Here is a 57,671-nt window from a genome sequence, read left to right as displayed (position 1 = left end):
CTGCTGATTGTTCGGCATTGAGGGTCAGGCGCGCAACCTGGTTACTTCTGATAAAGCGGCTCAGATCGACGGGCTTGCCCTGGAACTGGATCTGCACGGCTGACGGTGCACCAATTTTTAACTTATAAGGGGTCTGACCGGCCAGGTTCAGGCTGGCACCGCTACGCTGGATGCCGCTGAACAGCTTCTTGCCGGTGGCGTCGATCACTTCCAGCCAACAGTCGGCGGTAAAGGTCATCGCCAGCGCGTTGGCATCAACGGTATTTGTCACGCCCGCCTGATCGGTCGGCAGCGGCGCTGCGTCCGGTGCGGTATTCGCCGCTGGCGCAGCGGTTGCCGCAGGGGCAGCCACGGCGTCAACGTTAGCCTGGGACGGAGAGACCACGGCGTTTTGCGCGTTAGTCTGTGCCGGCGCGGTAGTCGCTGCTGCTGGCGGCGTCTGGGCCGCTACGTCGGCAGGTGCGGTACCGGTGGTCTGCGCGTCAGCAGGCTCGGCCGGATCGGTATTCAGAGGGACGCTTTGCGTTTCGTTGTTACTCGCGCTCAGTTCAGCAGAGGATTGATCGGCCATCGTGCTGATCTCCTCCTGCTGGGCTTTGTGGTTCTGCCACCACCATGCGCCGGTCAGGCCAACCACGACAAAGACAATCAGCCAGGTGATGCTCGACAGCCAGCCATCGCGCTTCTTACGGCGTTTGCCAAGAGAAAAAGAGTGCATCGGGGCGACCTTTGCCGCTCTGACCGGTGCCTGTTTTTCCATCATTGGCAGCAGCTCTTCTTCCGGGATGTGCACGAGGCGTGCATAGGAGCGGATATAGCCCCGCAGGAAGGTAGAAGCCAGTTCGGCAGGCGCTTTGTCTTCTTCGATATCGCGAACGGTGGAAACCTTGAGGCACAGGCGTTCAGCGACCGCTTGTTGGCTTAGCCCAAGCTGCTCGCGGGCGTTGCGCAGGCGGACGCCAGTGGTTTGTGTTGCATTTAGGTCTTGAGTGGCTTCAGTATTCATTCGCTACAGCTGCTGGTACGTGAAATGTAAAATCAGGTGCCGGTAAGTCACAATGCCCACCCGCACCGCGAAACTTCTGGGTCAGTTAACCTTAGACCGACAGTATAGAGCTGTCAGGCCGGGGATAACAGAACAGCTTTTACCTCGTGGGCTAAACTGTTGTTCCATCGTTACATACTGCCTCAATCACGACGGAAACGCACCGTAATTATTTATCGAAACTGTATATTTGAGTAAGTTACGCCACGCGATTATGCTGCACGATCCCGCTTCGGGACCGTGCAGAAAGCATAATTAGACGGCTTTAACCGAAATTGGCTCGCCCTGCATACGCTTGCGCAGGGTGCGCTTGGTACGGTCAATCACCTCACCCGCCAGCTGGCCGCAGGCAGCGTCGATATCATCACCGCGGGTTTTACGCACGATAGTGGTAAAACCATACTCCATCAGCACCTTAGAGAAGCGATCGATACGGCTGTTTGAGCTACGGCCATACGGCGCGCCGGGGAACGGGTTCCATGGGATCAGGTTGATCTTGCACGGGGTGTTCTTCAGCACTTCCGCCAGCTGGTGCGCATGCTCGGTACCGTCGTTGACGTGATCCAGCATAACGTACTCAATGGTGACGCGGCCCTGGTTAGCGTTGGATTTGCTAATGTAGCGGCGAACGGCATCAAGGAAGGTTTCGATATTGTACTTTTTGTTGATCGGCACAATTTCGTCACGGATCTCGTCCGTCGGCGCGTGGAGCGAAATCGCCAGCGCCACGTCGATCATATCGCCCAGCTTGTCCAGCGCAGGCACAACGCCAGAGGTGGACAGGGTCACGCGGCGCTTGGAGAGGCCAAAGCCAAAATCATCCAACATGATCTCCATCGCCGGAACGACGTTGTTCAGGTTGAGCAGCGGCTCGCCCATGCCCATCATCACCACGTTGGTGATTGGACGCGTGCCGGTCACTTTTGCCGCGCCGACGATTTTCGCCGCACGCCACACCTGGCCAATGATCTCGGATACCCGCAGGTTACGGTTAAAGCCCTGCTGGGCGGTAGAGCAGAATTTACACTCCAGAGCACAGCCGACCTGGGAGGAGACGCACAGCGTGGCGCGATCCTCTTCCGGGATATAGACCGTCTCAACGCGCTGATCGCCCACCGCGATCGCCCATTTAATGGTGCCGTCGGTAGAGCGCTGCTCTTCAACAACTTCCGGGGCGCGGATCTCCGCGACCTCTTTGAGCTTGTTACGCAGCGCCTTGTTGATATCGGTCATATCGTCAAAGTTGTCGCTGCAGTAGTGGTACATCCACTTCATCACCTGGTCGGCACGGAACGGCTTTTCGCCCAGGTTTTTGAAAAATTCGCGCATCTGCTGACGGTTGAGATCCAGCAGGTTGATTTTTCCATTTTTATTTGGAACCGCAGGAATGACGACTTCGGTGGTATTGACTAATTCAGACATAATTTTTTCCGGCCTCGTTGTTACACGTTATGGCCCCTGGAGGGTTGAAAAGAAACGCCCCGGAAAGCAGTTTGCTCATCCGGGGCGCTGCATTGTACAAATTCTACTGCACCAATGCCACGTCTGTCGGCGGCATTAGCGAAATAATTAACGCGTGCGCGGGCAGACTTCGTTCTCACCGAAGAAGAAGGCGATTTCACGGGTAGCAGACTCAACGGAGTCAGAACCGTGGGTGCCGTTCTCGGTGAAGCTGTCAGCGTAGTCGGCGCGCAGGGTACCGGCCAGCGCGTTATCCGGGTTGGTCGCACCCAGCAGATCGCGGTGACGCTGTACGGCGTTTTCGCCTTCCAGCACGGATACTACGATCGGGCCAGAGGTCATGAACTCAACCAGACCGTCAAAGAATGGGCGACCTTCGTGCTCAGCGTAAAAACCGCGAGCCTGCTCAACGGTCAGATGCAGCATTTTGGTGCCAACGATTTTGAACCCAGCGGATTCAAAGCGTGCAAAGATGCTGCCAATAACGTTTTTTGCCACCGCGTTCGGCTTGATGATGGAAAAAGTACGTTCAATTGCCATGATAACCTCTGTTATGTATTTGTTGTCGTGCATACACCCGTATGACCTGGCGCGAATTATAGAGAGCTACGCCACCCTTGCCTATGGATGAAGATAACATTTTTTTAAAATAAGATGAGTTTTAGCAACCTCAAGCCGCAAACTGGCGCTACAGCACCCGAAAAAGCACCGTTGCGGTCTGTCCCACTCCATCCATCACGACCAATTGATACTCCCCCCGCTTCTCCAGACGCAGGCTTAACGCTCGTCCGTGGTTGTCTAACGGCTCGCCGTTGATAAACCACCAGCGCTCCCCCTCCCCGCCCAACGCCTGTAACGGCAGGGAGACGAATGCCTCGCCGGGGAGCCGCTTCACTACCGCCCCGTCCCTTACGCCAGTGAGCAGTAGCGGAGGCGGATACTCCTGCTGACGCGGCGGGCAGCTAACTGAAGGCGCAGGCAGGCGTGCGGTGCGGCGCTCGCTGGCGGGGAGCCACGGCTCCAGCGGCAGGGGCCACACCACCAGGGTCTGCTCCTGTGCCTCCGCGCAGTCCGCCGCCACGCGCTGGCCCTGGGCATTGAGCCAGACCGGGAAGCGGATCCCGCGGATGCCCTCCTGCTGGGGCAGTAAAAGCGTCGGCGGCTCGCTCTTGTCCAGCAGCCAGGTGGCGAGACGGCGGCGGCAGTTGCTATCCCCGGCGGGCAGGCTTTGACCACCGGGCCAGCAGATGACGCCCCGGCTGACCGACTCAGGACGCGGATCGCGCGGCTGGCGGGCCACCTCCAGCGCCGAGTGGGCCTGTAGCATATTGTTGACCTGGTTCAGCATCGGCACGGCGCTGGCGAAGCCAAACTGTCCGGCGACCGGGGTACCGTCAGGCCGCCCGGTCCAGATGCCAATCACGTAGCGGGCGTTGATGCCCACCGCCCATGCATCCCGGTAGCCGTAGCTGGTGCCGGTTTTCCACGCAAGAGGGACAACCTGACCAAGATCCGCATCGGGAAGCGGCTGCGCCTGAGAGGCGAGAATACGGCGAATAATCCATGCCGCCCCCGGCGACAGTAGCGGTCGCTCCACCAGCGGATCGTCCGGCTGGAGGCGTAAAAACCCGGCCTTGCCGTGGCGGGCAAAGGCGCTGTAGGCGGCGGTGATGTCGGCCAGCGTCGCCCCTGCCCCGCCGAGGATCAGCGACAGGTTCGGCTCGGCCCCGGCGGGCAGGGTCAGCGGCAGCCCGGCGTTGCGCAGGCGGGCAGCGAAGCGTTTCGGGCCATACGCCTCCAGCACCTGCACCGCGGGCAGATTGAGCGAGCGGACCAGGGCTTCGCTCATGCTGACCGGACCGTGAAAGCCGCTATCAAAGTTACCGGGGCGGTAATCTTCCGCCAGCCGGGGAACGTCCTGCAAAAGCGACGCCGGATGGATCAGCCCCTCGTCCATCGCCAGCCCATAGACCAGGGGATCGCACGGCGGTGACCATATCCACATGGCTGAAGCGGCTGTCGTCGTTAATATCCACAGAACCAACCCAGCCGCGCACCTTCATGGTGGTGTGATCGACAACGATCATCGCCAGTGAGCTGCGCAGCGGCAGCTGCGGCTTGACGTTGAGCGCCAGCGCCTCCAGCTGCCGTTGCAGCGTGGCGTCGAGAGTTGTGACAATTTTGCTCTGTTTATCTTTGCCCGCTACCCGCCGGGCGAACAACGGCGCAAGCTGGGGCATCTGCCGGGGCGCGAGCCAGACCGGCTCCTCGCGGGACTCATGCACCTGCTGCGCCGACCAGACCTGCTGTGATGCCATGCGCTCCAGCACCTTATCCCGCGCCGCCTGCGCCCGCTCGGGCCAGCGATCCGGACGCAGGCGGCTCGGAGCCTGGGGCAGCACCGCCAGCAAAGCGGCCTCGGCATAGCTCAGCTGCGCCGGGGATTTACCAAGGTAGGCCCAGCTGGCCGCACCCACGCCCTGCAGGGTGCCGCCGAAGGGGGCGCGATTGAGATAGAGGGTCAAAATTTCGCGCTTGGAGAGATGCCACTCCAGCTGGAGCGCGTGCCACAGCTGGCGTATCTTGCCACCGAAGGTGCGCGGATGGGGATCGAGCAGCCGGGCAACCTGCATGGTCAGGGTGCTGCCCCCGGAAACCACCCTGGCCGAGCGCAGATCCTGCCAGGCGGCGCGGGCAATCGCCAGCGGGTTGACCCCAGGATGCGTCCAGAACCAGCGATCTTCATACTGGATCAGCGCCTGCAGATAGCGCGGGGACACCTCTTCAATGGTCACCGGATAGCGCCAGATGCCGTCAGCGTCGGCAAAGCGCCACAGCGGCGTGCCGTCTTCGGCCACCACCACCCGCGCCGGATTAACCTCGGCGAGGGGCAGCGGCCAGATCCGATCCGCAAGCAGCAATATGATAAGCAGAGCAGCCAGCGCCCCCGGCAGCAACAGCCAGCGAGAGCACCCTGTACGACCACGTTTCACGTTATGGCCGGACAATCAGCGGGCCGCTTGCCGCGCCCGTTGCCCGCCACTGGGGTACGTACATCGACTCGACCTGCGGCATCGGTACCTGATAGCTGCCCGGCGTGACGGCGCGGGCCAGATAGACCAGCGTGACCGGCTGGCCCTCGTTTATCGCTACCGCCGCCACAAAGCGATCGTCGCGGAACTCCATATGCTGGATATCCGCCTGTTGCATCTGGTTAAGCAGGTTCTGCACCTCGCTGGCGCTCTCCTGCAGGCTGGCGCTACTGCTGGCCAGGTTCTGGTTCTCCAGCTCCAGCCCGGCGGGCAGCAGATCGACCACCAGCGCATCCGGTACGTTCTGGCTGGCCTTCATCTCCAGCCAGACCAGCACCAGCTCGCCGCTTTTCAGCTCTGAAAGTGATTTGCTCTTACCGTCAGTGCCGAGGATCTGCCGTTCGATCTGCAATACGTTTGATGACGGGGCTGGCGCGTACTGCGCGTAGCCGCTGGTATCGAGACGCAGCCAGAGCGGCGCGCTGCCGCTATTGGTTACCTGCAGTGCCGCGAGCGTATCCGCCGCCAGCGGCAGCGTCCGGGCGCGATCGCCGCTTAGCGCCTCTCCAGCAAGCGAGGTCTGTGCCTGCCAGCTGCCAGGACTTGCCGCCAGCGTTCTGCCCGCCAGGAAGAGCGCGTTGCTCTCCTGGGTAGAGAGCCAGCGCTGGCCGAACGCCTGTGCGGAGAGCGTGTGCAGCAGACGGCTTTGCTCATTTGGCAGCAGGTTGTTCTCCTGTAACAGGGAGAGCATCAGGGCGTTATCACGGAGAGCGCTGCCGTAGTCTGCCAGCCAGCGGGTATCGTCCTGACGCGGCGTTTTTAACCCCAGCGCCAGGGCCTGATCGCCTCGCTCACCGTCGCCCATTAGCTTCAGGGCAATACCCAGCTGCACCAGAGGTAGCCCTGCCGCCGCCTGGCTATGGCGCTGCCAGATCTCACGCAGCGCCCCCAGCGGTGCCTTCTGCTGCTGGGCCAGCACCAGCCCGGCGTAGGCCTGCACGGCAAACTTACTTGCCTGGCCGTCGTCGCTGTAGCGGATCGCCATCATGCCCGGGTCCTGCAGGTAGCGCAGGAGACGGTTGTTGGCCTGGGTTAGCGCCTCGGCGGGCACGCTATAGCCCTGCTGCCCGGCGCGTACCAGGAAGTCGGTAACATAGGCGGTGAGCCAGTACTCTTCCGGCCCGCCCTTATCCCAGAGCGCAAACCCACCGTCATCGCGCTGCATCTGCAGGAGGCGAGAGATGCCCGTCTCTACCGCGGCGCGGCGCTTCTCATCGCTGTCACCGGCAATGCCCAGCGCCTTAAGCTGCGCGGCGTTGGTATAGAGCGATGGGAAGAGCCCGCTGGCGGTCTGCTCCAGGCAGCCATAAGGATAGGCCTTCAGCTCGCGGATATAGCGCGCCAGGTTCAGCGGCGGCTTCCCGCTCAGCAACAGCTGTCCCTGCAGCGTGGCAGGGGCAAACTCTGCTACCAGATCGGCAGGCGCGGTCCAGCTCTGGCCTGGGGTCAGCATTGTTCCGGTGCTGACCGTCTGTGCAGGCCAGGCGGGGCGCACGCCGATCTTCCACTGCTTGTGCTGCGGAGCAAAGGTTTCGTTGGGCAGGGTCAGGCCGCTAATCTGAGCGCTGATTTCGCCATCACCAAAACCCTCTTTGGCAGCGATCGGTATGAAAATGGTGGTCCGTGCCTGAGGGGCGAGGCTTACCGGAGCGGGCTGCTGGCTTTGCAGCTCCACCAGACCGCTGGCGGTGAGCGCGACGTTTAGCGTCTGCGGGCTGTCGGTCAGGTTAGTGATATCCAGCGCCAGCCGGGTGCTGTCTCCGCTGGCAAGGAAGCGCGGCGTATTCAGCTCGGCAATCAGCGGTGCGGCGACCACAACTTTGCTTTCAGCGCTGCCAAACTCATCCTCGCTCCAGGCCTGGGCCATCACTCGCAGCTCGCCGTTGAAATCACCGATCGGCAGGGTCACCGTGCCTTCGCCATGCTCATCCAGCGTCACCGGCTGCGCCTGCTGGGCGATGATATTGACGTGGTTAACCGGCGGCTTACCGCCCCGGTTCAGCTCGTCGCCGTCGCCGCCAAAGCGCAGCGTGGCCGCCCGGCCCTGGCCCTCAATTACCTGGCCGTAGATATCATAGATATCTGCCCCGTAACGCTTCTGACCAAAGAAGGACTTCCACGGATCCGGCGTCACGTAGTCGGTAATATTGAGCACGCCGCTGTCTACCGCCGAGAGCAGCACGTTCACTTTTTTCGGCATCTCGCCCGCGTTAACGCTGGCCTTGACCTTGACGGTCAGCGTCTGGTCAGGGCGCATCTTCTGTGGACCGTCGAGGGTGACCGCCAGACGGCGGCCTTCATCGCCAAGCGGCAGGTGCAGCAGGCCAACCGCGCGCTTCGGCGTCGCGGCGCGGGACTTATCGCCAGGACGCACCACCAGCGTGCTGAGGTAGAGATCGTGGCGCTGCCAGGCTTTATCCACCGGGATAGCCAGATCCAGCCCCTCGGCCGGGACGTTGATCTCCTGCCACCACAGGGGACCATCGCTGGACTCTACCATCGCATAGCCTTTACCGGCGGCAGGAGCGGCGATATGCAGCTGGATGGTATCGCCCGGCTGGTAGGCAGGCTTGTCGAGCTTGAGGGTGACGCGGTCAGGACGTGCCGCGCTGCCCCCTTCGTTGTTATCCTGCCAGCTGTAGCCCGCCCAGAAGCGCACGCTGCTGACGGTCTCATCCGGCGCTTTCACCTCAAGACGGTAGGCGCCCCACTCCACCGGGAAGCTAACCTTGCCGGTCTCATCCGCCGCCAGGTTGAGAGACTGCTCGCCCTCGACCAGATCCTTTTGATCGAACTGGGACTGCCAGCCGTCGCTCTCGGACCAGTTCCAGTAGTAGTCGCGACGCTCGCGGATCAGCCGCACCTGCAAATCGTTCACCGCCTTTTTCACGCCGTTGGCATCAACGTAAACAATGTCAAACCCGGCCTGGCTGTTCTCATCCACGGTGGGACGGTCAACGGTGGTATCGGTGCGGTAGTCGTAGACCGATTTAGCGGCAAACTGCGGACGGATGCCAGGCAGCGCGGCGGCAGGCCAGATAGCCTGCTCGGCGCGACGGGTCACCGGACGGCCGCCGGACTCCAGCAGGCTGGCCTGGAGGATCAGCTGCAACGGCGAATGCGCCTCCTGCCACTGGCTTTCGGTGGTCACTTCCCCGTGCCCTTTGTCGTCCAGGGTAACCTGGACCTCATCGAGGCTGCGGGAGAGATTCTCCTCAGCGATATTGCCGAACTGAAAGCCCGGCAGCGCGGCAACGGCCTCACGCAGCGGACGCAGAAACAGCTGCCCCTGTAACGTGTTGCCATTGGCGGGCGCGCCGTAGAGGTAGCGACCCGTGACGTCGAAGCTGACGCTGTCGGCCATCGCCAGCGGCGCTTTTTGTGCGGTGAGGTTGAGCGCCATGCGCTCAGGCATAAAGTCTTCCACCTGGAAGCGCCACTGTGGCGTCTGATTATCGCCGGTATTGGCGCGAACATGCCACATGCCGGTTGGCGCAGCGGCGTCCAGTGAGTAAGTAAACTGGTAGAGGCCATCCTCCTGCGGCTGGCTGACCACCGTGCGCACTACCTGGCCGTCCGGCTTCACCACCTCCAGCTTCACCGGCTGAGCGGGGAGCGGTTTGCCGTCCCGATCGCGCAGCAGGGCGTTGAGGATCACCGTTTCGCCGGGGCGATAGAGATCGCGCGGGCCAAACATGAACAGCTGCTTGCTGTAGCCCGGCTCTCCTGCGATGGCAAACTCGGCCAGATCCAGCGCTGGCAGGGTTAAATCAAGCAGCGTGGTTTCGCCATCCTTGCGCGCCAGCAGCAGAGCCGCCTCTTTGTCGGTGTCCAGCACCGCGTGGCCTTTAGCATCGCTGGTGGCCTGGGCCAGGGTCTGCCCCTTCTCATTGAGCAGGGTGACCTCAACGCCCTCACCCGCCGCGCCGTTCTCCAGGCCCTGGGTAAAGACATCCAGCTGATTGTGGTAGCGATGCACCGACAGGCCGATATTGCTCAGGGTAAACAGCGTGGCGGCGTTGCTGTAGCTGTAGTGCCCGGCCTGGTTCATGACGGCGATATAGACCCCCGCCTGCTGAAGCGGTTTAATCTCGGCCAGCGGCAGGAGCAGCTTTTCGCGGGTATTGCGCGCCGGGTTAAGATCGAAACGCCCGGTATAGACCAGATCCGCCATCTTCAGCAGCGTATCGGACTCCCAGTTCGTCAGCGAGTTGCGGTACTCCCACTGGCTGACAAAGGCCGTCAGCGACTCGGGCTTCACGCGGTAGAAGTTAACGTCGACGTTATTGACGTTGAGCGCCATCACTGGCAGCCCCTCTACTACCTTGCCCGGCAGCAACGATCCTCGACTGGCAAAGCCGACGCTCGGCTCCACGTCGCGGGTGGTGATGGTTTTTTCAAAGCTGCTGCCGAAGGTGGCCTTGTTGAGTGCCAACAGCCCGCTATCAACGGAGACAATCAGCTCCCGGTTCGGCTCCAGGTGACGAAAGCGCAGCTCTTTCAGGTTCGGCGCCAGCTCCCAGGCTCCGTCCAGCTTGCCGCTCTTCTTATCGACAAGGTGTACCGTCCGGGAGAAGTCCTGATCGGGATCGAGAGGAATATTAAAGGCAAGCACCAGCGTAGCCGCGCCATCCAGCTGGACCTCTGAGGCATCCTGCAGGGTCAGGGATTTGCCTGCGCTCTGGGCGGCGAGCTTCTCCCGCTGGGCGCTATCGACTTTAGCGACCGGCTGCGGGTCAGCTTCCGTGGCTTTGGTGACCGCCGCCTGGGGCGCGCCGCTGTTATCACAACCCGCTAAAAAAGAGGCGGCTACCAGCGCCATCGCAAGCGCAGTAAAACGTAACGGTTTCATTCCTTTATCCCTGCCGTTGTTCGAGAGTCAGCCCTATTATGCGCCAGTTTTTGTACAAGCAAAAAGAGAATGCAAACTCTGGAAAGCGGCTCGCAATCTTTGCCTGCTGGCAGGCCCGACTGTTACATCGATCACACCCCATAACGTTACATGTTACGTTAGCCGTCATTTGTTTTTAAAACAAGAAGATAGCTGGCATGAAACCGCTTAGCGCTGCTAACGTTACTCTGTTATCGCACCTCCGTGCGCGGTTCATAATGAGAGAAGACGATGAAAAGAGCCGTTAATGCCCTACAAAATTTTGGTAAGTCCCTCTACGGTCCGGTGCTGATTTTACCCATCGTCGGCCTGTTCATTGCCTTTGGTAATCTGTTGGGCAACGGTAACCTGGCGGAGTACCTGCCCTTCCTCGGCTACCCCTTTATCCAGAGCCTCGGCCAGCTGATGGCCAAATCGGCGGTGTCGGTGCTGGTGAACCTGGCGCTGGTTTTCGCCGTGGGTATTCCTGTGGGTCTGGCCGCCCGTGACAAGGGCTACGCGGCGCTAATCGGTCTCGTCACTTTTGTGGTCTTTATCAACGCCATGAACGTTACCCTGAGCCTACAGGGCGAGCTGGCGGCGGCGGATCAGATGAAAGCTGCCGGACAGAGCATGGTGCTGGGGGTCCAGGTGCTGGAGATGGGCGTCTTTGCCGGTATCCTCACCGGTGCGCTCTCAGGCTACCTCTATAACAAATACTCCGGAGTGCAGTTCTCCGGCGCGATGGCGGTCTACTCCGGCCACTGCTTCGTGGCAATCATCATGCTGCCGGTCTCGATGCTGCTCGGCGTGATTATGAGCGAGCTGTGGCCCTTTGCCCAGCAGGGCATCAGCGCGGCGGCGCTGGCGATTAAGGGCGCGGGACCGTTTGGCGTGGCGGTGTACGGTTTTCTGGAGCGCATCCTGGTCCCCACCGGCCTGCATCACCTGGTCTACACCCCGTTCCTCTATACCGAACTGGGGGGCACGGCGGACGTCTGCGGCCAGACCTACCAGGGCGCGCGCAATATCTACTTTGCCGAGATGGCCTGCCCCTCCGTGCACCAGCTGAGCAGCACCGTGGTGTGGGACGCGCGCGGCATTAGCAAGATGTTTGGCCTGCCCGCCGCCGCGCTGGCGATGTACATGACCGCCAAACCCGAGCGCAAAGCAGCGGCCAAGGCAATTCTGATCCCGGCGGCGCTGACCTCTCTGCTGGTGGGCGTCACCGAGCCGATTGAGTTCTCATTCCTCTTTGTCGCCCCGCTGCTGTTCGTGGTTCACGCGGTGCTGACCGGTATCGGCATGATGCTCTTCTACCTGCTTGGGGTCCACGCCATCGGTGCGAACGGCATTATTGATTTCATCGTCTATAACCTGCCGCTCGGCACCGAAAAATCCAACTGGCCGATGTATATCGTGGTCGGCCTGATTATGTTCACCCTCTACTTTGTCATCTTCCGCTTCCTGATCCTGCGCTTCAACATGAAGACGCCGGGCCGGGAGGATGAAGACCAGGAGACCCGCCTCTACAGCAAGCAGGAGTATCAGGCGAAAGGGACCAACGACGGCCTGGGCGAGGCGATCGTTGCCGGGCTGGGCGGGCGCGACAACGTTGAGGTGGTAGATAACTGCTATACCCGCCTGCGCGTAACGGTGAAAGACGTGGCGATTATCGACGAGCCACGCCTGAAAGCCACCGGCGCGAAGGGGGTGATCAAACAAGGCAATAACGTTCAGGTGGTCTACGGGCTGCACGTCAAAAAAATGCGAGAGGCCGTTGAGGCGTTTCTTTGAAGGAGGCACACATGCTTACCCCCCCATTTATCCTGTCCATCGCCGGCGGCGGCAGTACCTATACGCCGGGCATCGTCAAAAGCCTGATGGTGCGGCTGGAGGATTTCCCGCTGGCGGAGATCCGCCTCTATGATATCGACGAGGCACGCCAGCGCACCCTCGCCCCGGTGGTGGAGAAGGTGATCCGCGACCATAGCGACACGATTAAATTTACCGTCACCAGCGACGCCGAGACCGCCTTCAGCGGGGCGCACTTTATCTTCGCCCAGATGCGCGTCGGCCAGTACAAAATGCGCGAGCAGGATGAGAAGATCCCCCTGCGTCACGGCGTGGTGGGTCAGGAGACCTGCGGGCCGGGCGGCCTGGCCTATGGCCTGCGAACTATTCTGCCGATGGTTGAGCTTATCGATCTGGTGGAGCAGTACGCGGATAAAAAAGCATGGATTGTGAACTACTCTAACCCGGCGGCGATCGTGGCCGAGGGGGTACGCCGTCTGCGTCCTAACGCCCGGGTGCTTAATATCTGCGATATGCCGGTGGCGGCAATGCGTAACATCGGAGCCATTCTGGGGGTCGATCGCCATAAACTTCAAGTGGACTACTTTGGCCTGAACCACTTCGGCTGGTTTACCCGCATCCTGGTGGACGGCGAGGATCGCCTGCCCGAGGTGCGCCGTCACGTGGCGCAGTTTGGCCTGCTGACGGAGGACGCCTCTAAGACCGATCCGCAACACGCCGATCCCTCCTGGGTGAAGACCTGGCGTAACATCAAGCCGATTATGGATCACTTCCCGGAGTATCTGCCGAACCCCTATCTGCAGTACTACCTGATGCCGAACCAGATTGTGGAGCATCAGGATCCGCACCTGACCCGCGCTAACGAGGTGATGAACGGCCGCGAGAAGAAGCTATTCGCCGCCGCCGAAGAGTACCAGCGCACCGGGATCCTGCCGGATGCCTTCCATGTTGGGGTTCATGGGGCATTTATCGTCGACGTTGCCTGCTCGCTGGCCTTCGACCTGCGCCAGCGCCATCTGGTGATTGTCGAGAACAAAGGCGCCATCGCTAACCTGCCCTATGATGCCATGGTGGAGGTGCCGGCCTACATTACCGCCAACGGACCGGAGCCGGTGCGCATGGGGGCCGTGCCGCTGTTTCACCAGACCCTGCTGATGCAGCAGCTGGCCTCTGAACAGCTGCTGGTGGAGGCAACCATCGAGGGCAGCTATGAGAAAGCCCTCCAGGCCTTCACGCTGAACCGCACCGTGCCGACGATGCAGCATGCGAAGGCGATCCTCGACGATATGATCGAGGCTAACCGCGACTACTGGCCGCAGCTGCAAAAAGCCTGGCAGGACGGAGAATCCGTTTAAATTTCTGAAGCCTGCTCGCGGCGTTGAGAGGGTAAACTTGTCGGTGTGAGAAAAAACACCGACAATCCTTTAGTCAATACATTAAAGGAGGCCCACCTGCTATGACTACCTCATTCTTCGTTGCTGCCGACTGGCTGATTGAGCACGGCGACTCCCCGGACGTACAGATTATTGATGCGCGCATGGCTCCCCCAGGGCAAGAGCACCGTGATATGCGCGGCGAGTACCGCGCCGGGCATCTTCCGGGCGCGGTCTTTTTTGATATCGAGGCTCTCTCCGACCATACCTCTCCCTTGCCCCACATGATGCCGCGCCCGGAAGCCTTCGCCGTGGCCATGCGCGAGCTGGGGGTCGGCAGCGATAAGCATTTGGTTATCTACGACGAAGGGGACCTTTTCTCTGCCCCCCGTGCGTGGTGGATGCTCAAAGCCTTTGGCGTGGAGCAGGTATCGATTCTGGCGGGCGGCCTGGCTGGCTGGCAGCGCGATGAGCTGCCGCTCCAGCAGGGGGATGTAACGCTGCCCGAAGCTGAATTTGACGCTCACTTTGATGCCGATCGCGTGAAGCGTCTCACCGACGTGCTGCTGATTAGCCATGAGAAAACTGCCCAGCTGGTGGATGCTCGCCCCGCCCCGCGCTTCAACGCCGAAGCGGATGAGCCGCGTCCGGGGCTGAGACGTGGGCATATTCCCGGGGCGCTGAACGTGCCGTGGGGCGATCTGGTGTTTGAGGGTGAGCTGAAGACCACCGACGAGCTGAGCGCTGTTTTTGCCCGTCAGGGTGTCGATCTCAATAAGCCGATCGTGGTGAGCTGTGGCTCCGGAGTGACCGCTGCTGTGGTGGCGCTGGCGCTGGAGACGCTGGGCGTTGAGGGCGTTACGCTGTACGACGGCTCATGGAGTGAATGGGGCGCGCGGGACGATCTGCCCGTTGAACCCTCCTGAGCATGGACAACCGCCTTGCGCCGCTGCTGTCGCGCGGCGAGTCGCTGACCCGCGCAGAGTACCGAGTGCTGGCTCATTTGACCGCCCACCCGCTGCTGGTGGGCAACATTACGGTGCGCGAGCTGGCGCAGGAGACCTTTGTCTCTACCGCCACCATCATGCGCCTGTGCCAGAAGCTGGGCTTCAGCGGCTACAGCGAGCTGATCTGGCACTGTAAACAGCTGCTTGCCGATACGCCGCATATCGCGGTGCCAGCGGGTGAAACCGCCGATCTCTCGCTGCGGTTTAACCAGTTTATCGCTAACTATCAGCAGACCTTTCGCTGGGCGACAGAGGAGAAGCGCCGCTACTTCGCCACCCTGCTGCGTGAGAAAGAGAGCTTTTTTCTCTACGGGGCGGGCTTCTCCTATCTCTTTGCAGAGTATCTCACCAAGAAGTTACAGGTGCTGGGCAAGACGGCATTTATCTCCGGGCCGGGGGACAGCCGTAATATTTTCCTCAGCAACGCCGCTCGCTATGAGGTGTTTATTGCCGTCTCCCGCAGCGGTGAGACGGAACAGGTGCTGGATAAAGCGCGGATCGCCAAAAACGTCGGCATGACCATCGTAGCTTTTACCCGTGCCTCGGCGAATACCCTGGCGGGAATGGCGGATCTCCATTTCGGACTGTATGACGAGGCGGTGCATTTTGCCGCCGAAGCCGCAGGGGTGACCTCGTTCGAGTCGAACCTGGTGCTGCTGATGGATCTGCTGCTGCTGGAGGCAACGGGGTGAACGCTCACCCCGTCAGAGGGACTAGATGATGCGCTGCTTAAAGTCGCGCAGGAAGCTGCCCCAGCGCCGCTCGTAGAAGGGCGTGATGTGCGCCAGCATAAAGTGGCTGATCCCCTTCTCGCCTTCGGCAACCAGGCAGATGTCGACAGGCTCATCACCGGGTAACGTGTCGGTGGCAACGCTGCCGGTCGACTGGATAATGGCGTCGATATCGCTGTCGGCCTCGACTTCAATGCCGATCAGCAGGTTAGACTGAGCGTCAGCCTCCTCTTTGATAGAGCAGAGAAACGCCCGCTTGACCGTTTTCATGGTCTTAAATAGCGTCGTCAGGGAGTCGATCATCTGCGCAGGCGGCTCGGCCACCTCAGAAAGCAGCAGCGTGCTGCCGCCCTCTAATATCTCCTGCTGGCTGAGGGGGCTGCCCTCCTCTTTACCTACCAGGTGGGCGATCTCACGCGGCGTAAACTCTTTGCCCGTCGGCAGCTTCGCATTGAGGAACAGCGTCTCGCCGAGGGTCATCTCAAACAGGGTGCGCACCGGCATCACCACGAACGCCTGCTCATCCTCAACCACCTGCTGCAACGCTTCAAGGGAGGTGAAGAACGGGATCACCGAGGTGCCGTCGTCTTTCTCCCAGTGCTGGATATCCAGCGCGCTATCCTCAACCACCGTCTGGCCCTCGGCCGCCGTGCCGGGAACCCAGACGGTAGCGGCCATCAGCGCGCGGAAGAACGCAGGACGGTGACCAGGTTCGGTCGCCGCCTGCTCAAGCAGGGTCTCTAATTCGTTTTTCGATTCAGACATAGACTCACAACTTCGTAAATTGCCGGGTGGCGCTACGCTTACCCGGCCTACGTTATTTATTCCGCCGTTAATAAATGGGCGATGGTACGCACGCCAAGACCAGTTGCACCAGCAGCCCACTGATCCACCGCCGCTTTGCGGTAGGTGGCGGAGCAGTCGATATGCAGCCAGCCTTCACGGTAGTTCTCCACAAAGTGGGAGAGGAAACCAGCGGCGGTGCTGGCTCCCGCCGGGAAGGCGGCGCTGGCGGTGTTGTTCAGCTCGGCAAAATTAGACGGCAGCTGGCTGCGGTGGAATTCTGCCAGCGGCAGACGCCAGAACGGCTCGTTCTCCACGCTGGCGCTGGCCAGCAGGCGGTTTGCCAGCTTGTCGTCAAAGCTCAGCAGCGCATGGTAGTCGTTACCCAGGGCGGTTTTCGCCGCGCCGGTCAGCGTTGCCGCGTCGATGATAAGCGTCGGAGACTGCTTCACCGCGTCGATCAGGCCATCGGCCAGCACCAGGCGGCCTTCGGCATCGGTGTTCATGACCTCAACGGTTTTGCCGTTACGGTAGCGAATGATGTCGCCAAGCTTGAAGGCGTTGCCGCTGATGAGGTTGTCCGCGCAGCAGAGGTAGAGCTTCACGCGCTTGTTCAGGCCGCGGGTGATGGCAAACGCCAGCGCGCCGGTGACCAGCGCTGCGCCGCCCATATCGGACTTCATGGAGTCCATAAAGGCGGTCTGCTTGATGCTGTAGCCGCCGGAGTCAAAGGTGACGCCTTTGCCGACCAGGCAGGCATAGACCGGGGCGTTTTTATCGCCGGTGGGGTTGTAGTCCAGCGCCAGAAGAACCGGAGTACGCTCGGAGCCACGGCCAACGGTGTAGATCCCCATGTAGTTCTGCTCGCGCAGATCTTCACCTTTGGTGATGCGGTAGGAGACGTTTTCCCCCGCCACGCCGCTCAGTAGATCGACTGCGCGCTGGGCCAGCTGCTCCGGTCCCAGCTCCTCAGGGGAGGCGTTAATGGTGTCGCGCACCCAGTCGATAACGTTGCGGCGGCTCTCCAGCTCTTTCTGCTGGGCTTCATCCAGGGTCGGCCACTCAATTTTACGGCTGCCTTTTGGCCCTTTATAGCCCTGCCAGAATGCCCAGCAGCGATCGACGTCCCAGCCCTCGCCTGCCAGCTGAACGTGCTTGATGCCCATGCCGTCGATCTTACGCGCCGCGCGCTGGATCAGGCCCAGCTCGTCCGCACCGGTAAGGTGCAGCGCAACGCCGTCGCTATTGATGCTGTAAGCGGCTTTCTCGCCCCAGCGCGCATCGGCGGGCTGAGTCGTCAGGGTGATTTTCATGGCTTCAGTTGTCATTATTCTGTCCTTATGATCAAGCCTGCGATGTGAAAACGGGCTACCCGAAGGCAGCCCGCTGTGCATTATGACGCTTCGTCTAACCAGACTAACAGAATCGCTTCCAGAATTTTTTCATTGGATGCGTTTGGTTCGTCATCAAAGTCTTCCAGCTCACAAATCCACTGGTGCATATCGGTAAAGCGCACGGTTTTCGGATCGAGATCCGGATAGGTGTCATACAGCGCCTCGCCGATTTCACGGCTGTCACTCCACTTCAGGCCCATATCAATGCTCCCGCGCGTGGTTAATAGTATAACGCGGCATCTCGACGACCAGATCTTCGTCGGTGACGCGAGCCTGACAGCTCAGACGGCTCTCCGGCTCCAGACCCCAGGCTTTATCCAGCATGTCGTCTTCGTCTTCGGTGCTCTCCGCCAGCGAGTCAAAGCCTTCACGCACGACGCAGTGGCAGGTGGTGCAGGCGCAGGATTTTTCGCAGGCGTGTTCAATCTCAATGCCGTTACGCAGGGCAACGTCAAGAATGGTCTCGCCGACATTCGCTTCCAGAACAGCGCCATCCGGACAGAGATCCTGATGGGGCAAAAATACAATCTTTGGCATATTAAACCTCGTCCACGGAGTGGCCCTTCAGCGCTTTACGAACCGACTGGTCCATGCGGCGTGCGGCAAACTCCTGGGTTTGTTTGTCTATATTTTTAATGGCTTGCTCAATGGCGTCAGCGTCATCGCCCTCGGCGGCTACACGCACACGTGCAGCGGCCTCGTCAATAACCTGACGTTCAGCGTCGCTTAACAGCGCGGCATCGCTGCCGAGCGCGCTTTGCAGACTTTCCAGCACGCGCGCGGCCTCCACTTTCTGCTCCGCCAGCATTCGCGCTTTCACGTCCTCGCCAGCAAAGCTCATGGAATCCTGGATCATGGTGGCGATTTCGCCGTCGGTCAGCCCGTAGGAGGGCTTGACCTGAATTGAAGCGGCCACGCCGGTGGATTTCTCCATCGCAGTGACGCTCAGCAGGCCGTCGGCGTCCACCTGGAAGGTGACGCGAATGTGCGCCCCGCCAGCAGGCAGCGCCGGGATGCCGCGCAGGGTAAAGCGACCCAGCGAGCGGCAGTCGGCAACCAGTTCGCGCTCGCCCTGCATCACATGGATGGACATGGCGGTCTGGCCGTCTTTAAAGGTGGTGAACTCCTGGGCGCGCGCCACCGGTATGGTGGTGTTACGCGGGATCACTTTCTCAACCAGCCCGCCCATGGTCTCCAGACCCAGCGACAGCGGGATAACGTCCAGCAGCAGCATTTCGCTGTCCGGCTTGTTGCCGACCAGAATATCGGCCTGAATAGCCGCACCGATGGCAACGACCTTATCCGGATCGATGGTAGTCAGCGGCTGGCGGCCAAAGAACTCGCCAACGCGATCGCGAACCAGCGGCACGCGGGTAGAGCCACCCACCATCACCACTTCCAGCACTTCGTCAGCTTCTACACCTGCGTCTTTCAACGCCCGGCGACAGGAGAGCAACGTGCGTTTGACCAGGGTAGCAATCAGCTCGTTGAACTCGGCGCGGATGATGCTGCCCTGCCAGCCAGCTACGTCAACGTCGACGCTTTCGGCGTCGCTGAGGGCAATTTTTGCCGCGATGGCCGCGTCCAGCAGCTGACGCTGCAGACGTGGATCTTCACGGTCGGTAATGCCAGCCAGCTCGCGAATACGATCCGCCAGCAGGTGATCGAAGTCGTCGCCGCCCAGCGCGGAGTCGCCGCCGGTAGCTAATACTTCAAATACCCCACGGCTTAGGCGCAGGATAGAGATATCAAAGGTGCCGCCGCCAAGGTCGTAGACGGCAATCACGCCCTCTTTGCCGGAGTCGAGACCGTAGGCGATCGCCGCCGCCGTCGGCTCGTTGAGCAGGCGCAGCACGTGCAGGCCCGCCAGTCGTGCAGCGTCTTTGGTGCCCTGACGCTGGGCATCGTCAAAGTAGGCCGGGACGGTGATTACTACGCCGTCCAGTTCGCCCGCCAGCGCTTCAGTGGCGCGAGCGGCCAGTGCCTTGAGGATATCGGCAGAGATGCGCACCGGGTTCAGCAGGCCCGCTTCCGTGGCGATCATCGGCAGGCCGTTTTCGCTCGCCTGCAGCTGATACGGCAGATGCGGGTAGCGCGCCTGGATGTCGGCCAGCGAGCGGCCCATCATGCGTTTAACCGAGCTGATGGTGTTAGCCGGATCGTTAACCGCATTGCTGCGCGCCTCAAAGCCCACCCGGTGGCCGTGCTGCTGATAGTGCACCACGGACGGCAGCAGGTGACGTCCTTCGCTGTCCGGCAGCGTTTCTGCCTGGCCGCTACGCACGGTAGCCACCAGGGAGTGTGTTGTACCCAGATCAATGCCCGCCGCCAGACGACGCTGGTGCGGCGCGGCACTCATGCCCGGCTCACTAATTTGTAATAAGGCCATGTTTGCTTCCGAAATTTAAAAATCGAGCAGCTTTTCTTCGAGTTGTTCTGCTGTGCTGCGTAGTTTATCGAGAAAACGGAGTTTACGCACCGTCTCTGCGGCATCGCTCCACGACTCGCCGTCAAGCTGCTCGACCATCGTCTGATGGCGCGAGGTGTACATCGCGGCGACGCGCTTCAGGAACGTTTCCAGCCGGTCGGTATCGCGGGCCTGCTCAATCTCATCCAGCTCTTCGCGCAGCTCAAGCTGCTCCATCAAAAAGGCGGTGTCGCGGACGGTATGCTGCTCGCTGGCGAGATCGAAACCGTGCAGGGAGAGCAGATACTCGGCGCGCAGCAGCGGGTGGCGCAGCGTCTGCCATGCCTGGTTGATGGTCGCGGAGTGTTGGACGGCGGCAAGCTGTTCAGCGGAGGTGCCGCTGGCAAACCGATCGGGGTGATATTGACGTTGCAGATCCTGAAAGCGGGTAGCCAGCGCCTGGGTATCCAGATGATAGCCAGCGGGCAACCCAAAGAGGGTGAAGTAATCCATAACAGTCTCGGGGTTAGGCGGGTTAAAGCAAACCCCACCGCAGAGCAGTGGGGTTGAGTCGTTCAGGCGCGGTTAAACGTGGAAGCTTTCGCCGCAGCCGCACTCATCTTTCACGTTCGGGTTGGTAAACTTAAACCCTTCGTTGAGGCCCTCTTTTACGAAGTCCAGCTGAGTGCCGTTCAGGAACTGCAGGCTTTTGCCATCGACCACGACCTTAACGCCTTTGTCTTCGAACACGGTATCTTCTGCCGCAGGCGCGTCAACAAATTCCAGCACGTAGGCCATACCCGAACAGCCGGAGGTTCTCACCCCCAGGCGCAGGCCAAACCCTTTACCCCGGTTGGCCAGGAAGCTATTTACTCGCGCGGCAGCACTGTCGCTAAGGGTAATCGACATACAGACCTCTGCTCGTTATTTCACGTCACGCTTGCTTTTGTAGTCCGCAATCGCAGCTTTGATTGCATCTTCCGCCAGGATAGAACAGTGGATCTTAACCGGCGGCAGCTCCAGCTCATCGGCGATGTCGGTGTTTTTAATCGCCTGCGCTTCGTCCAGAGATTTACCTTTCACCCACTCGGTCACGAGGGAGCTGGAGGCGATCGCCGAGCCGCAGCCGTAGGTTTTAAAACGCGCGTCTTCAATGATGCCGTCGTTGTTTACTTTGATCTGCAGCTTCATGACGTCGCCACAGGCCGGTGCACCCACCATGCCGCTGCCAACGCTCGCGTCGCTGTTGTCGAAGGAGCCAACGTTGCGCGGGTTTTCGTAGTGATCGATTACTTTTTCGCTATAAGCCATTTTAAATTCTCCTGATGCCGCTACCGATTAATGATGAGACCATTCAATGCTGTTCAGATCCACGCCCTGTTTGAACATCTCCCACAGCGGAGAGAGGTCGCGCAGACGGCCAATGGAGTTGCGAACCAGATTGATGGTGTAGTCAATCTCTTCTTCGGTAGTGAAACGACCTAAAGAGAAACGAATAGAGCTATGTGCCAGCTCGTCGGTCATGCCCAGCGCGCGCAGCACGTAGGATGGCTCGAGGCTTGCAGAGGTACAGGCGGAACCGGAAGAGACCGCGAGATCCTTCAGCGCCATGATCAGCGACTCGCCTTCAACGTAGTTGAAGCTGACGTTGAGGATGTTTGGTGCGCCCTGCTCAAGATCGCCGTTCAGATACACTTCTTCCATATCTTTCACGCCATCCCACAGACGGTTACGCAGCGTACGCAGGCGCGCCATCTCGGTTTCCATCTCTTCTTTGGCGATGCGGTAGGCTTCACCCATGCCGACGATCTGGTGTACAGGCAGCGTACCGGAACGCATACCGCGCTCGTGACCGCCACCGTGCATCTGTGCTTCGATGCGGATACGCGGCTTACGACGCACGTACAGCGCGCCAATCCCTTTCGGACCGTAGATTTTGTGGCCGGAGAAGGACATCAGGTCAACTTTCAGCTGGCTCAGGTCGATAGGCAGTTTGCCCACGCTCTGGGTCGCATCAACGTGGTAGATGATGCCGCGCGCACGGCAGAGTTCGCCGATGGTCGCGATATCCTGTACGACGCCGATTTCGTTGTTCACGTGCATGATAGAAACCAGAATGGTGTCGTCGCGCATGGCGGCTTCCAGCTCTTTCAGGTCAATAATGCCGTTGCTCTGCGGCGCAAGGTAGGTTACTTCAAACCCTTCGCGCTCCAGCTGACGACAGGTGTCCAGCACGGCTTTGTGTTCGGTTTTGCTGGTGATGATGTGCTTGCCCTTTTTCTGATAGAAATTGGCAGCACCCTTGATCGCCAGGTTGTCAGATTCGGTTGCACCGGAGGTGAAAACAATTTCACGCGGGTCAGCGCCAACCAGCTCGGCAATCTGATTACGGGCGATATCAACCGCCTCTTCAGCATGCCAGCCAAAACGGTGTGAACGGGAAGCTGGGTTACCAAAGTTTCCGTCCAGGGTCAGACACTGCATCATCTTCTCGGCAACACGCGGATCCACCGGCGTAGTTGCGGAGTAGTCGAGATAGATCGGTAATTTCATTGCTCTATAAACTCCGTACATCGCTTCAATGCAAGGAACCAGGCAGTCGGCTGGATGTACGGCCGACGTGGCGAAGCTGGCGCTCCGGCCTGGTTCATAAATCTTTTATGGTTTTATTACGCGCGCAGTTTGACGTCGATTGCGTCCTGCGCGCGGGTCGTGCGCTGTGTTTCCTGGCTGTGCTGGCGATCGGATACGTCCATCACTTCCTGGTTATTAACCAGTTCACCGAGGGTGATATTGTTCAGGAAGCCGGTCAGACGATCGCTCAGGTCGCGCCACAGCGCGTGGGTCAGGCACTTATCGCCGCCCTGGCAGCCGCCTTTACCCTGACAGCGGGTCGCGTCTACCGATTCATCAACGGCGCTGATCACTTCGCCAACGGCGATGCTGTTGGCATCTTTACCTAACAGATAACCGCCGCCCGGACCGCGTACGCTGGCCACCAGGCCATTTTTACGCAGGCGGGAGAAGAGCTGCTCCAGATAGGAGAGGGAGATACCCTGACGCTCGGAGATATCAGCCAACGGAACCGGGCCCGATTCAGAGTTGAGCGCAACGTCCAGCATTGCAGTAACGGCATAACGCCCTTTCGATGTCAGTCTCATGTCTTACTTAACCTCAAACTCGCCCCTGCCCGGGGTTGTCGTTATAAAAACAGTGATATAGATGGTCTGTTACATAGCAGGCGCAAGTGTGACATTCCCGACTAAAATGGTCAACTATTTACTTGACTGTTTTAGTCAGGTATTTGGCGTTTTGTGCCGTTTTATTGCTCTTTATTCTTCTGCTCGATCGACGCCAGAATACCGCGCAGAATGTTTAGCTCCTGGCTCTCTGGACGCGCACGGGTAAAGAGTCGGCGCAGCTTGTTCATCACCTGGCCCGGATGATCGGGGCGGATAAAACCGGTTGCCAGCAGGGTCTGCTCAAGGTGGCCGTAGAAGCGCTCCAGGTCATCCACCAGCGGGTAGGCTGTCTCTTCCTCTGCTGGCTCAGCGCCCTCTTCCTGCGCGGCCAGCCAGGCCATGCGCACTTCATAGGCGATAACCTGTACCGCCATCGCCAGGTTCAGCGAGCTGTACTCCGGGTTAGCGGCAATGGCAACGTGATAGTGACACTTCTGCAACTCTTCGTTGGTCAGGCCCACGCGCTCACGGCCAAAGACCAGCGCCACCGGGGCGTGCTGACCTTCGCTAACGCTCTTCAGCCCGCACTCGCGCGGATCGAGCATCGGCCACGGCAGCGTACGGGAGCGAGCGCTGGTCCCGACCACCAGGCTACAGCCCGCCAGCGCGTCGTCGAGGGTATCAACAATCTGCGCGTTACCAATGACGTCGCTGGCACCGGCAGCCAGGGCGATCGCCTGGGAGTCCGGCTTCACCAGCGGGTTAACCAGCCAAAGATTCGTTAAGCCCATGGTTTTCATGGCGCGGGCAACGGAGCCCATGTTGCCGGTATGAGAGGTTTCCACCAGCACGATTCGTATATTTTGCAGCATAGTTTTTCAGCGTCTTAAGAATATTCGCGCATATTAGCATAAAGCAAAGACATAGTCCGAACTCGCTGCTATACTCTGCGCCGTTTTCACCCCGTTCTTTAACATCCAGTGAGAGAGACCGATGCATCCGATGCTGACCATCGCCGTGCGCGCAGCGCGCAAGGCGGGTAATGTAATTGCCAAACACTACGAAACGCCAGATTCTGTTGAAACCAACCAGAAAGGCAGCAATGATTTCGTAACCAACGTTGATAAAGCCGCCGAGGCCGTGATTATCGACACTATCCGCAAATCTTACCCGCAACATACCATTATCACCGAAGAGTCCGGTGAACATGCAGGCGCAGATCAGGATGTACAATGGGTTATCGATCCACTGGATGGCACCACCAACTTTATTAAACGTCTGCCACACTTCTCGGTCTCTATCGCCGTGCGCATTAAAGGCCGCACCGAAGTTGCCGTGGTTTACGATCCAATGCGTAACGAACTCTTCACCGCTACCCGCGGCCAGGGCGCACAGCTCAACGGCTACCGCCTGCGCGGCAGCATCGCTCGCGATCTGGATGGCACCATTCTGGCGACCGGTTTCCCGTTCAAGGCGAAACAGCACGCTAAAGCCTACGTCAACATCGTGGGTAAACTCTTCACCGAGTGCGCTGACTTCCGCCGCACCGGCTCTGCCGCGCTGGATCTGGCCTACGTTGCCGCTGGCCGCGTGGACGGTTTCTTTGAGATCGGCCTGAAGCCGTGGGATTTCGCCGCAGGCGAGCTGCTGGTACGTGAAGCGGGTGGCCTGGTGTGTGACTTCACCGGTAACCACAACTACATGATGAGCGGTAACCTGGTCGCCGGTAACCCGCGCGTGGTGAGAGCCATGCTGGCGAACATGCGTGATGAACTGAGCGAAGCGCTGAAGCGTTAATCATCATAGCTAACGCCGGATGGCGCTACGCTTATCCGGCCTACAGGTAAATGTAGGCCGGATAATAATATTAAAATGGTCGTAATCCCCTTCCGACCGGCACCGCACTCAGCCACATCACCGCCGCCGCCGTTACCAGAATCACACCCCCGGCCAATGCCAACGTTAACCAGCCCACCTGCTGCCACAGCACCGGCGTTTTATTGCCGCTCAGCCTGACCGCCAGCTGCCGAAAGCTATGCACCAGCAAGGCCAGGGTCGAGATGGTCAGCGAGGTGCCTGCCGCCATCGCCATCGCCGACGCCACTCCCCAGCTAAATACGCCGATCACCTTACTGAACAGCAGAACCATGATCGCCCCCGAACAGGGCCGCATCCCCATCGACAGAATAATCATCAGCCGTGCGCGCCAGTCATCGCTACGTGTGAGCTGCTCCGGCGTGGGCAAGTGCTGATGCCCGCAGCCGCAGTGGGCATCATGCACATGGTGGGGCGTAAAGGATCTAAACTGCGGCCTGCGCAGGAGAAGGCGCAGCTTTTTCAGCGCTCGCCAGCAGAGCAGCAGCCCCAGCACGCCCACCAGGGCGTAACTCCCCTTCTCCAGCCAGTAGCTGCTCAAATGCAGCTGACGGGCAGGCAGCTGGAGCAGAGTCAGCACGACCACGACCAGCGCGATGGCTACCAGCCCCTGGAGCAGCGACGAGGCCAGGGTCAGGCCAATACTCGATTTCAGCTTTGAAGGGTGGGTGGCGAGCCAGGTGGTTATCACCACTTTACCGTGGCCCGGCCCGAGAGCATGCAGCACCCCATAGAGAAAGCTAAACAGCAGCAACGCCCCACCCGCCCGGGTCGGATCCGCCGCTACGCCTTTCAACAGGGCGCTCATCTGCTGGTTAACCTCCCGCTGCCAGCCCGCGCTCTCCAGCATGATCCGCGGCCAGGCGTGCCACAGCTCTATCCCACCCGCTACCGCACAAAGCAGCAGCAGGGCCAGCGGCCAGAGCGAACGCCAGCGGGGCGCGCTTCTCATCTGACTTAACATCACTCTTTGCACTCCAGGGTCACGGTCTGGGCAAACTGCTTGCCGAGATCCATATCCTCCGGCGGAGCGTCCTCTTTATCCAGCGACTGGGCGAAGGCTAACGTATCTTCACCTGGCGTCGGCGTATGCAACTCAGCTTTACAGCGCTTCTGCATATCGGCGGACAGCGTAACGTCGCCCTTATCCTGATAGGTCATATCGACATAGTAGGTGGGGTCGAAGGTGGAGAAGGTATAGCGCTGCCCGGCCAGCGGCTGCGGCGTGGCCAGCGGCAGAGTAAAGGTCAACACCGCCTGGTGATCGACCCGGGACATGCCGTAGTGGCTGGGCCGGTTGAGAAACTTTACCCGCTGACCGTTGTGCCAGACCTCGGTGAAGTAGTGCTGCCCCAGCACGTTGGCCATCACCTCCGCCGCCAGCTTTTTCCACACCGGCGACTCCGGCTTTGCATCACCGGCGTCGTACAGTAGATCGGCTGAGGTGATCTCATCCATCGTCCAGCGCATGTTGAGCGCCACCAGCTGACCGCCCTCCACCACCGGCTCGGTTTGCAGACGAATAAAGCTATGGGGGTGAGCCAGCGCGGGAAGCGATAAAAACGCGAAAACCAGCGCGCCAGCGTACTGTTTGACTGTTTGCATGTGTTCCTTACGAGAAAAATTCTGTGACGCCCTCCGGCATTCCTGAGGGAAAGCCCGCCAGGGGGGCTTCCGCCGCCGTATCCTTTAGCTATTCTTATCGAAACCCCTAACTGGAATCCAGCAGATGACAACCGTAACGATACCGCCATCTGTGCTCTCCAGTTCACAACGCCGCTGTCATGTACTCCTAATGCTCGCCCTGCCGGGACAAACGGTGACACCAGATATGCTCGGCAAGCTGAACAACGTGGACGGCACAGTCACCCGGCAAGATATTGCCGACACGGGTCATGAGATCCAGCGCTACCATCGGCTGAGTATTGCCGCGCAGCAGGATGGCAGCTATCGCATTGAGGGCACGGCGCTCGACCAGCGTCTCTGTCTCGTTCACTGGCTCAAGCGCGCCATTCGTCTCTGCCCCAATTTTGTTAGCGCTCACTTTACCCCTGCGCTAAAAAATGCCCTTAAGCAGCAGGGTATCGCCAGAACACTGTATGACGATACTAACCTGCACGCCCTGATTAATCTCTGCTCCCGTCGCCTCCAGCGGCAGTTTGAGCAGCGGGATATTCAGTTTCTCCGTCTCTATTTACAGTATTGCCTGCTTGCACACCAGCTTGGCTTTACGCCTGCCTTTGCGCCCCTGCAGCAAGCCTGGGCCGAAGCGCGGGCAGAGTATCTGGTTGCCCAGGAGATTATTCGCCACTGGCAGCGTCGGGTCGTGCCAATCCCGCACGTGAGCGAGCATCTCTTCCTGGCGGTGCTGTTTATGCTGCTGCGCACGCCGGACCCAATCCGCGACAGCCACCAGCAGGATACCCGGCTGCGAGAAGCCATCCGGAAGACCATCGAGCGCTTTCGCGCCCTCTCCGGCATGGACTTTAGCGATGAGCAGGGGCTAACCGATCAGCTCTATATCCATCTGGCGCAGGCGCTGAACCGCAGCCTGTTTGGCATCGGGATCGATACCAGCCTGACGGAGGAGATAACTCTGCTCTACCCACGGCTGATGCGTACCACCCGCGAGGCGCTGATCTGTCTTGAAGAGGAGTATAACCTCTGCTTTACCCATGAGGAGGCGGGACTGGTGGCGGTGATCTTTGGCGCGTGGCTGATGCAGGAGAGCGATCTGCACGAGAAGCAGGTGGTTCTGCTGACCGACGACGCCCCCGAGCGGGAGCGCGCCATTGAGGAGCAGCTGCGCGAGCTGACGCTGCTGCCGCTGAATATCAAGTACTTGCCGCTCGCCACCTTCCAGCAGGAGGGCGCTCCGCGTGAGGCAGCCCTGATTGTAACGCCTTACGTGACACCGCTGCCGCTCTTCTCTGCCCCGCTGATCCATGCGGTGATAACCCTGAGCGAGCAGCAGCAGCGACATATTCGCGACATGCTGGAGTCTTAGGCCCGGGCGGCAACGCCGGGCCGGACGAAAATGGCGGGCAGCGCGACCAGCGCCATCACCCAGAACACGCCCTGATGCAGATGCTGGAACAGGAAGCCGGCAAAGATAGTCATTACCGCGATGCTGCCCCCCATCGCTACCGCCGAATAGACGGCCTGCAGGCGGATCACCTCGCTCCCCTGACGGGCAGCAATGTAGCGCATCGCCGCCAGATGGCAGACGGTGAAGGTCCCGCAGTGCAACACCTGAACCAGCAGCAGCCACGGCAACGCCGTGGTCCAGCCCATCAATGCCCAGCGCACAACGCCACATACCGCCGAGAGCAGGAGCAGATCGCGCGCGCTCCAGCGGCGGAACAGGCGATTGCTCAGCGCAAAGATAATCACCTCCGCTACCACGCCCAGCGACCAGAGGTAGCCCACCGTTGAGGCGGAGTAGCCCGCCTCCTGCCAGTAGATGGCGCTGAAGCCGTAGTAGGCGGCGTGCGCCCCCTGCAGCAGCGAAACGCAGGCAAGAAAGCGCCCGTTCTGACGGATCAGTCCACGCCACGCGGACCAGCCAGCGGTGGCCTGCGCCCGGCTCTCCCCGAGGGGCATCACCGACGGACGCAGCAGCATCCCGAGCAGCATGGAGATCGTTCCCAGGGTGAGCATCGCCAGGATTGCCCGGTAGTCGAAGAGGCTGACCAGCTTGCCGGTCAGCGCCGAGCCAATCACAAAAGCCACCGATCCCCACAGGCGCACCCGGCCATAGTCCATGACGATCTGCTTTTGCCAGGTGTTGGCCAGCGCATCGGTGAGCGGTACCAGCGGTGAAAAGAAGAGGTTAAAGCCGATAATAATTACCATCAGCCAGCCAACGTGGTTTCCGGCCCAGAAGGCCAGGGCAAACAGCAGCGTCAGCAGGGCCAGCACGCGCAGGGCGAACACCAGCCGGGAGGGATCGGTGACTCGGGGAGCAATAGTCAGGCTGCCGAGAAAGCGCGCCACCAGCCCGGCTCCCAGCAGCAGGCCGATGGTCTCCGGCGTCAGGCCGGTGCCCTTGAGCCAGACGCTCCAGAAAGGTAAAAAGATGCCGTAGCTGAAAAAGTAGGTAAAGTAGCTTAGCGCCAGCCAGCGCGTGGAATGCAAAACCATGAATCCCTCCCGTTTTGGAGGCGTTAGTCTGGCGTTAAAAGCGATCGGGTGCAATTTGCTTGTCACGGTTCAGCTCACATATCTGCAACTTGATGAGCGACAAAAAGAGGTAAAACGGGGAAAACCCAGGCCTTACTTAAGGTAAATGATAATAAATTGTTAATATTAAGTTATATTTAATCATCTTTTTAACAAAATAATCCATTAATAACGTACTGATATTATCATTATTTAACCTAATTTTAACTTTAAATTATCCATTAATTTACATTAATGGGCATCGGTCACATTTAAAAATTCTGCGATACGTTTCCCCTTCCCTTCATTGCTAATCTTCTCTCCGTGACATGCCTCGGCCCCTACAAAAGGTATAACTATGAAATTCAAACTCGCATTACTCAGCGCAGCTCTGGTTTCTGCATGCATGGTGTCCGGTACCTCGGTTGCAGCGGAGAAATATGAAATTGCCGTGGTCGCGAAGGTGACCGGCATTCCGTGGTTTAACCGTATGGAAACCGGCGTCAACGAGGCAGCGAAAAAGCTCGACGTCAACGCTTACCAGACAGGCCCCTCTACGCCGGATCCGGCCCAGCAGGTGAAGGTGATTGAGGATCTGATCGCCAAAAACGTTAACGCCATTATCGTGGTGCCTAACGACGCTAAAGTGCTGGAGCCGGTGCTGAAAAAAGCGCGCGATAAGGGCATCGTGGTGCTGACCCATGAGTCACCGGATCAGCAGATTGGCCAGTGGGATATTGAAACCATCGACAGCGAGAAGTATGCCCAGGCCAACGTCGATGAGCTGGCGAAAGACATGGGCGGCAAAGGCGGCTACGCCATTTACGTTGGCTCCCTGACGGTGCCGCTGCATAACGCCTGGGCCGATTACGCCATTAAATACCAGAAAGAGAAATACCCGGACATGTTTGAGGTGACCTCGCGCCTGCCGGTGGCGGAGAGCATCGATAAGTCCTACTCCACCACGCTGGACCTGATGAAAACCTATCCGCAGATGAAAGGGGTGATTGGCTTCGGCTCCCTCGGCCCTATCGGTGCGGGCCAGGCGGTGCAGAAGAAACGGGCGAAAGAGAAAGTGGCCGTGGTGGGTATCGCCATGCCAGCCCAGGCCGCACCTTATCTGATGCGCGGCGATATCAAAAAAGCGCTGCTGTGGGATCCAAAGGATGCGGGCTATGCGTTGGTGACCGTTGCCGACCAGCTGCTGAAGGGTAAAGAAGTGACATCCGATCTGAGCATCGATGGTTTAGGGAAAGCCGATGTCGACATGGAGAAGAAGGTGATCCGCTTTAACAAGATCCTCGAAGTCACCAAAGATAACGCACAGTCGCTCGGTTTCTAAGGCTCTCCGCCTACACCAGGGAACCTCAACGCCGGCCGTCTGGCCGGCACACTCGTACAGAATGACTTAAGCGCCCAAACGGGCGCTCGCAGGGGTATTGTCCATGGCCGACACCACCGCATTTATCACTCTTGAGAATATCAGCAAGCAATTCCCGGGCGTGCTGGCGCTGGATAACGTGAACCTGACGCTACAGAAAGGCGAAGTTCACTGTCTGGCAGGGCAGAACGGCTGCGGTAAGAGCACCATTATTAAAGTGATCTCCGGCGTCTATCACCCGGAAAAAGGGGCGCAGATCCAGCTCGACGGCAAACTGTTCCACCATCTGACCCCGCAGCTCTCCGCCCACTACGGCATTCAGGTTATCTACCAGGATCTGTCGCTCTTTCCCAACTTCAGCGTGGCGGAGAACATTGCCGTTAACCGCTATCTGCCGGGGGGCGACGTTTGGGTTCGACGCGGCGCAATGCGCAAGCAGGCGCTGGCCGCGATGCAGCGGATCGGCGTCAGCATCGATCCCGATAAAAAAGTGGAGAAGCTCTCCATTGCCGACCGCCAGCTGGTGGCGATTTGCCGCGCTATCGCCGCCGACGCCCGGCTGGTGATTATGGATGAGCCGACCGCCTCCCTCACCCGCCAGGAGGTTAACGGCCTGCTGCGGGTGGTCAACGAACTGAAAGCCGCCGGGATCTGCGTGGTATTCGTTAGCCACCGTCTCGACGAAGTGATGGAGGTAGCGGACCGCATCAGCGTCATGCGCGACGGCAAGCTGGTGGGCACCTACCCAGCAAGCCAGCTCGACAGCCACGAGCTGGCGTTCCTGATGACCGGCCAGCGTTTTCACTACAGCCCGCTGCCGGAAAAGCCCTCTGCCGATCAGGAGCCGATGCTGGAGCTGCGTAACTTAAGCCGCCGGGGTAAATACCAGAACATCAACCTGTCGCTGCGCAGCGGCGAGATCGTCTCCATCGTAGGCCTGCTGGGCGCCGGGCGAACCGAGCTGTGTCTAAGCCTGTTTGGCATGACCCACCCGGAGAGCGGGGAGATGCGCATCAACGGCAAGCCGGTCACCCTGCGCAACAACCATGACGCCATTAAGCACGGGATCGGCTACGTCTCGGAGGATCGCCTGACCCAGGGTCTGATCATGGAGCAGTCGATCTACGATAACACCATCGTCACGGTGTACGACAAGCTGCATACCCGTAGCGGCATGCTGGATCACGACAAGGCGAAAAAGCTGGTCGCCGATCTGATCCGTAACCTGAATATTAAGGTCTCCGATCCGCAGCTGCCGGTGAAAACCCTCTCCGGCGGTAACGCCCAGCGAATCGCCATCGCGAAATGGGTGGCGACCGATCCGCGCATCCTGATCCTCGACTCGCCCACCGTCGGGGTGGATATCGCCAATAAAGAGGGGATCTACCAGATCGCCCGCGATCTGGCGGAACAGGGGATGGCGGTGCTGATGATCTGCGATGAGATCCCGGAAGCCTATTACAACAGCCACCGCGTGCTGGTCATGCGCCGCGGCAAGCTGGTCGCAGAGTTTAATCCGCATCGTTGTACTGAACAGGAGATTGCTGAAGTGGTTGAGGTGATCCATGAATAACAGACTTTCCCGCCTGGCCGGGCAACATGAGTTCTGGCTTGGGCTGCTGGTGGTGGCGCTGGCCGTCGGACTGAGCGTCAGCACGGACGAATTTTTCTCGCTGGGCAACCTGACGGACGTCGCCACCAGCTATGCCATTCTCGGGATCCTCGCCTGCGGCCTGTTCGTGGTGCTGATCTCCGGTGGGATCGACATCTCCTTCCCGGCCATGACCGCCATTGCCCAGTATGCCATGGCAAGCTGGGTCATTGCCCACGGCGGTAACTTCGCCCTCGCGCTGGCGCTGGCGATGGTCGTCGGGCTGCTGCTCGGGCTGATCAACGGATTCCTGGTCTACTGGCTACGGGTTCCGGCGATCATCATCACCATCGCCACGCTCAACGTCTACTACGGCCTGCTGGTGTACGCCACCAAAGGGACCTGGCTGTACGGCTTCCCGGACTGGTTTATGAACGGCATCAACTGGCTGTCGTTCACCGCCGCCGACGGCTATGACTACGGTCTTACCCTCCCCCTGCTCTGCCTGGCCGCGGTCATTATTTTCACCGCCGTGCTGATGAACTTTACCCGCCTTGGCCGCCAGATTTACGCCATGGGCGGCAACCGCGACGCGGCCTCACGCCTGGGGCTGAATCTGGTGAAGCTGCACTTCTACGTCTACGGCTACATGGGCATTCTCGCCGGGGTTGCCGCCGTGGTGCAGGCGCAGATCACCCAGTCCGTTGCCCCCAACTCGCTGCTCGGTTATGAGCTGACGGTGCTGGCGGCGGTGGTGCTGGGCGGGACCAGCATGAGCGGCGGACGCGGGACCTTAACCGGCACGCTGCTTGGGGTCGTCCTGCTGGCCTTTTTGCAGAACGGCCTGACGCTGCTGAGCGTCTCCTCTTACTGGCACACCGTATTCAGCGGCGTCATTATCCTGGTCAGCATCAGCGCCACGGCCTGGAATGAAAAACGCAAACTCGCAAGGGAGCTTTGAAATGAAAGCCATCGCACGACTTCTACCCGGTGATGCCATCATCCGTCTGCAGTGCGTGATTATTATCGTCGTCGCCGTGGTCTTCTCGGCGCTGCTCGGCAGCCGCTTCTTCAGCGCCGCTAACTTCCAGTCCATCAGCTCCCAGCTGCCGATCCTGGGCATGCTGGCGTTGGGAATGGGCATCACCATGCTCACCGGCGGCATCAACCTGTCGATTATCGCCGGGGCCAACGCCTGCTCGCTGGTGATGGCGGCGGTGATCGTCAGCCATCCGGACAATCCGCTGTTTCTGGCGCTGGCCCTGCTGGCCGGGGCGGCGGTCGCGGTGGCGATCGGCACGCTGAACGGGGCGCTGATCGCCTGGGTGGGGGTGTCACCTATCCTCGCTACGCTCGGCACCATGACGCTGATCTCCGGCCTCAATATTCTGCTCTCTAACGGGACGGTGATCTCCGGTTTCCCGGCGGCGATCCAGTTCCTGGGTAACGCCACCGTTGTCGGTATCCCTGTGGCGCTGCTGCTCTTTTTAGGGGTAGCAGTGCTGCTGTGGGTACTGCTGGAGCACACCACTCTTGGGCGCAGCCTCTACCTGGTTGGCTCCAACGAACAGGCCACGCGCTACAGCGGCGTGAATACCGTGCGCGTGCAGATTGCGGTGTACGTCATCTCCGCCCTGCTCGGCTGGGCCGCCGCCATTTTGATGATGGCAAAATTTAACTCGGCGAAGGCGGGCTACGGCGAGTCCTATCTGCTGGTGACCATTCTTGCCTCGGTGCTCGGCGGCATTAACCCCGACGGCGGTTTTGGCCGCATCGTCGGCCTGGTGCTGGCCCTCATCGTGCTGCAGATGCTGGAAAGTGGCTTTAACCTGCTGGGGATCAGCAGCTATCTGACAATGGCGCTGTGGGGCGCAGTGCTGATCCTCTTTATCGCATTACAGAATCGTAAAGCCTGATTTCAGGAGAAACAAATTATGGCGAGTTACTTCATTGGTGTAGATGTAGGGACAGGGAGCGCCCGGGCGGGCGTGTTTGATCTTAACGGCAGAATGGTCAGCCAGGCCAGCCGGGCCATTGAAATGTATCGTCCGCAGGCTGATTTCGTTGAGCAGTCCTCCGACAATATCTGGCAGATGGTGTGCAACGCGGTACGCGATGCGGTCAACCAGGCGGACATCAATCCTATTCAGGTTAAGGGGCTGGGTTTCGACGCCACCTGCTCGCTGGTAGTGCTGGATAAAGAGGGTAAGCCGCTGACCATTAGCCCCTCCGGGCGCAGCGAGCAGAACATTATCGTCTGGATGGATCACCGGGCCATTACCCAGGCCGATCGCATCAACGCCCTGCATCACCGGGTGCTGGACTACGTCGGGGGGATCATCTCCCCGGAGATGCAGACTCCGAAGCTGCTGTGGCTGAAGCAGCACATGCCGAACACCTGGGCTAATGCGGGCTACTATTTTGACCTGCCTGATTTCCTGACCTGGCGCGCCACGGATGACGACACGCGCTCGCTCTGCTCTACCGTCTGCAAATGGACCTATATGGGCCACGAGGATAAGTGGGACGGGAGCTACTTCCGGCAGATTGGGCTGGAGGATCTGCTCGAGCACGACGCGGAGAAGATTGGCCGCTACGTTAAAACCATGGGTGAACCGCTCGGCCACGGCCTGACGCAGCGCGCCGCCAGCGAGATGGGGCTGATCCCCGGCACGGCGGTGAGCGTGTCAATAATCGATGCCCATGCGGGTACTCTCGGTACCCTGGGAGCCAGCGGCGTCTCTGGCGAAGTGGCGGACTTCGACCGCCGCGTCGCGCTGATTGGTGGCACCTCGACGGGCCACATGGCGATCTCTCAGCAGCCGCGCTTTATCGGCGGCGTCTGGGGCCCTTATTACTCGGCGGTTCTGCCGGACTACTGGCTTAACGAGGGCGGCCAGTCGGCGACCGGGGCGCTAATCGACCATATTATTCAGTCTCATCCCTGCTACGAAACCCTGCTGGCGCAGGCGAAAACCCAGGGGCAGACCATCTATGAAGTGCTTAATGCGCTGCTGCGCAAGATGGCCGGCGAGCCGGAGAATATCGCTTTCCTGACCCGCGATATCCATATTCTGCCCTACTTCCACGGCAACCGCTCACCGCGGGCCAATCCGACGCTAACCGGCGTCATTAGCGGCCTGAAGCTCTCCCGTACGCCGGAGGATATGGCTCTGCACTATCTGGCGACCATCCAGGCGATTGCCCTCGGTACCCGGCATATTATTGAGACCATGAACCAAACTGGCTACACCATTGACACCATCATGGCCAGCGGCGGCGGCACCAAGAACCCGATCTTCGTGCAGGAGCACGCTAACGCCACCGGCTGCGCCATGCTGCTGCCGGAGGAGAGCGAAGCGATGCTGCTCGGCGGCGCAATGATGGGTACGCTTGCGGCGGGCGTTTTTGAAACCTTCCCGGAGGCGATGTCGGCTATGAGCCGAATCGGTAAGACCGTGACGCCGCAGACCAACAAGATCAAGCAGTACTATGACCGCAGGTACAAGGTGTTCCATGCGATGTACGAAGATCACATGAAGTACCGCCAGCTGATGCAGGAGGAAGCATGAGTTCATCGTGGCAGCAGGCAACCGCCGCCTGGGGTATCTATAGCGAAGCGCTGGCCGGACTCGGTCAGCACCTCAGCGAGCCGCAGTGGGAGGCGCTGCTGGCTGAACTGCGCGGCTGCAAAGGCAAGATTGTGGTAACGGGTGTGGGCACTTCCGGCATTGCAGCGCGTAAAATAGCCCATATGCTGGCCTGCGTGGAGCGCCCGGCGATCTACCTGAACGCCACCGATGCGGCCCACGGCGATCTGGGTTTTTTACGCGCTGACGATCTGATGATTATGCTCTCCCGCGGCGGTAACTCCGACGAGCTAACGCGACTGCTGCCTGGACTTGCGGCCCGCAGCGTGCCGCTGGTCAGCGTGACCGAGAATGCCGATTCAGCGATTGCTCGCGCCTCCCGGCTGGTGATCTCCACCGGCGTACAGCGCGAGATCGATCCGCTGAATATGCTGGCAACCACCTCCATCGTGCTGGCGCTGGCGATTTTTGATGCCGCCTGCGCCTGCCTGATGAGCGAGAGTGGGTATTCAAAAGAGAGTTTGCTGGCGGTGCATCCCGGCGGCGACGTGGGCGTTACGCTGCGCAGCGAGCAATGAAACGCCCGGCGGCGCGATGTTTGCCGGGCCTACAGGCTAGTGCAACATCTGACGAAAAAAAGGCCGCATCAGCGGCCTTTTTTCACATCCAGCAAGGATTATGCGTAAACCGGGAAGCGGGCGCAGATATCCAGCACTTTCTGTTTGGTGCTTTCAATGACAGCTTCGTCATTGATGTTGTCCAGCACGTCGCACATCCAGCCAGCCAGCTCTTTCACTTCCGCTTCTTTAAAGCCGCGGCGCGTTACAGCCGGAGAACCGATACGGATACCGGACGTCACAAACGGGCTCTTCGGATCGTTCGGCACGCTGTTTTTGTTCACGGTGATGTTGGCGCGGCCCAGGGCAGCGTCAGCTTCTTTACCGGTCAGGTTCTTATCAACCAGATCCAGCAGGAACAGGTGGTTTTCAGTACCGCCAGAGACCACTTTGTAGCCACGGTTCAGGAACACTTCAACCATTGCTTTGGCGTTTTTAGCAACCTGCTGCTGGTAAACCTTGAACTCTGGCTCCATCGCTTCTTTCAGCGCAACCGCTTTTGCCGCGATAACGTGCATCAGCGGGCCGCCCTGTGCGCTTGGGAACACAGCGGAGTTCAGCTTCTTGTACAGCTCTTCGCTGCCGCCCTTCGCCAGGATCAGACCGCCGCGTGGGCCCGCCAGCGTTTTGTGGGTGGTGGTGGTGACAACGTGCGCGTGCGGAACCGGGTTCGGGTAAACGTCTGCGGCAATCAGACCCGCAACGTGCGCCATATCAACGAACAGGTAAGCACCGATGCTGTCGGCGATTTCACGCATTTTTGCCCAGTCGACCACGCCGGAATAAGCAGAGAAGCCACCGATGATCATCTTCGGCTTGTGCTCTTTAGCCTGCTTCGCCATGTCTTCGTAATCAATTTTACCGGACTCATCAATACCGTAAGGGATGATGTTGTACAGTTTGCCGGAGAAGTTAACCGGGGAGCCGTGAGTCAGGTGGCCGCCCTGCGCCAGGTTCATACCCAGAACGGTATCGCCCGGTTGCAGCAGCGCGGTGTAGACCGCGAAGTTAGCCTGGGAGCCAGAGTGCGGCTGCACGTTCGCGTAGTCTGCACCAAACAGCGCTTTTGCACGATCGATAGCCAGCTGCTCAACCACGTCGACGTATTCACAGCCGCCGTAGTAGCGCTTGCCCGGGTAGCCTTCGGCATATTTGTTGGTCAGCTGAGAACCCTGAGCCTGCATAACGCGCGGGCTAGTGTAGTTTTCGGAGGCGATCAGCTCAATGTGCTCTTCCTGACGTACTTTCTCTTGCTCCATCGCCTGCCACAGTTCGGCATCATAATCGGCAATGTTCATTTCACGCTTTAACATCCGCATCTCCTGACTCAGCTAACGGTAATTTTCAATGGCCCTCGGGGCAACGGCGACCAGTATAACCGATCCATTTTCTGATAACAGGTCTTGACATGCGTTTTTACGCAAACGATTGGCTCCGCGTGGCGCAAGGGTTTGTCGTGCAAGAACCCGCCTCCAGAATCACGATTTCTTTTCAGGTTTATCGTGCAAATTTTTCATGACATTTCAACGCAGCGGAAATACGCTATTAACCATTTACAATACAGGGGAACTTTTATAAGATGTATTTAAAATACAACTTATAGAAATAATCATTAAGGAAAAGGCAATGCTCGACGCTCAAACTATCGCAACCGTGAAGTCTACTATCCCCCTGCTTGTCGAAACTGGTCCGAAACTGACGGCGCATTTCTATGACCGCATGTTTAAGCATAATCCGGAGCTGAAAGAGATTTTCAACATGAGCAACCAGCGCAACGGCGACCAACGCGAAGCGCTGTTTAATGCTATTGCCGCCTATGCCAGCAATCTTGAGAATCTCCCGGCGCTGCTGCCTGCGGTGGAGAAGATCGCTCAGAAGCACACCAGCTTCCAAATCAAACCTGCCCAGTACAACATTGTCGGTGAACATCTGCTGGCAACCCTTGATGAGCTTTATAGTCCGGGTCAGGAGGTGCTGGAGGCGTGGGGTAAGGCCTACGGCGTGCTGGCGAGCGTGTTTATCAACCGCGAAGCCGAGCTGTATGAAGCCCACGCTACGCAGCCTGGCGGCTGGGAAGGCACCCGCGCCTTCCGCATCGTGGCGAAAACGCCGCGCAGCGCGCTGATTACCAGCATTGAATTTGAGCCGGTCGACGGCCAGCCGGTAGCCGAGTACCGTCCGGGCCAGTATCTCGCCGTCTGGCTGAAGCCGGAGGGTTTCCCGCACCAAGAGATCCGCCAGTACTCCCTGACCCGCAAGGCCGATGGCAAAGGGTATCGCATCGCCGTGAAGCGTGAGCAAGGCGGTCAGGTCTCTAACTGGTTGCACAATGAAGCGCGCGTGGGCGACGTGGTCCAGCTGGCTTCCCCGGCGGGTGACTTCTTCCTCGACGTGCCTCCGCACGCCCCGGTGACCCTGATCTCCGCAGGCGTAGGTCAAACGCCGATGCTGGCGATGCTGGACACCCTCGCCAGCGCGCAGCATGCAGGCCAGGTGAACTGGTTCCATGCGGCAGAGAGCGGCGAGGTACACGCCTTTGAGGATGAAGTTGCCGCCCTGGGCAGCAAGCTGCCGCGATTCCAGGCACATACCTGGTATCGTATCCCGACTGCAGAAGATCGTAGCGCAGCGCGCTTTAATAGCGAAGGGCTGATGGATTTAAGCAAGCTAGAGGGTGCGTTTAGCGATCCGACGATGCAGTGCTATCTCTGCGGCCCGGTCGCCTTTATGCAGTTCGCGGCGAAGCAGCTGATCGCCCTGGGCGTTGATGCCGATCGCATCCACTATGAGTGCTTCGGTCCGCACAAGGTCTTATAAGATCTCGCTTACCCCAGCCCGCGCAAGGGGGCTGGGGTAAGCCTGGGGACAATCATGCGGGCTATCAGATAGCCGCGTCGTCCTCTTCGCCGGTACGGATACGGACTACGCGCGCCACGTCGAAAACGAAAATCTTACCGTCACCGATTTTACCGGTCTGCGCCGTGCGGATAATGGTATCCACGCAGGTATCGACGATATCATCGGTCACCACGATCTCAATTTTTACCTTCGGCAGAAAATCCACCATGTACTCCGCGCCACGATACAGCTCGGTGTGGCCCTTCTGGCGACCAAAGCCTTTCACCTCGGTGACGGTCATCCCGGTAATGCCGACCTCAGCCAGCGCTTCACGCACATCATCCAGCTTGAAAGGTTTAATAATCGCATCAATCTTTTTCACGGTGATCCCCTAATTCTTTTGCCTGTCAGCAGCGTCGTAATCGATTGCTCACACTACCATATTTCACGTGCGTGTGTGGCCTACTCTTTAAAGTCGTTTGCGTCCAGCTCGTGACGTGAAAGCAGCTTATAAAACTCGGTGCGGTTACGCCCGGCCATGCGCGCCGCATGCGTCACGTTACCCTTGGTGATCTGCAGCAGCTTGCGCAGATAGTTAAGTTCGAACTGGTTCCGGGCGTCGGCAAAAGTGGGCAGCGCGGTGTTCTCCCCCTCCAGTGCCTGCTCCACCAGCGCATCGCTGATCACCGGCGAGGAGGTGAGCGCCACACACTGCTCGATGACGTTCACCAGCTGGCGCACGTTACCCGGCCAGGAGGCGGTCATCAGACGCTTCATGGCGTCGGTAGAGAAGGCCCGCACAAACGGCTTATGCCGGCTGGCGGCCAGCCGCAGCAGGTGATTGGCCAGCAGCGGGATATCCTCTGCCCGCTCTACCAGCGCCGGGATCTTCAGGCTGACCACGTTCAGGCGATAAAAGAGATCTTCCCGAAACTCGCCGCGCTCCATCGCCTTGGGCAGATCGCGGTGGGTGGCGGAGATAATGCGCACGTCAATATCGATATCACGATTGCTGCCCAGCGGACGCACCTTGCGCTCCTGCAATACGCGCAGCAGCTTGACCTGGAGCGGGATGGGCATATCGCCAATCTCATCGAGAAACAGCGTGCCGCCCTCCGCCGCCTGGAACAGCCCTTCCCGGCTGCTGACCGCGCCGGTAAACGCCCCGCGCGCGTGACCAAACAGCTCTGACTCCAGCAGCTGTTCCGGCAGCGCGCCGCAGTTGATGGCGATAAAGGCTTTTTTGCCGCGCGGGCTGGCGTTGTGGATCGCCTGGGCGAGGATCTCCTTGCCGGTTCCGCTCTGACCGCTGATCAGCACGCTGACGTCAGACTGGGCTACCATGTGGGCCTGCTCCAGCAGGCGCAGCATCACCGGGCTGCGGGTGATGATATTCTCCCGCCACGCCTCATCGCTGGCGGGCGCGGCGTGCTCCAGCGCATCGTCGATGGCCTTATAGAGTGCGTCTTTATCCACCGGCTTGGTGAGAAAGCCAAATACCCCGCGCTGGGTGGCGGCAACGGCGTCGGGAATGGAGCCGTGGGCGGTAAGGATAATCACCGGCATGCCCGGCTGGACGCGCTGGATCTCGGCAAAGAGCTGCATGCCATCCATCTCGTCCATACGCAGATCGCTGATCACCAGATCGACCTTCTCCCGCGCCAGCACGCGCAGCCCCTCCTGGCCGCTTTCGGCAGTCACAACGCTATAGCCCTCGCTGGTCAGGCGCAGGCCCAGCAGCTTTAGCAGGCCGGGATCGTCATCCACCAGCAGCAGATGGGCAGGTTTATGCGGCGTCATGGCTTAACATCCTCCTGTTGAGCATCCGGCTGCGCCGGACGGGTGCTGTCGGGGATCTCCGTCCCACCGGGTTTGCGTGTTGAGAGCCGCCGCTCAATATCGGTCAGGGTTTCCAGCTTACGCGAGGTGGTCTCCAGCTCCTCGCGCAGATGCTGCTGCTGCTGACGTAGCGCCTCCAGATCGCTGTCCCGCGACTGCTGGAGTTTGGCATAGCGCGAGCGCTCCTCCGCCAGCTGGAGCTGCGTCGCCTGGCCGTCGCGCCAGACCTGGAACAGCGTCCGGACCTGCATCGGCAGCTGTGGGCTGAGGGTGTCCATCCGCGTGGTAAAGGCGCGTCTCTCCAGCGGGGTGATTTTGGCATTGGCCAGCAAAATGCCGCGCTTGAAGGTAGCCTGCCAGGTATCATCAGGCCAGCGCTTAGCTTCGGCGCGCGCCATCACCGGTGAGAGGCGCTCCGCGCAATCCATGCCGCGCAGCCAGTAGAGCGGATTCGACTCCACGGCCTGCCCGGTCAGCGACCAGACGTTATCGCAGGGCGTTGACAGAAAATCAGCCAGCTGACGCTGGGGGAGCTTCTCTTCCTGAACTTTATTAACCGGCTTAACGGGAGCGTCCGGTGCGCAGCCCGCCAGCAGCAGGCATGTTAAGCCGACAGGCAACGCGGAATGCGGCGAAATCATTTTCACAACGCGACTCAAAATATGCGACATAGTTACCTGATATAGGTTCAATTAGCTTTTATCCGATCCAGCCAGCGGCAGCTCAATGCGAAAACAGACGCCCGATTCGTCGCTGGTGACCAGCTGCAGTTCACCCTGCATGCGCAGAATACACTCCCTGGCGATGCTCAGCCCCAGCCCGCTGCCTTTTACCGCGCCTTTACGCTGGTGGCTTCCCTGATAAAAAGGTTCGAAAATCATCTCACGCTCGGCCTGCGGAATGGGCGAACCGGTATTGGCGACGTCTATCCGCAGGCGCGTGCCGTGCGGATAGCTACGAATAAGAATGTTACCGGATTCAGTGCCATAGTGCACCGCGTTAGAGTAGAGATTATCCAGCACGCTCAGTAACAGTACCGGCTCCGCCAGACAGCTCTCCGCCTTCAGCGCGACCTCCGTATGCATCATTTTAGCCCGTGCCGGTAAACTGTGAGCGGAGATCACCGTCTCGATCAGCGGCGCAATGGCGACGGTCTCCAGCTCCACGGCCCCATCGGCAAGTTTGCGGTTGTAATCCAGCAGCTGCTCGATCAGCTTTTGCAGATTGCGGCTGCTGCCATCCAGAATATCCACCACCTCTTTTTGCTCCGCCGTCAGCGGCCCCACCACCTCGTCGGCCAGCAGCTCGGTGCCTTCCCGCATGCTGGCCAGCGGGGTTTTCAGTTCGTGGGAGATATGGCGCAGAAACTGGTGGCGCTGGGACTCCAGCCACGCCAGGCGCTCGCTGAGCCAGATGATGCGCTCGCCAACAGAGCGTAGCTCGCGCGGCCCCTTAAAGGCCACCCGGCTGTTCAGCGACTGCCCTGCCCCCAGCCGGTTGATCATCCGTTCAATCCCTTTTACTGGGCCGATGATCATGCGGGTAAAGAGCAGCACTAGCGCCAGGCTAACCAGGAACAGCAGCAGCGCCTGCCAGCCAAAGAACTGGCCGCGGGCGGCGATCTCCTGCTGAAGCTGCTGTCCGCGGTTAAACACCACCTTGCGGGTGGTCTGCACCATCTCGGTATTGGCGGCGGCGAAAGCTTCAAGGCTGGTCGAGGCCGCCTGCGTGGGGCCGCTGTTGTGACACTGCAGCTGGGCAAGGGCGTTCAGATCCTCCCGCAGCGCCTGGTAGAGTCGCTCATTCGGCAGCACGTCAGCATGGGCATCAAGCATGTCGCTGTAGCGTTTGCGCTGGCTCTGGTAGACCCGCGCCAGGGTGGGATCGTCAAGCACGCAGTACTGCCGATAGCTGCGCTCCATCTCCAGCGCTGCGTTGGTCATCGCCTCGCTGCGACGGGCGTCGATAAGCGTGGTGCGGTTGGTGCGTGCCGCCTGGGCACTAAGCGTATTCAGGCTTTGCCACGCCTGCCAGGCCAGTACCAACAGCGGCAGCAGAACCAGCAAGAACGCCATGATGACAAGCTGTCGCAGGGAGCGGGGAAATGCAGGCCAGCGTTTCAACGCGTTGCTCTCGTAAGAAAGGATTTAACGGAATGCTAACTGAGGATGAGGGATGGGGAAAGGCCAAAAATAATAAAGCCGGGTAAAAACCCGGCATTATCATGGAATAGGCGGTGCCTTACTCGACGTTTCGCCCCGGGCCTGAAATAGCAACGCTATGATCAGAAGTGAGACGGCAGGCACCTGTTTGTGCGTCATTCCAGGGTTTATGTAGCGCGTCCCGAAGGGGCTGACATAAGAAGGTGAATGAGCCACTGCGTTATTATATGCACAAGTTATGCCAATGTACATTATTAATACATAACTCACTGTTTATATAGCTATTTATTATTTTGTGAAGTGCATCATTTTTGCATTTTTTTTAAGCAAAGTGTCGCTAATTAGCAACACCCCGCAGCGATCAAAAATAAGTCATTTAAAATCAATAAATTAAGTGTCGCCAGCTGGCGACACTGATTTTTGCCGCTGTCGGGATTTTGCGACAGCGGCGTGCTGCTATTAACCCAGCTGCTTACGGGCGTTACGGAAGATACGCATCCACGGGCTATCCTCGCCCCAGTTTTCCGGGTGCCAGGAGTTCGCCACGGTACGGAATACGCGCTCCGGGTGCGGCATCATGATGGTCACGCGTCCGCTTTCGCTGGTCACCGCCGTGATCCCGTTCGGCGAGCCGTTCGGGTTGGCTGGATACGTTTCGGTGACCTTCCCGAAGTTATCGACATAGCGCAGCGCCACCAGCCCTTTGCTCTCCAGCTGGGCGAGGTGCGCATCATCACGTACTTCAACCAGGCCTTCACCGTGGGAAACCGCGATAGGCATCATCGAGCCGACCATGCCCTGCAACAGCAGCGACGGGCTTTGCGTCACTTCGACCAGGCTGAAGCGCGCTTCAAAGCGGTCAGAAACGTTACGCACGAAGCGCGGCCACAGCTCGCTGCCTGGGATCAGCTCGCGCAGGTTGGACATCATCTGGCAGCCGTTACAGACGCCCAGCGCCAGGGTCTGCGGACGGTGGAAGAAGGTTTCGAACTCGTCGCGTACGCGCTCGTTGAAGAGGATCGATTTCGCCCAGCCCTCGCCCGCCCCCAGCACGTCACCGTAGGAGAAGCCGCCGCACGCCACCAGCGCGTGGGCGCTCTCCAGCGTGGTGCGGCCTTCCAGCAGGTCGCTCATGTGGACGTCAATGGCATCAAAGCCCGCACGGTGGAAGGCCGCCGCCATCTCAACATGGGAGTTAACCCCCTGCTCACGCAGAACGGCCACTTTCGGACGTGCACCGGTCGCAATGTAAGGTGCGGCCACGTCTTCGTTGATGTCGAAGGAGAGCTTCACGTTGAGGCCCGGATCGTTATCCTGCGCCTTGGCGTTATGCTCCTGATCGGCACAGGTCGGGTTATCGCGCAGGCGCTGCATCTGCCAGGTGGTCTCTGCCCACCACATACGCAGCGTGGTGCGGCTTTCGCTGAACACCGCCTGACCGTTGGCGGTAATCACGAAGCGATCCCCGGCGACGGCATGGCCCAGATAGTGCACACAGTCGGCCAGGCCGTGGGCGCTGAGGATATTCTCCACCGCTTCACGATCCTCGGCGCGTACCTGAATCACCGCCCCCAGCTCTTCGTTAAACAGCGCAGCCAGACGATCGCTGCCCAGCGCGGCGATATCGGCTTCGATCCCGCAGTGGCCGGTAAAGGCCATCTCGGCGAGGGTCACCAGCAGGCCACCGTCGGAGCGGTCGTGGTAGGCCAGCAGCTTGCGCGCCGCCACCAGCGCCTGCATGGCGTCGTAGAAGCCTTTAAGCTGATGCACGTCGCGCACGTCGGCCGGTTTATCGCCCAGCTGGCGGTAGACCTGGGCCAGCGCCGTCGCGCCCAGCGCGTTGTGGCCCTTGCCAAGATCAATCAGCAGCAGGGCGTTAGCATCGGTAGAGAGCTGCGGCGTCACGGTGTGGCGCACATCTTCTACGCGGGCAAATGCGGTGATCACCAGCGACAGCGGCGAAGTCATCTCGCGCTGCTCGCTCCCCTCCTGCCAGCGGGTTTTCATCGACATAGAGTCTTTACCCACTGGAATAGTCAGGCCGAGCGCCGGGCACAGCTCTTCGCCCACCGCTTTCACCGCCTCATAGAGGCCGGCATCTTCACCCGGATGACCGGCTGCGGCCATCCAGTTTGCAGAGAGCTTGATGCGTGTAATGTCGCCAATCTGCGTGGCGGCCACGTTGGTCAGCGCTTCACCGACCGCCAGGCGGGCGGAGGCGGCAAAGTCCAGCAGCGCCACCGGGGAGCGCTCCCCGATAGACATCGCTTCGCCGTAGTAGCTGTCAAGGCTGGCGGTGGTTACCGCACAGTTGGCGACCGGGATCTGCCACGGGCCAACCATCTGATCCCGGGCGACCATGCCGGTGACCGTACGGTCGCCGATGGTCACCAGGAAGGTTTTCTCCGCTACCGCAGGCAGGTGCAGCACGCGGTTAACCGCGTCGGCCACGGTAATGCCCTGCGGGTCGAAAGCTTCTCCGGCGGCTTTCAGCGATTCAACGTCGCGGGTCATCTTCGGCGTTTTGCCGAGCAGAACGTCCAGCGGCAGGTCGATAGGCTGATTGTCGAAGTGGCTGTCGGTCAGGCTCAGGTGACGCTCCTCGGTCGCTTCGCCGATCACCGCATACGGGGCGCGTTCGCGGCGGCAGAGGGCATCGAACAGTTCCATCTGGTCAGCGGCCACCGCCATCACGTAACGCTCTTGCGATTCGTTACACCAGATCTCCAGCGGGCTCATGCCCGGCTCATCGCTCAGAATGCTGCGCAGGTCGAAACGGCCACCGCGGCCGCCGTCGCTCACCAGCTCCGGCATGGCGTTAGAGAGACCGCCCGCGCCAACGTCGTGGATAAAGAGGATGGGGTTGGCATCGCCCAGCTGCCAACAGCGGTCGATCACCTCCTGGCAACGACGCTCCATCTCCGGGTTGTCACGCTGGACAGAGGCAAAGTCGAGGTCGGCATCGGACTGGCCGGAGGCCATTGACGAGGCCGCGCCGCCGCCAAGACCGATATTCATTGCCGGGCCACCGAGCACCACCAGCTTCGCGCCGACGGTGATCTCGCCCTTCTGCACGTGGTCAGCACGAATGTTCCCGATACCGCCCGCCAGCATGATCGGCTTGTGGTAGCCGCGCAGCTCTTCGCCGTTGTGGCTGTTGACCTTCTCTTCGTAGGTACGGAAGTAACCGGTCAGCGCCGGACGGCCAAATTCGTTGTTGAACGCCGCGCCGCCCAGCGGGCCGTCGGTCATGATATCCAGCGCGGTAACGATACGATCCGGCTTGCCGAAATCCTCTTCCCACGGCTGCTCAAAGCCAGGAATACGCAGGTTAGAGACCGAGAAGCCCACCAGGCCCGCTTTCGGCTTCGCGCCGCGTCCGGTTGCGCCTTCGTCACGGATCTCACCGCCGGAGCCGGTTGCCGCGCCCGGCCACGGCGAGATTGCCGTCGGGTGGTTGTGGGTCTCGACCTTCATCAGGATATGGGTAGGCTCCTGATGGAAATCGTAGCGGCCTGCTTCGCTATCGGCGAAGAAGCGCCCCACCTCTGAGCCTTCCATCACCGCGGCATTGTCTTTATAGGCAGACAGCACGTGATCCGGGGTCTTCTCAAAGGTGTTTTTGATCATTTTAAACAGCGACTTCGGCTGCTGCTCGCCGTCGATCACCCAGTCGGCGTTGAAGATTTTGTGGCGGCAGTGCTCGGAGTTCGCCTGGGCGAACATGTACAGCTCGATGTCGTTCGGGTTACGCCCGAGGGTGGTGAAGGCATCGAACAGGTAATCAATTTCGTCTTCCGCCAGCGCGAGGCCCAGACGCTGGTTAGCCTCTACCAGCGCATCACGTCCCTGCCCCAGCATGTCTACGCTTGCTACCGGCGCGGGCTGATGGTGGGCAAAGAGTTTCTCAGCCTCTTCCAGCGCGTCAAAGGTCGTCTCCATCATACGGTCATAGAGCTCGGCGGCCACCGCCTGCCACTGCTCTGCGCTCAGGGTCGACGCCTCAACGTAGTAAGCGACGCCGCGCTCAAGGCGGGCGATCTGCGTCAGGCCACAGTTGTGGGCAATGTCCGTCGCTTTTGAAGACCAGGGAGAGATGGTCCCCGGACGCGGCGTGACCAGCAGCAGTTTGCCAGTGGGGGCGTGGCTGCTCAGGCGCGGGCCGTAGGTGAGCAAGCGGCCGAGCTGGGCGTGTTCATCGGCATTTAGAGGAGCGTTGAGGTCAGCAAAATGGACATACTCAGCGTAAATGTTGCTTACCGGGAGGGCGGCTGCCTGAAAGCGTGCCAGCAGTTTGTTGATACGGAATGCAGACAGTGCAGGCGAACCACGCAGAATTTCCATCATAAGTCTCTCGTCTTTAGCGCGTCGATGACGCTGTAAGAATGCGCCAGGGGGAAAACGGGCGTCATTATAGAGAATCCTGCGCGCCGACGAAACCGTTTGCGTGGAAATAAAATTGCCCGCATTTTTTAACAATAGATGTTACCTAATTCTCTAATAAGTTGCTAAGTCCCGCAATCTTAAGCAAAATGCCGCTCACTTCCGGACAAACGCTTTTCTATAATAATGACGGCAGACTGAGGCGTCAGGCGACGCAGAGAATTAACTCATTGAGAAAATTAAAGTTTAATTATCTGCTTATCGGCATTGTCACCCTGCTGCTGGCAGCAGCCCTGTGGCCCTCTATCCCCTGGTCGGGTAAAGCCGAAAACCGCATCGCCGCTATCCAGGCGCGCGGCGAGCTGCGCGTCAGCACCCTGGTCTCTCCGCTCACCTGGAACGCCACCAGCGATAAGCCCACCGGCCTCGATTACGAGCTGGCCGAACAGTTTGCTAACTACCTCGGAGTTAAGCTGCGCGTTACCGTGCGGCAGAATATCAACCAGCTGTTTGACGATCTCGATAACGACAATGCCGATATGCTGGCGGCCGGGCTGGTCTATAACAACGAACGCATTAAGCACTACCAGAGCGGGCCGGTTTACTATTCGGTCTCCCAGCAGCTGGTCTACCGGGTAGGCAGCCTGCGCCCGCGCACGCTGGCGACGGTGACCGACGCTCAACTGACCGTCGCGCCGGGGCACGTTGCTATCAACGATTTGCAGGCGCTGAAGGAGAAGAAGTATCCGGAGCTGAGCTGGAAGGTGGATGAGAAGCTGGGCACTAACGATCTGCTTTTGCAGGTTGCCCAGGGCAAGCTGGCCTATACCATCGCCGACTCCGTGGCCATTAGCCTGTTCCAGCGCGTGCACCCCGAGCTGGCGGTGGCGTTGGATATCACCGATGAGCAGCCGGTGGCGTGGTTTAGCCAGAAGGATAGCGATAATGCCCTCTCCGCCGCCATGCTGGACTTCTTCAACGTGATTAACGAGGACGGCACCCTGGCGCGCCTTGAGGAGAAGTATCTCGGCCACGGCAAGGGGTTTGACTACGTAGACACCCGCGCCTTCCTGCGCGCCATTGACAACGTCTTGCCTGACCTGCGTCCGCTGTTTGAGAAGTACGCCCAGAAGATTGACTGGCGTCTGCTTGCAGCTATTTCTTATCAGGAGTCCCACTGGGATACCCAGGCCACCTCCCCCACCGGCGTGCGCGGCCTGATGATGCTGACCAAAAATACTGCCCAGAGCCTGGGCCTGACCGATCGCACCGACGCCGAACAGAGCATCAGCGGCGGGGCGCGCTATCTGCAGGATATGATGGCTCGAGTACCTGAGAGCGTACCCGAAGAGGAGCGGATCTGGTTTGCGCTGGCGGCCTACAACATGGGCTATGCCCATATGCTTGATGCCCGCGCCCTGACGGCGAAGACCAAAGGCAATCCGGATAGCTGGTCTGACGTAAAGCAGCGCCTGCCGCTGCTTAGCCAGAAAGCCTGGTACAGCAGGCTGACCTACGGCTACGCCCGCGGCCATGAGGCCTACGCCTACGTGGAAAACATCCGCAAGTACCAGATTAGCCTGGTGGGCTATCTGCAGGAGAAAGCCCGCCAGCAGGAGCAGCAGCTCGCTCACGAGCAGCGCATGGCGCAAAGCTACCCGGCGGTTGCCCATGAGGAGCTTGCAGAGACGCGCTATGGCGTAATGCCGCTGAGTGCTTTCTCCCCCGCCGAGGCGTTTGGTCAGTCCAGCTTTACGCTGCCGGGGATATTGAATCAGGCGTCAGCGGGCGCAGAGCCGCATTAACGCGCCTGCTTTTGCGCTTTTATCGCCAGCCGACGCTGGCGGAAAAATTCGCTGAGCATGCCCGAGCATTCATCACTCAGCGTTCCCTCAACGATCTCAACCCGGTGGTTCATGCCGGGGTGATGCAGGACATCCATCAGGGAGCCTGCCGCGCCGGTTTTCAGATCCCGTGCGCCAAACACCAGCGTGCCGATACGGCTATGCACCATCGCCCCTGCGCACATGACGCAGGGTTCAAGGGTGACGTAGAGCGTGGTATCAAGCAGGCGGTAGTTTTGCAGCACCAGCCCACCCTGGCGCAGGGCCATGATTTCGGCGTGGGCGGTGGGATCGTGGCGGCCGATGGGCCGGTTCCACCCTTCACCGATGACCTGGTTGTTGTGTACCAGCACCGCCCCGACCGGAACTTCCCCTTCGTCCCAGGCGCGCTGCGCGAGTAAGAGCGCGTGGCGCATCCAGTATTCGTGGGTTAATTCAGTATCGGACACGGCTCAGCACTCCAGTAGTCAAAACGGGGCGCATTATACACAGGTGTAAGTACGCACACACTACTCGAGTTGCTGTAGCTCTCCGTGAGGCGTGACCCGCCAGCGATGTTCGCAGAAGTAGAGCAGCGGGTTATCCTGCTTGCTGTCGCTGTAGCCGCTGTAGAGGCGCAGCGGCGTACCTATTTTTTGCTCCAGCTGCACAACCTTCTCATGACCGAGACAGCGCATAGAGAGCACCCAGCCACCGTGGCTACGGCGGATCTGGCTGGCGATCAGGTTGACACGAGGCAACCAGGGCGTATCAAAATAGACCTGCTCCACCAGCGGCTGCGGCGAGCCGGTGATCAGCCAGATATCGGCATCCGAGGCGTCGAGATAGTTGGTCAGCCGATCCTGCACCACCGGGAAGGCGGTGACGCGCCCGCGAAACCAGGTGACAAATGACTTTTCCAGCGCCTTAAGCCGCGCCTCGCTGTGGCCAAAGGTGCATCCCCACAGCAGCAGGCTCATCGGCCAGCGGGCAGCCCGCCCCTTCACCAGTAACGCAACGCCGATAACCGGCAACAGGGGTAGAACGAGCAGCGCATTGAGTGGCTGATGCCGCAGCAGATACCGCAGAAATGTACCGAACATATCCTGCTGGTGCAGCGTTCCATCCAGATCGAAAAACACAACACGACGCTCGCTATTTGCCAAACCCTACTCCTTTGGATCGTTAAAACCTAACAGCCAGGTAAACAGGAACCCAGCGATAACTGCCAATAAATAGCCTAACAGATAGATCGTGACTTTTCCGGTAACAATCGTTAAAGCCAGCGGTAAACCGGAAATCCCAAAGGTAATCACCGTCGCTACCTTCCAGTAGCAGACAAGCGCCCCACCCACCGCGCCGCCCAGGCAGGCGCCGATAAACGGCTTACCCAGCGGCAGCGTGACGCCAAAAATCAGCGGCTCGCCGATGCCCAACAGCCCCACCGGTAGCGCACCTTTTATTACCGTTTTTAGCCGCGCGTTGCGCGTCTTAAGCAGCACGGCCAGGGCTGCACCTACCTGCCCAACGCCTGCCATTGAGAGGATAGGCAGCAGGGCGTTGGAGCCGTGCGCCTGAACCAGCTCCACGTGGATCGGTACCAGGCCTTGATGCAGGCCGGTAAGCACCAGCGGCAAAAAGCTACCGGCCAGCACTGCGCCTACCAGCAGGCCGCCGCGATCGATAGCCCAGCCAGCTCCATGGGCAATGGATTCAGAAATCCAGCCCCCGAGCGGCTGTAGCGCCACGATCGCAATCGTCCCGGTGATGAGCGTGGTCAGCAGCGGGTTAAGAATTAACTCCAGCGAGCCCGGCAGTCGTTCACGAAACCGCTTCTCAAACCAGCACATCAGCGCAACCACCAGCAGCACGGCGATGACCCCGCCGCGCCCTGGCTGCAACGCTTCGCCAAACAGCGTGATCTGCGCCAGCTGCGGACTGGAGAGGATGCCGGCCATCACTCCGCCTAACGCCTGCGAGCCGCCGAACACCTTTGCCGCGTTGACCCCCACAAGGATATTCATAATCGCAAACACGGCGCTGCCAAAGATGCCGAGCAGCCCCAGCACGTTGGGGTAGTGAATCGCGATATCGCCAGCAATATCGGGTCGCTTCAGGATATTGATAATGCCGGTGATCAGGCCGGAAGCGATAAACGCCGGAATGAGCGGAATGAAAACGTTCGCCAGCATGCGCAGCGCATCGCTCATTGGCGCTTTATACTGCGCTTTCGCCTGGGCCTTATTGCGGGCAATCTCGTCCGGGATCGGGGCTACTCCTTCGCCATTGACCAGCGTGCGCATAGCATCTACCACCTGCCCGGCTCTTCCTGGCCCGACGATCAGCTGATGCTGCTCGCCCTGCTTAACGTAGCCGCTGACGCCCGGGAGCGATTTCAGCCTGCCGATATTAAGCAGCCCCTCATCCTGTACCTCAAACCGGACGCGGGTCATACAGTTTTCCAGCCGCAGCACGTTGCCCTGCCCGCCGATGCCCTGCAAAATCTCCCCTGCCAACGTCAGTGACTTATCCATGTGAACCTCTTAGTCGTTAAGCGCGGCGCGTAAGAACCCCTGATGGGCGTCGAGCCGGGCGCGTGCAGCATCTACGTCCAGCCCGGTGAGCACCATTAAAATAGCGGGCTTCACGTCATACCCGGTCTGCTCCAGCACGCTGCGGGCCTGCTCCAGCGTGACGCCTGTCGCCTCAACCACCATGCGGCAGGCGCGATCGACGAGCTTGATATTGCTGGCTTTCATATCGACCATCAGGTTCTGGTAGACCTTGCCAAACTTGACCATCGCCCCGGTGGAGATCATGTTCAGCACCAGCTTTTGCGCCGTGCCGGACTTGAGGCGGGTAGAGCCGGTTAACGCTTCCGGCCCTACTACGGGCGAGATGGCAATGTCAGCTTCCTGAGCGATTGGCGAGGCGGGATTACAGGAGATAGCTACCGTGGTGCAGCCCGTGGCCCGGGCATATTTCAGCCCGCCGATGACGTAAGGCGTGCGCCCGGACGCAGCCAGACCTACGACCAGATCGCGGGAGTCGAGCGTCAGTTCGCGCAGATCGTCCTCTCCCAGCTGCGGGTTATCCTCTGCCCCCTCTACCGCCTTCAGCAGCGCGCCCGGGCCACCGGCGATCAGGCCAATCACCAGACCGTGCGGGACGCCAAAGGTCGGCGGGCACTCCGAAGCATCGAGGACACCCAGCCGCCCGCTGGTTCCTGCGCCCATATAGATGATGCGTCCCCCTGCCTTTAGTGCTGCCGCTGCGGCATCCACCGCTTTTGCAACATCTGGCAATGTCTCTTTCACTGCCAGCGCGACCAGCGTATCCTGTTGATTAAAACGGGTTACTAACTCGATAGTCGAAAGCGCGTCCAGATCCATCGTCTCAGAATTTCGCGTTTCTGATACCAGTGAGCCAAGATTCATTATCAGTACCTTTTGAATATTTAATTCGTGTCCCGCGCAGTATAATGGAATATATAATTCATTGATGCCTGCGAACAGGATGTTTGTTGCCGTTGTCACGTTTTGCCCCCGGAGTTACCATGAACTGTTTGATCCATATCCGTCAGCGCTATGCGGGCCTGGCACAAAGCGATAAAAAGCTGGCTGATTTTCTCCTCACCCAGCCCGATCGCGCCCGCCACCTCAGCTCGCAACAGCTGGCAGCCGAGGCGGGTATCAGCCAGTCCAGCGTGGTAAAGTTCGCCCAGAAGCTGGGGTTTAAAGGATTTCCGGCGCTCAAGCTGGCGATTAGCGAAGCGCTGGTCAGCACGCCAACGCCCCACTCCGTTCCGGTGCATAACCAGATCCGCGGCGACGATCCCCTGCGGGTGGTAGGCGAGAAGCTGATCCACGAGAAGGTCAGCGCCATGAACGCGACGCTTGATGTAAATACCGAGGATAAGCTTCAGGAGAGCGTGATCATGCTGCGCGATGCGCGACGGATCGTGCTGACCGGCATCGGCGCGTCCGGGCTGGTGGCGCGTAATTTTGGCTGGAAGCTGATGAAGATTGGTTTGCATGCGGTGGTAGAGCAGGATATGCACGCCCTGCTGGCAACGGCGCAGGCCATGGAGAGCGGCGATCTGCTGCTGGCTATCTCCTATACTGGCGAACGGCGGGAGATCAACATGGCGGCGGATGAAGCCTTTCGCGTTGGGGCGAAGATCCTGGCGATCACCGGCTTTACCCCTAACGCCTTGCAGCAGCGCTCGACTCGCTGCCTGTATACCATTGCCGAGGAGCAGGCCACCCGCAGCGCGGCCATCTCCTCTACCAGCGCGCAAATGCTACTGACTGACCTGCTGTTTATGGCACTGGTGCAGCAGGATCTGGAGCACGCCCCGGAGCGGATCCGCCACAGCGAGGCATTGGTGAAAAAACTGGTCTGAGCAGAAATCAGGCGTATAATACCCGCCCTGCTTGTGTAGCTTCTGAGATTTCCCGATGGCGCTGTTGATCACCAAAAAATGCATAAACTGCGATATGTGCGAACCCGAGTGTCCGAACGAGGCCATTTCGATGGGTGAGAGCGTTTATGAGATCGACAGCGATCGCTGCACGGAGTGCGTCGGCCACTATGAGACGCCGACGTGTCAGAAGGTCTGCCCTATCCCCAATACGATCCTCAAGGATCCAGCGTATATTGAGAGCCAGGAGCAGCTGTGGGACAAGTTTGTCCTGCTGCACCATGCGGATAAGATTTAGCTCTCGATAATCACCGTCGCGCAGGCGTAGCGTCGTTCATCCGCCAGGGTGACGTGCATATGCGCGACGCCCAGCCGCTCCGCCAGCTTTAGCGCTTCGCCCCACAGACGCAGGCGCGGCTTGCCCAGCTCGTCGTTAAAGACTTCAAACTGGTTGAACGCCAGGCCGTTGCGAATGCCGGTGCCGAAGGCCTTAGCCGCCGCCTCTTTTACCGCAAAGCGCTTGGCGAGAAAGCGCACCGGCTGCTGATGGGCCTGGTAGATGGCCCACTCGTTAGCGCTCAGCACTTTCTTTGCCAGCCGGTCGCCGGAGCGGGAGATCACCCCTTCGATGCGGTCGATCTCCACAATATCCGTGCCCAAGCCCAGAATAGCCATTACCGGCGTGCTTCCAGCATCAGGCGTTTCATCTCGGCAACCGCCTCTTTCAGGCCGCTCATCACCGCCCGGCCAATAATGGCGTGGCCGATGTTCAGCTCGTGCATCTCCGGGATTTGGGCGATGGCCTTCACGTTGTGGTAGGTCAGACCGTGACCGGCGTTGACCTTAAGCCCGAGACTCGCCGCATAGGTCGCCGCGTTGGCGATGCGCTCCAGCTCTTTGGCCTGGGTGGCCTCGTCTTCCGCATCCGCGTAGCAGCCGGTATGGATTTCGATGTAGGGCGCACCTACCTCTGCGGCGGCTTTGATCTGCTCGGGATCGGCATCGATAAACAGCGATACCAGGATCCCGGCTTCCGCCAGCCGCGTGCAGGCGTCGCGCATCTTATCCCGCTGTCCGGCTACGTCCAGCCCGCCTTCGGTGGTGACCTCCTGACGCTTCTCCGGTACCAGGCAGCAGAAGTGAGGTTTGGTCTCGCAGGCGATAGCCAGCATCTCTTCGGTAACCGCCATCTCCAGGTTCATGCGCGTATCCAGGGTCTGGCGCAGCACCTTCACGTCGCGGTCGGTGATGTGGCGGCGATCCTCGCGCAGATGCACCGTAATACCGTCCGCCCCTGCCTGCTCGGCAATAAACGCCGCCTGGACCGGATCAGGGTATGCCGTGCCACGTGCGTTACGCAAGGTAGCAATGTGATCGATATTAACGCCTAACAGTAGTTCAGCCATGACAATACAATCCTCGAATATCCTTTATCTTACGGTGGATGTTTTACGGTGCATCCGGCGCTGGCCGTTTCGGCACAAACTGGCGAAACAGCTCCCGGCTTTTTAGCGGTTTCCCGCCAAGATACGGCTTCAGGGCCGCGCGGGTAAAGCGTTTCGCCGCTTTTAACGTATCGCCGTCGGGAAACTCGCGCTCGGCAAGCGCCCGCAGCTGGCGGCCGGTAAAGGTGCGGTTATCTATCACCACGCTGGCGATAAACCCTTTCTCCTCCCGGTAGCGGTAGGTCATGGTGTCCTCCACCGCTTCGCCGGTTCCGGCGCAGTGCATAAAATCGATGCCGTACCCAAGATGCCCCAGCAGCGCCAGCTCAAAGCGCCGGAGGACCGGTTCGGGCGAGCCGCTCAGGCCTGCCAGCGCCTGAATACAGTGCAGGTAATCGAAAAAAAGTTCAGAGAAGCGCGTCTCATGTTCAAGTACGCGAGAGATAAGCTCGTTAACGTAGAGACCGCTATAAAGCGTGATGCCGCTCAGGGGGAGCGCCAGTGAGACCGCTTCCGCGCTGCGCAGGGTTTTGACTTCACCCCGGCCGCCGAAGCGTACCAGCAGAGGCGTAAAGGGCTGGAGGGCGCCCTTCAGGTTAGATCGTTTTGCCCGTGCGCCTTTTGCAACAAGGCGCACGCGGCCCGACTCTTCCGTGAAGACGTCCAGCATCAGGCTGGTTTCGCTCCAGGGACGACTGTGTAAGACAAAAGCGCGCTGCCACCCTTCCATCAGCATTTATACTCGTCGTCTTGCGAGTCGCAGGTGCGTTGGCAGCACCCGTTCACCTCAGTCAATTATTTGAGATCGTCAACGTAGCCGAGGCTACGCAAAGCGCGCTCGTCGTCGGCCCAGCCGGATTTAACCTTCACCCACAGCTCAAGGTGCACTGGGGCTTCGAACATCTCCTGCATATCTTTGCGGGCTTCGATGCCGATGGTTTTGATCTTGGCCCCTTTGTTGCCAATCACCATCTTCTTCTGACCTTCGCGCTCAACCAGGATTAGGCCGTTGACGTCGTAGCCGCCGCGATCGTTGCTGACAAACTGCTCGATCTCGACGGTCACCGAGTAGGGCAGCTCTTCACCGAGAAAACGCATCAGCTTTTCACGAATGATCTCCGAGGCCATAAAGCGCTGTGAGCGATCGGTGATGTAATCTTCCGGGAAGTGGTGGATCGCTTCCGGCAGATGTTTACGCACGATGCTGGCGATGGTATCCACGTTCATTCCGGTCTCGGCAGAGAGCGGCACGATGTCGAGGAAGTTCATCTGGCTGGCGAGGAACTGCAGGTGCGGCAGCAGATCCGCCTTCTCCTGCACGTTATCGACCTTGTTAACCGCCAGGATCACCGGCGTTTTACCGTCGCGCAGCTTGTTGAGCACCATCTCGTCGTCTGCCGTCCAGCGGGTGCCTTCTACCACGAAGATCACCAGCTCAACGTCGCCGATTGAGCTGCTGGCCGCCTTGTTCATCAGGCGGTTAATGGCGCGCTTCTCTTCCATGTGCAGGCCCGGGGTGTCCACATAGATGGCCTGGTAAGCGCCTTCGGTATGGATCCCCGTGATGCGGTGACGCGTGGTCTGCGCTTTACGGGAGGTAATAGAGATCTTCTGCCCAAGCAGATTGTTCAGCAGGGTGGATTTGCCAACGTTGGGACGTCCAACGATGGCAATGAATCCGCAGTATGTTTTTTCGTTGCTCATTCCAGCTCCAGTTTCTTCAACGCCTGTTCGGCGGCTGCCTGCTCCGCCTTGCGGCGGCTGGAACCTGTGCCGACCACCGGTTCACTCAGGCCGCTTACCTGGCAGTGGATAGTAAATTCCTGATCGTGGGCTTCGCCACGCACCTGCACAACCAGATAGGTTGGCAGCGGCAGGTGACGACCCTGCAAAAATTCCTGTAAACGCGTCTTCGGATCTTTTTGTTTATCCCCTGGGCTAATCTCGTCCAGGCGGGACTGATACCAGTAGAGGATCAGCTTTTCGACGGTCTGAATATCGCTGTCGAGAAACACGCCGCCAATCAACGCTTCTACGGTATCGGCCAGAATCGACTCCCGGCGGAAACCGCCGCTTTTAAGCTCGCCCGGCCCTAAACGCAGGCACTCGCCCAGCTCGAACTCGCGGGCAATCTCGGCCAGCGTGTTGCCGCGCACCAGCGTGGCGCGCATCCGGCTCATGTCGCCCTCGTCTACGCGAGGAAAACGGTGATAGAGCGCGTTGGCAATAACAAAACTTAAAATGGAGTCACCCAAAAACTCCAGACGCTCATTGTGTTTGCTGCTGGCACTGCGATGGGTTAGCGCCTGCTGCAATAGCTCCTGATGTTGAAAAGTGTAGCCCAGCTTCCGTTGAAGCCGATTAATTACGATGGGGTTCATGC

Annotated in this window: 48 protein-coding genes and 2 pseudogenes (1 of these 50 running past the window's edge); 16 read left to right on the top strand and 34 right to left on the bottom strand. The window is 59.7% G+C overall.

Translation table 11 applies throughout. The features are described from left to right. The 5 genes and pseudogenes from rodZ to RTP97_RS08095 all read right to left on the bottom strand — a co-directional run. A protein-coding gene (rodZ, locus tag RTP97_RS08115) for a cytoskeleton protein RodZ (protein ID WP_312412489.1) crosses the window boundary here: on the bottom strand, nt 1-1,006 show its 5' portion. Its footprint begins 8 nt before the window's first position; the window shows 1,006 of its 1,014 coding nt (coding positions 1-1,006); its start codon is at nt 1,004-1,006; its stop codon lies beyond the left edge, outside the window. A 294-nt stretch (nt 1,007-1,300) separates the two neighbouring features. Beyond that, a complete protein-coding gene (locus RTP97_RS08110; RefSeq protein ID WP_312412487.1) occupies nt 1,301-2,467 on the bottom strand; it encodes a bifunctional tRNA (adenosine(37)-C2)-methyltransferase TrmG/ribosomal RNA large subunit methyltransferase RlmN in 1,167 nt (388 codons plus the stop codon). Between the two features lie 147 nt (nt 2,468-2,614). Next, a complete protein-coding gene (gene ndk / locus RTP97_RS08105) occupies nt 2,615-3,046 on the bottom strand; it encodes a nucleoside-diphosphate kinase (protein ID WP_312212698.1) in 432 nt (143 codons plus the stop codon). Nucleotides 3,047-3,194: 148 nt separating this feature from the next. Beyond that, nucleotides 3,195-5,499 (bottom strand): annotated as a pseudogene (gene pbpC / locus RTP97_RS08100) (peptidoglycan glycosyltransferase PbpC). A 1-nt stretch (nt 5,500) separates the two neighbouring features. After that, a complete protein-coding gene (locus tag RTP97_RS08095) occupies nt 5,501-10,450 on the bottom strand; it encodes an alpha-2-macroglobulin (protein WP_312412485.1) in 4,950 nt (1,649 codons plus the stop codon). 270 nt (nt 10,451-10,720) lie between these two features. Here RTP97_RS08095 and RTP97_RS08090 point away from each other — a divergent pair, with 270 nt between their 5' ends. From RTP97_RS08090 to RTP97_RS08075, 4 genes are all read left to right on the top strand, one after another. Then, nucleotides 10,721-12,265, top strand: coding sequence for a PTS transporter subunit EIIC (locus RTP97_RS08090; protein WP_312412484.1), 1,545 nt, complete (start codon nt 10,721-10,723; stop codon nt 12,263-12,265). Nucleotides 12,266-12,276: 11 nt separating this feature from the next. Continuing rightward, entirely contained in the window at nt 12,277-13,638 is a 1,362-nt protein-coding gene (locus tag RTP97_RS08085) for a 6-phospho-alpha-glucosidase (RefSeq protein ID WP_312412482.1), read from the top strand. Nucleotides 13,639-13,739: 101 nt separating this feature from the next. Next, on the top strand, nt 13,740-14,582 hold the full coding sequence (gene sseA, locus RTP97_RS08080) for a 3-mercaptopyruvate sulfurtransferase (protein WP_312412480.1): 843 nt from the start codon (nt 13,740-13,742) through the stop codon (nt 14,580-14,582). A 2-nt stretch (nt 14,583-14,584) separates the two neighbouring features. Further along, entirely contained in the window at nt 14,585-15,355 is a 771-nt protein-coding gene (locus RTP97_RS08075) for a MurR/RpiR family transcriptional regulator (RefSeq protein WP_312412477.1), read from the top strand. A gap of 21 nt (nt 15,356-15,376) precedes the next feature. Here the strand turns inward: RTP97_RS08075 and sseB are convergent, their stop codons facing one another. The 11 genes from sseB to trmJ form a co-directional block, all read right to left on the bottom strand. Next, complete coding sequence (gene sseB / locus RTP97_RS08070) at nt 15,377-16,159, bottom strand: enhanced serine sensitivity protein SseB (RefSeq protein WP_312412475.1); 783 nt, start codon at nt 16,157-16,159, stop codon at nt 15,377-15,379. Between the two features lie 56 nt (nt 16,160-16,215). Beyond that, complete coding sequence (gene pepB / locus RTP97_RS08065) at nt 16,216-17,505, bottom strand: aminopeptidase PepB (RefSeq protein ID WP_312412473.1); 1,290 nt, start codon at nt 17,503-17,505, stop codon at nt 16,216-16,218. 65 nt (nt 17,506-17,570) lie between these two features. After that, nucleotides 17,571-17,771: a Fe-S cluster assembly protein IscX gene (gene iscX / locus RTP97_RS08060; protein WP_312412470.1), complete on the bottom strand. Its 201-nt coding sequence runs from the start codon at nt 17,769-17,771 to the stop codon at nt 17,571-17,573. A gap of 1 nt (nt 17,772) precedes the next feature. Beyond that, on the bottom strand, nt 17,773-18,108 hold the full coding sequence (gene fdx, locus RTP97_RS08055; RefSeq protein WP_034459208.1) for an ISC system 2Fe-2S type ferredoxin: 336 nt from the start codon (nt 18,106-18,108) through the stop codon (nt 17,773-17,775). 1 nt (nt 18,109) lies between these two features. Continuing rightward, complete coding sequence (hscA, locus tag RTP97_RS08050; protein WP_312412467.1) at nt 18,110-19,960, bottom strand: Fe-S protein assembly chaperone HscA; 1,851 nt, start codon at nt 19,958-19,960, stop codon at nt 18,110-18,112. Nucleotides 19,961-19,975: 15 nt separating this feature from the next. Beyond that, nucleotides 19,976-20,491: a co-chaperone HscB gene (hscB, locus tag RTP97_RS08045; protein ID WP_312412466.1), complete on the bottom strand. Its 516-nt coding sequence runs from the start codon at nt 20,489-20,491 to the stop codon at nt 19,976-19,978. 72 nt (nt 20,492-20,563) lie between these two features. Further along, nucleotides 20,564-20,887 (bottom strand): iron-sulfur cluster assembly protein IscA, encoded by a 324-nt coding sequence (iscA, locus tag RTP97_RS08040; RefSeq protein WP_042389045.1) that lies wholly within the window; start codon nt 20,885-20,887, stop codon nt 20,564-20,566. A 15-nt stretch (nt 20,888-20,902) separates the two neighbouring features. Then, on the bottom strand, nt 20,903-21,289 hold the full coding sequence (gene iscU / locus RTP97_RS08035) for a Fe-S cluster assembly scaffold IscU (protein WP_312212716.1): 387 nt from the start codon (nt 21,287-21,289) through the stop codon (nt 20,903-20,905). A 27-nt stretch (nt 21,290-21,316) separates the two neighbouring features. After that, a complete protein-coding gene (iscS, locus tag RTP97_RS08030) occupies nt 21,317-22,531 on the bottom strand; it encodes a cysteine desulfurase (RefSeq protein WP_103818853.1) in 1,215 nt (404 codons plus the stop codon). Nucleotides 22,532-22,647: 116 nt separating this feature from the next. Further along, nucleotides 22,648-23,139 carry a Fe-S cluster assembly transcriptional regulator IscR gene (gene iscR, locus RTP97_RS08025; RefSeq protein WP_103818852.1) on the bottom strand — a complete coding sequence of 164 codons (492 nt, stop codon included), beginning with the start codon at nt 23,137-23,139 and terminating at the stop codon, nt 22,648-22,650. Nucleotides 23,140-23,300: 161 nt separating this feature from the next. Continuing rightward, nucleotides 23,301-24,032: a tRNA (cytosine(32)/uridine(32)-2'-O)-methyltransferase TrmJ gene (gene trmJ / locus RTP97_RS08020; protein ID WP_312212722.1), complete on the bottom strand. Its 732-nt coding sequence runs from the start codon at nt 24,030-24,032 to the stop codon at nt 23,301-23,303. Between the two features lie 121 nt (nt 24,033-24,153). Between trmJ and suhB the strand changes: the two genes are divergently transcribed. Further along, nucleotides 24,154-24,957: an inositol-1-monophosphatase gene (suhB, locus tag RTP97_RS08015; protein WP_312412457.1), complete on the top strand. Its 804-nt coding sequence runs from the start codon at nt 24,154-24,156 to the stop codon at nt 24,955-24,957. Nucleotides 24,958-25,027: 70 nt separating this feature from the next. Here suhB and RTP97_RS08010 read toward each other — a convergent pair whose 3' ends face one another. Next, nucleotides 25,028-25,999, bottom strand: coding sequence for a nickel/cobalt transporter (locus tag RTP97_RS08010; protein WP_312412454.1), 972 nt, complete (start codon nt 25,997-25,999; stop codon nt 25,028-25,030). Further along, on the bottom strand, nt 25,999-26,640 hold the full coding sequence (locus RTP97_RS08005; protein WP_312412451.1) for a DUF1007 family protein: 642 nt from the start codon (nt 26,638-26,640) through the stop codon (nt 25,999-26,001). The genes RTP97_RS08010 and RTP97_RS08005 overlap by 1 nt, the downstream gene beginning before the upstream one ends. A 124-nt stretch (nt 26,641-26,764) precedes the next feature. Here RTP97_RS08005 and csiE point away from each other — a divergent pair, with 124 nt between their 5' ends. Further along, the gene (csiE, locus tag RTP97_RS08000; protein ID WP_312412448.1) at nt 26,765-28,042 is read left to right on the top strand and encodes a stationary phase inducible protein CsiE; all 1,278 of its coding nucleotides are present in this window, start codon (nt 26,765-26,767) and stop codon (nt 28,040-28,042) included. On the opposite strand, the gene RTP97_RS07995 is transcribed toward csiE, so the two are convergent. Then, complete coding sequence (locus RTP97_RS07995; RefSeq protein WP_312412445.1) at nt 28,039-29,178, bottom strand: 3-phenylpropionate MFS transporter; 1,140 nt, start codon at nt 29,176-29,178, stop codon at nt 28,039-28,041. The two genes, csiE and RTP97_RS07995, sit on opposite strands and share 4 nt — an antisense overlap. A 376-nt stretch (nt 29,179-29,554) precedes the next feature. Between RTP97_RS07995 and RTP97_RS07990 the strand changes: the two genes are divergently transcribed. The 6 genes from RTP97_RS07990 (at nt 29,555) to RTP97_RS07965 (ending at nt 36,336) form a co-directional block, all read left to right on the top strand. Continuing rightward, entirely contained in the window at nt 29,555-30,538 is a 984-nt protein-coding gene (locus tag RTP97_RS07990; protein WP_312412442.1) for an autoinducer 2 ABC transporter substrate-binding protein, read from the top strand. Between the two features lie 103 nt (nt 30,539-30,641). Continuing rightward, nucleotides 30,642-32,150, top strand: coding sequence for a sugar ABC transporter ATP-binding protein (locus RTP97_RS07985; protein WP_312412440.1), 1,509 nt, complete (start codon nt 30,642-30,644; stop codon nt 32,148-32,150). Then, a complete protein-coding gene (locus tag RTP97_RS07980) occupies nt 32,143-33,129 on the top strand; it encodes an ABC transporter permease (RefSeq protein ID WP_312412437.1) in 987 nt (328 codons plus the stop codon). The genes RTP97_RS07985 and RTP97_RS07980 overlap by 8 nt, the downstream gene beginning before the upstream one ends. Before the next feature lies 1 nt (nt 33,130). Beyond that, on the top strand, nt 33,131-34,084 hold the full coding sequence (locus RTP97_RS07975; protein ID WP_312412434.1) for an ABC transporter permease: 954 nt from the start codon (nt 33,131-33,133) through the stop codon (nt 34,082-34,084). 18 nt (nt 34,085-34,102) lie between these two features. Further along, nucleotides 34,103-35,740 (top strand): FGGY-family carbohydrate kinase, encoded by a 1,638-nt coding sequence (locus RTP97_RS07970; protein WP_312412431.1) that lies wholly within the window; start codon nt 34,103-34,105, stop codon nt 35,738-35,740. Then, nucleotides 35,737-36,336: an SIS domain-containing protein gene (locus RTP97_RS07965; protein ID WP_312412428.1), complete on the top strand. Its 600-nt coding sequence runs from the start codon at nt 35,737-35,739 to the stop codon at nt 36,334-36,336. The genes RTP97_RS07970 and RTP97_RS07965 overlap by 4 nt, the downstream gene beginning before the upstream one ends. Nucleotides 36,337-36,434: 98 nt before the next feature. Here RTP97_RS07965 and glyA read toward each other — a convergent pair whose 3' ends face one another. Further along, the gene (glyA, locus tag RTP97_RS07960; protein WP_312412426.1) at nt 36,435-37,688 is read right to left on the bottom strand and encodes a serine hydroxymethyltransferase; all 1,254 of its coding nucleotides are present in this window, start codon (nt 37,686-37,688) and stop codon (nt 36,435-36,437) included. 313 nt (nt 37,689-38,001) lie between these two features. Here glyA and hmpA point away from each other — a divergent pair, with 313 nt between their 5' ends. Then, nucleotides 38,002-39,192, top strand: a complete 1,191-nt coding sequence (hmpA, locus tag RTP97_RS07955) for an NO-inducible flavohemoprotein (RefSeq protein ID WP_312412423.1) — start codon at nt 38,002-38,004, stop codon at nt 39,190-39,192. Between the two features lie 64 nt (nt 39,193-39,256). Here hmpA and glnB read toward each other — a convergent pair whose 3' ends face one another. The 5 genes from glnB to purL form a co-directional block, all read right to left on the bottom strand. Further along, on the bottom strand, nt 39,257-39,595 hold the full coding sequence (glnB, locus tag RTP97_RS07950; RefSeq protein WP_002438074.1) for a nitrogen regulatory protein P-II: 339 nt from the start codon (nt 39,593-39,595) through the stop codon (nt 39,257-39,259). An 80-nt stretch (nt 39,596-39,675) separates the two neighbouring features. Then, nucleotides 39,676-41,013: a two-component system response regulator GlrR gene (gene glrR, locus RTP97_RS07945; RefSeq protein WP_312412420.1), complete on the bottom strand. Its 1,338-nt coding sequence runs from the start codon at nt 41,011-41,013 to the stop codon at nt 39,676-39,678. Beyond that, entirely contained in the window at nt 41,010-41,744 is a 735-nt protein-coding gene (gene qseG, locus RTP97_RS07940; protein WP_312412418.1) for a two-component system QseEF-associated lipoprotein QseG, read from the bottom strand. Before qseG ends, glrR begins: the two co-directional genes overlap by 4 nt. Further along, nucleotides 41,745-43,175 (bottom strand): two component system sensor histidine kinase QseE/GlrK, encoded by a 1,431-nt coding sequence (gene qseE / locus RTP97_RS07935; protein ID WP_312412416.1) that lies wholly within the window; start codon nt 43,173-43,175, stop codon nt 41,745-41,747. A 498-nt stretch (nt 43,176-43,673) separates the two neighbouring features. After that, nucleotides 43,674-47,561, bottom strand: coding sequence for a phosphoribosylformylglycinamidine synthase (purL, locus tag RTP97_RS07930; protein WP_312412414.1), 3,888 nt, complete (start codon nt 47,559-47,561; stop codon nt 43,674-43,676). A 266-nt stretch (nt 47,562-47,827) separates the two neighbouring features. Between purL and mltF the strand changes: the two genes are divergently transcribed. Then, a complete protein-coding gene (mltF, locus tag RTP97_RS07925; RefSeq protein ID WP_409455929.1) occupies nt 47,828-49,402 on the top strand; it encodes a membrane-bound lytic murein transglycosylase MltF in 1,575 nt (524 codons plus the stop codon). On the opposite strand, the pseudogene tadA reads toward mltF, so the two are convergent. The 4 genes and pseudogenes from tadA to murQ form a co-directional block, all read right to left on the bottom strand. After that, a pseudogene (gene tadA, locus RTP97_RS07920) lies at nt 49,399-49,924 on the bottom strand (tRNA adenosine(34) deaminase TadA). The gene mltF and the pseudogene tadA sit on opposite strands and share 4 nt — an antisense overlap. Before the next feature lie 26 nt (nt 49,925-49,950). Then, nucleotides 49,951-50,586 carry a phosphatidylglycerophosphatase C gene (gene yfhb / locus RTP97_RS07915; protein WP_312412411.1) on the bottom strand — a complete coding sequence of 212 codons (636 nt, stop codon included), beginning with the start codon at nt 50,584-50,586 and terminating at the stop codon, nt 49,951-49,953. A 3-nt stretch (nt 50,587-50,589) separates the two neighbouring features. Beyond that, entirely contained in the window at nt 50,590-51,954 is a 1,365-nt protein-coding gene (locus RTP97_RS07910; RefSeq protein WP_312412408.1) for a PTS transporter subunit EIIC, read from the bottom strand. A 9-nt stretch (nt 51,955-51,963) separates the two neighbouring features. Next, nucleotides 51,964-52,860, bottom strand: a complete 897-nt coding sequence (murQ, locus tag RTP97_RS07905) for an N-acetylmuramic acid 6-phosphate etherase (RefSeq protein ID WP_312412556.1) — start codon at nt 52,858-52,860, stop codon at nt 51,964-51,966. 116 nt (nt 52,861-52,976) lie between these two features. On the opposite strand from murQ, the gene RTP97_RS07900 reads away from it, so the two are divergent. Then, entirely contained in the window at nt 52,977-53,825 is an 849-nt protein-coding gene (locus RTP97_RS07900) for a MurR/RpiR family transcriptional regulator (protein WP_312412405.1), read from the top strand. Between the two features lie 55 nt (nt 53,826-53,880). Beyond that, complete coding sequence (locus tag RTP97_RS07895; protein WP_312412402.1) at nt 53,881-54,141, top strand: YfhL family 4Fe-4S dicluster ferredoxin; 261 nt, start codon at nt 53,881-53,883, stop codon at nt 54,139-54,141. Here RTP97_RS07895 and acpS read toward each other — a convergent pair. The 5 genes from acpS to rnc form a co-directional block, all read right to left on the bottom strand. Then, nucleotides 54,138-54,518 (bottom strand): holo-ACP synthase, encoded by a 381-nt coding sequence (gene acpS / locus RTP97_RS07890; RefSeq protein ID WP_312212770.1) that lies wholly within the window; start codon nt 54,516-54,518, stop codon nt 54,138-54,140. The two genes, RTP97_RS07895 and acpS, sit on opposite strands and share 4 nt — an antisense overlap. Next, entirely contained in the window at nt 54,518-55,249 is a 732-nt protein-coding gene (gene pdxJ, locus RTP97_RS07885; protein ID WP_312212772.1) for a pyridoxine 5'-phosphate synthase, read from the bottom strand. The genes acpS and pdxJ overlap by 1 nt, the downstream gene beginning before the upstream one ends. 43 nt (nt 55,250-55,292) lie before the next feature. After that, the gene (gene recO / locus RTP97_RS07880) at nt 55,293-56,018 is read right to left on the bottom strand and encodes a DNA repair protein RecO (protein ID WP_312412553.1); all 726 of its coding nucleotides are present in this window, start codon (nt 56,016-56,018) and stop codon (nt 55,293-55,295) included. 65 nt (nt 56,019-56,083) lie between these two features. Continuing rightward, nucleotides 56,084-56,992: a GTPase Era gene (gene era, locus RTP97_RS07875; protein ID WP_312212773.1), complete on the bottom strand. Its 909-nt coding sequence runs from the start codon at nt 56,990-56,992 to the stop codon at nt 56,084-56,086. Beyond that, on the bottom strand, nt 56,989-57,669 hold the full coding sequence (gene rnc, locus RTP97_RS07870; RefSeq protein WP_312212774.1) for a ribonuclease III: 681 nt from the start codon (nt 57,667-57,669) through the stop codon (nt 56,989-56,991). Before rnc ends, era begins: the two co-directional genes overlap by 4 nt. Nucleotides 57,670-57,671: the final 2 nt, after the last annotated feature.

Source organism: Pseudescherichia sp., from assembly GCF_031998825.1.
Taxonomy (GTDB): Bacteria; Pseudomonadota; Gammaproteobacteria; order Enterobacterales; family Enterobacteriaceae; genus Pseudescherichia.
Note: the sequence above shows the minus strand (reverse complement) of the source record. Positions and strands in the feature narration are given on the sequence as shown.

What these genes read in the sequence shown, in the direction of transcription:
- iscA (WP_042389045.1), bottom strand. Translation starts at nt 20,887, where the DNA reads ATGTCGATTACCCTTAGCGACAGTGCTGCCGCGCGAGTAAATAGCTTC.
- era (WP_312212773.1), bottom strand. Translation starts at nt 56,992, where the DNA reads ATGAGCAACGAAAAAACATACTGCGGATTCATTGCCATCGTTGGACGT.
- RTP97_RS07995 (WP_312412445.1), bottom strand. Translation starts at nt 29,178, where the DNA reads ATGGTTTTGCATTCCACGCGCTGGCTGGCGCTAAGCTACTTTACCTAC.
- RTP97_RS07985 (WP_312412440.1), top strand. Translation starts at nt 30,642, where the DNA reads ATGGCCGACACCACCGCATTTATCACTCTTGAGAATATCAGCAAGCAA.
- RTP97_RS08090 (WP_312412484.1), top strand. Translation starts at nt 10,721, where the DNA reads ATGAAAAGAGCCGTTAATGCCCTACAAAATTTTGGTAAGTCCCTCTAC.
- fdx (WP_034459208.1), bottom strand. Translation starts at nt 18,108, where the DNA reads ATGCCAAAGATTGTATTTTTGCCCCATCAGGATCTCTGTCCGGATGGC.
- RTP97_RS07980 (WP_312412437.1), top strand. Translation starts at nt 32,143, where the DNA reads ATGAATAACAGACTTTCCCGCCTGGCCGGGCAACATGAGTTCTGGCTT.
- hmpA (WP_312412423.1), top strand. Translation starts at nt 38,002, where the DNA reads ATGCTCGACGCTCAAACTATCGCAACCGTGAAGTCTACTATCCCCCTG.
- glyA (WP_312412426.1), bottom strand. Translation starts at nt 37,688, where the DNA reads ATGTTAAAGCGTGAAATGAACATTGCCGATTATGATGCCGAACTGTGG.
- hscA (WP_312412467.1), bottom strand. Translation starts at nt 19,960, where the DNA reads ATGGCCTTATTACAAATTAGTGAGCCGGGCATGAGTGCCGCGCCGCAC.
- RTP97_RS07970 (WP_312412431.1), top strand. Translation starts at nt 34,103, where the DNA reads ATGGCGAGTTACTTCATTGGTGTAGATGTAGGGACAGGGAGCGCCCGG.
- hscB (WP_312412466.1), bottom strand. Translation starts at nt 20,491, where the DNA reads ATGGATTACTTCACCCTCTTTGGGTTGCCCGCTGGCTATCATCTGGAT.
- RTP97_RS07895 (WP_312412402.1), top strand. Translation starts at nt 53,881, where the DNA reads ATGGCGCTGTTGATCACCAAAAAATGCATAAACTGCGATATGTGCGAA.
- ndk (WP_312212698.1), bottom strand. Translation starts at nt 3,046, where the DNA reads ATGGCAATTGAACGTACTTTTTCCATCATCAAGCCGAACGCGGTGGCA.
- trmJ (WP_312212722.1), bottom strand. Translation starts at nt 24,032, where the DNA reads ATGCTGCAAAATATACGAATCGTGCTGGTGGAAACCTCTCATACCGGC.
- sseB (WP_312412475.1), bottom strand. Translation starts at nt 16,159, where the DNA reads ATGTCTGAATCGAAAAACGAATTAGAGACCCTGCTTGAGCAGGCGGCG.
- acpS (WP_312212770.1), bottom strand. Translation starts at nt 54,518, where the DNA reads ATGGCTATTCTGGGCTTGGGCACGGATATTGTGGAGATCGACCGCATC.
- pepB (WP_312412473.1), bottom strand. Translation starts at nt 17,505, where the DNA reads ATGACAACTGAAGCCATGAAAATCACCCTGACGACTCAGCCCGCCGAT.
- RTP97_RS08110 (WP_312412487.1), bottom strand. Translation starts at nt 2,467, where the DNA reads ATGTCTGAATTAGTCAATACCACCGAAGTCGTCATTCCTGCGGTTCCA.
- RTP97_RS07965 (WP_312412428.1), top strand. Translation starts at nt 35,737, where the DNA reads ATGAGTTCATCGTGGCAGCAGGCAACCGCCGCCTGGGGTATCTATAGC.
- iscR (WP_103818852.1), bottom strand. Translation starts at nt 23,139, where the DNA reads ATGAGACTGACATCGAAAGGGCGTTATGCCGTTACTGCAATGCTGGAC.
- purL (WP_312412414.1), bottom strand. Translation starts at nt 47,561, where the DNA reads ATGATGGAAATTCTGCGTGGTTCGCCTGCACTGTCTGCATTCCGTATC.
- csiE (WP_312412448.1), top strand. Translation starts at nt 26,765, where the DNA reads ATGACAACCGTAACGATACCGCCATCTGTGCTCTCCAGTTCACAACGC.
- iscX (WP_312412470.1), bottom strand. Translation starts at nt 17,771, where the DNA reads ATGGGCCTGAAGTGGAGTGACAGCCGTGAAATCGGCGAGGCGCTGTAT.
- RTP97_RS08010 (WP_312412454.1), bottom strand. Translation starts at nt 25,999, where the DNA reads ATGTTAAGTCAGATGAGAAGCGCGCCCCGCTGGCGTTCGCTCTGGCCG.
- RTP97_RS08085 (WP_312412482.1), top strand. Translation starts at nt 12,277, where the DNA reads ATGCTTACCCCCCCATTTATCCTGTCCATCGCCGGCGGCGGCAGTACC.
- rnc (WP_312212774.1), bottom strand. Translation starts at nt 57,669, where the DNA reads ATGAACCCCATCGTAATTAATCGGCTTCAACGGAAGCTGGGCTACACT.
- iscU (WP_312212716.1), bottom strand. Translation starts at nt 21,289, where the DNA reads ATGGCTTATAGCGAAAAAGTAATCGATCACTACGAAAACCCGCGCAAC.
- sseA (WP_312412480.1), top strand. Translation starts at nt 13,740, where the DNA reads ATGACTACCTCATTCTTCGTTGCTGCCGACTGGCTGATTGAGCACGGC.
- glrR (WP_312412420.1), bottom strand. Translation starts at nt 41,013, where the DNA reads ATGACGCCGCATAAACCTGCCCATCTGCTGCTGGTGGATGACGATCCC.
- RTP97_RS08005 (WP_312412451.1), bottom strand. Translation starts at nt 26,640, where the DNA reads ATGCAAACAGTCAAACAGTACGCTGGCGCGCTGGTTTTCGCGTTTTTA.
- RTP97_RS07990 (WP_312412442.1), top strand. Translation starts at nt 29,555, where the DNA reads ATGAAATTCAAACTCGCATTACTCAGCGCAGCTCTGGTTTCTGCATGC.
- RTP97_RS07975 (WP_312412434.1), top strand. Translation starts at nt 33,131, where the DNA reads ATGAAAGCCATCGCACGACTTCTACCCGGTGATGCCATCATCCGTCTG.
- RTP97_RS08075 (WP_312412477.1), top strand. Translation starts at nt 14,585, where the DNA reads ATGGACAACCGCCTTGCGCCGCTGCTGTCGCGCGGCGAGTCGCTGACC.
- pdxJ (WP_312212772.1), bottom strand. Translation starts at nt 55,249, where the DNA reads ATGGCTGAACTACTGTTAGGCGTTAATATCGATCACATTGCTACCTTG.
- RTP97_RS08095 (WP_312412485.1), bottom strand. Translation starts at nt 10,450, where the DNA reads ATGAAACCGTTACGTTTTACTGCGCTTGCGATGGCGCTGGTAGCCGCC.
- recO (WP_312412553.1), bottom strand. Translation starts at nt 56,018, where the DNA reads ATGGAAGGGTGGCAGCGCGCTTTTGTCTTACACAGTCGTCCCTGGAGC.
- RTP97_RS07900 (WP_312412405.1), top strand. Translation starts at nt 52,977, where the DNA reads ATGAACTGTTTGATCCATATCCGTCAGCGCTATGCGGGCCTGGCACAA.
- RTP97_RS07910 (WP_312412408.1), bottom strand. Translation starts at nt 51,954, where the DNA reads ATGGATAAGTCACTGACGTTGGCAGGGGAGATTTTGCAGGGCATCGGC.
- suhB (WP_312412457.1), top strand. Translation starts at nt 24,154, where the DNA reads ATGCATCCGATGCTGACCATCGCCGTGCGCGCAGCGCGCAAGGCGGGT.
- iscS (WP_103818853.1), bottom strand. Translation starts at nt 22,531, where the DNA reads ATGAAATTACCGATCTATCTCGACTACTCCGCAACTACGCCGGTGGAT.